The 54341-nt window shown below is 62.5% G+C and carries 61 protein-coding genes and 1 tRNA gene (1 of these 62 running past the window's edge); 42 read left to right on the top strand and 20 right to left on the bottom strand.

The window, feature by feature from the left end; translation table 11 throughout:
• Positions 1–922: the final stretch of a DNA topoisomerase IV subunit A gene (gene parC / locus AC0L3L_RS29050; RefSeq protein WP_473640449.1), read on the top strand. 1331 nt of this gene lie to the left of the window's left edge; 922 of the gene's 2253 nt are visible here — the last part of the coding sequence; the start codon falls outside the window, past its left edge; it ends in the stop codon at positions 920–922.
• A 267-nt stretch (positions 923–1189) separates the two neighbouring features.
• The gene (locus tag AC0L3L_RS29045) at positions 1190–2398 is read left to right on the top strand and encodes an AI-2E family transporter (RefSeq protein ID WP_473640447.1); all 1209 of its coding nucleotides are present in this window, start codon (positions 1190–1192) and stop codon (positions 2396–2398) included.
• Here AC0L3L_RS29045 and AC0L3L_RS29040 read toward each other — a convergent pair.
• From AC0L3L_RS29040 to AC0L3L_RS29030, 3 genes are all read right to left on the bottom strand, one after another.
• Positions 2386–3282 (bottom strand): DMT family transporter, encoded by an 897-nt coding sequence (locus tag AC0L3L_RS29040; RefSeq protein WP_473640445.1) that lies wholly within the window; start codon positions 3280–3282, stop codon positions 2386–2388. The genes AC0L3L_RS29045 and AC0L3L_RS29040 overlap by 13 nt on opposite strands.
• A 122-nt stretch (positions 3283–3404) precedes the next feature.
• Positions 3405–4169, bottom strand: coding sequence for an arginyltransferase (locus AC0L3L_RS29035; protein WP_095491336.1), 765 nt, complete (start codon positions 4167–4169; stop codon positions 3405–3407).
• Between the two features lie 136 nt (positions 4170–4305).
• Positions 4306–4776 carry an RDD family protein gene (locus AC0L3L_RS29030; RefSeq protein ID WP_473487733.1) on the bottom strand — a complete coding sequence of 157 codons (471 nt, stop codon included), beginning with the start codon at positions 4774–4776 and terminating at the stop codon, positions 4306–4308.
• Positions 4777–5084: 308 nt separating this feature from the next.
• On the opposite strand from AC0L3L_RS29030, the gene sthA reads away from it, so the two are divergent.
• Positions 5085–6473 carry a Si-specific NAD(P)(+) transhydrogenase gene (gene sthA, locus AC0L3L_RS29025; protein WP_473487786.1) on the top strand — a complete coding sequence of 463 codons (1389 nt, stop codon included), beginning with the start codon at positions 5085–5087 and terminating at the stop codon, positions 6471–6473.
• A 13-nt stretch (positions 6474–6486) separates the two neighbouring features.
• Here the strand turns inward: sthA and AC0L3L_RS29020 are convergent, their stop codons facing one another.
• Positions 6487–7158 (bottom strand): alpha/beta hydrolase, encoded by a 672-nt coding sequence (locus AC0L3L_RS29020; RefSeq protein ID WP_473640443.1) that lies wholly within the window; start codon positions 7156–7158, stop codon positions 6487–6489.
• Between the two features lie 205 nt (positions 7159–7363).
• On the opposite strand from AC0L3L_RS29020, the gene AC0L3L_RS29015 reads away from it, so the two are divergent.
• The gene (locus AC0L3L_RS29015) at positions 7364–8551 is read left to right on the top strand and encodes an OpgC family protein (protein WP_473640441.1); all 1188 of its coding nucleotides are present in this window, start codon (positions 7364–7366) and stop codon (positions 8549–8551) included.
• 16 nt (positions 8552–8567) lie between these two features.
• Here the strand turns inward: AC0L3L_RS29015 and AC0L3L_RS29010 are convergent, their stop codons facing one another.
• Positions 8568–9650 carry a LacI family DNA-binding transcriptional regulator gene (locus tag AC0L3L_RS29010; protein ID WP_473487730.1) on the bottom strand — a complete coding sequence of 361 codons (1083 nt, stop codon included), beginning with the start codon at positions 9648–9650 and terminating at the stop codon, positions 8568–8570.
• Between the two features lie 147 nt (positions 9651–9797).
• Here AC0L3L_RS29010 and AC0L3L_RS29005 point away from each other — a divergent pair, with 147 nt between their 5' ends.
• Together AC0L3L_RS29005 and AC0L3L_RS29000 are read left to right on the top strand one after the other, a co-directional pair.
• Positions 9798–9941, top strand: a complete 144-nt coding sequence (locus AC0L3L_RS29005) for a hypothetical protein (RefSeq protein WP_473487729.1) — start codon at positions 9798–9800, stop codon at positions 9939–9941.
• Positions 9942–10002: 61 nt separating this feature from the next.
• Entirely contained in the window at positions 10003–10167 is a 165-nt protein-coding gene (locus AC0L3L_RS29000; protein ID WP_473487728.1) for a hypothetical protein, read from the top strand.
• Positions 10168–10267: 100 nt separating this feature from the next.
• On the opposite strand, the gene AC0L3L_RS28995 is transcribed toward AC0L3L_RS29000, so the two are convergent.
• Together AC0L3L_RS28995 and AC0L3L_RS28990 are read right to left on the bottom strand one after the other, a co-directional pair.
• A complete protein-coding gene (locus AC0L3L_RS28995; RefSeq protein WP_473487727.1) occupies positions 10268–10642 on the bottom strand; it encodes a DUF423 domain-containing protein in 375 nt (124 codons plus the stop codon).
• 34 nt (positions 10643–10676) lie between these two features.
• The gene (locus AC0L3L_RS28990; protein ID WP_473640439.1) at positions 10677–11936 is read right to left on the bottom strand and encodes a multidrug efflux MFS transporter; all 1260 of its coding nucleotides are present in this window, start codon (positions 11934–11936) and stop codon (positions 10677–10679) included.
• A gap of 180 nt (positions 11937–12116) precedes the next feature.
• On the opposite strand from AC0L3L_RS28990, the gene AC0L3L_RS28985 reads away from it, so the two are divergent.
• Entirely contained in the window at positions 12117–12782 is a 666-nt protein-coding gene (locus AC0L3L_RS28985; protein ID WP_473640437.1) for a GntR family transcriptional regulator, read from the top strand.
• Between the two features lie 58 nt (positions 12783–12840).
• Positions 12841–13098 (top strand): DUF982 domain-containing protein, encoded by a 258-nt coding sequence (locus AC0L3L_RS28980; RefSeq protein ID WP_473487785.1) that lies wholly within the window; start codon positions 12841–12843, stop codon positions 13096–13098.
• A 55-nt stretch (positions 13099–13153) separates the two neighbouring features.
• Here AC0L3L_RS28980 and AC0L3L_RS28975 read toward each other — a convergent pair whose 3' ends face one another.
• Positions 13154–13312: a hypothetical protein gene (locus AC0L3L_RS28975; RefSeq protein ID WP_023798419.1), complete on the bottom strand. Its 159-nt coding sequence runs from the start codon at positions 13310–13312 to the stop codon at positions 13154–13156.
• 204 nt (positions 13313–13516) lie between these two features.
• On the opposite strand from AC0L3L_RS28975, the gene AC0L3L_RS28970 reads away from it, so the two are divergent.
• The gene (locus AC0L3L_RS28970; RefSeq protein ID WP_473640435.1) at positions 13517–14488 is read left to right on the top strand and encodes a glycosyl transferase family 90; all 972 of its coding nucleotides are present in this window, start codon (positions 13517–13519) and stop codon (positions 14486–14488) included.
• Positions 14489–14518: 30 nt separating this feature from the next.
• Here AC0L3L_RS28970 and AC0L3L_RS28965 read toward each other — a convergent pair whose 3' ends face one another.
• Entirely contained in the window at positions 14519–15562 is a 1044-nt protein-coding gene (locus AC0L3L_RS28965; RefSeq protein ID WP_473640434.1) for an aldo/keto reductase, read from the bottom strand.
• Positions 15563–15819: 257 nt separating this feature from the next.
• On the opposite strand from AC0L3L_RS28965, the gene ppk2 reads away from it, so the two are divergent.
• Positions 15820–16740, top strand: coding sequence for a polyphosphate kinase 2 (gene ppk2, locus AC0L3L_RS28960; protein ID WP_473640432.1), 921 nt, complete (start codon positions 15820–15822; stop codon positions 16738–16740).
• A gap of 250 nt (positions 16741–16990) precedes the next feature.
• On the opposite strand, the gene AC0L3L_RS28955 is transcribed toward ppk2, so the two are convergent.
• The 5 genes from AC0L3L_RS28955 to AC0L3L_RS28935 form a co-directional block, all read right to left on the bottom strand.
• Positions 16991–17635 carry a dihydrofolate reductase family protein gene (locus AC0L3L_RS28955; RefSeq protein ID WP_473640430.1) on the bottom strand — a complete coding sequence of 215 codons (645 nt, stop codon included), beginning with the start codon at positions 17633–17635 and terminating at the stop codon, positions 16991–16993.
• Between the two features lie 149 nt (positions 17636–17784).
• Positions 17785–18135 carry a HepT-like ribonuclease domain-containing protein gene (locus AC0L3L_RS28950; protein ID WP_473640429.1) on the bottom strand — a complete coding sequence of 117 codons (351 nt, stop codon included), beginning with the start codon at positions 18133–18135 and terminating at the stop codon, positions 17785–17787.
• The gene (locus AC0L3L_RS28945; protein ID WP_202363192.1) at positions 18135–18431 is read right to left on the bottom strand and encodes a nucleotidyltransferase family protein; all 297 of its coding nucleotides are present in this window, start codon (positions 18429–18431) and stop codon (positions 18135–18137) included. The genes AC0L3L_RS28950 and AC0L3L_RS28945 overlap by 1 nt, the downstream gene beginning before the upstream one ends.
• A gap of 48 nt (positions 18432–18479) precedes the next feature.
• On the bottom strand, positions 18480–19511 hold the full coding sequence (gene hemB / locus AC0L3L_RS28940; RefSeq protein ID WP_473640427.1) for a porphobilinogen synthase: 1032 nt from the start codon (positions 19509–19511) through the stop codon (positions 18480–18482).
• 253 nt (positions 19512–19764) lie between these two features.
• A complete protein-coding gene (locus tag AC0L3L_RS28935; protein WP_473640426.1) occupies positions 19765–20547 on the bottom strand; it encodes a DUF2066 domain-containing protein in 783 nt (260 codons plus the stop codon).
• A 189-nt stretch (positions 20548–20736) separates the two neighbouring features.
• Between AC0L3L_RS28935 and AC0L3L_RS28930 the strand changes: the two genes are divergently transcribed.
• The 19 genes from AC0L3L_RS28930 (at position 20737) to AC0L3L_RS28840 (ending at position 38351) form a co-directional block, all read left to right on the top strand.
• Positions 20737–21780 carry an enoyl-CoA hydratase/isomerase family protein gene (locus AC0L3L_RS28930; RefSeq protein ID WP_473640424.1) on the top strand — a complete coding sequence of 348 codons (1044 nt, stop codon included), beginning with the start codon at positions 20737–20739 and terminating at the stop codon, positions 21778–21780.
• Entirely contained in the window at positions 21777–22199 is a 423-nt protein-coding gene (locus AC0L3L_RS28925) for a DUF6163 family protein (RefSeq protein WP_473487717.1), read from the top strand. The genes AC0L3L_RS28930 and AC0L3L_RS28925 overlap by 4 nt, the downstream gene beginning before the upstream one ends.
• A 278-nt stretch (positions 22200–22477) precedes the next feature.
• Positions 22478–22993 carry a transcriptional regulator LdtR gene (gene ldtR, locus AC0L3L_RS28920; RefSeq protein WP_473487716.1) on the top strand — a complete coding sequence of 172 codons (516 nt, stop codon included), beginning with the start codon at positions 22478–22480 and terminating at the stop codon, positions 22991–22993.
• Between the two features lie 351 nt (positions 22994–23344).
• Positions 23345–24598 (top strand): L,D-transpeptidase family protein, encoded by a 1254-nt coding sequence (locus AC0L3L_RS28915; protein ID WP_473640422.1) that lies wholly within the window; start codon positions 23345–23347, stop codon positions 24596–24598.
• A 109-nt stretch (positions 24599–24707) separates the two neighbouring features.
• Positions 24708–26354, top strand: a complete 1647-nt coding sequence (locus AC0L3L_RS28910; protein ID WP_473640420.1) for a Na+/H+ antiporter — start codon at positions 24708–24710, stop codon at positions 26352–26354.
• Positions 26355–26473: 119 nt separating this feature from the next.
• Positions 26474–27787, top strand: coding sequence for a serine hydroxymethyltransferase (gene glyA / locus AC0L3L_RS28905; RefSeq protein ID WP_473640418.1), 1314 nt, complete (start codon positions 26474–26476; stop codon positions 27785–27787).
• Positions 27788–27868: 81 nt separating this feature from the next.
• Entirely contained in the window at positions 27869–28459 is a 591-nt protein-coding gene (locus tag AC0L3L_RS28900) for a hypothetical protein (protein ID WP_473640416.1), read from the top strand.
• 150 nt (positions 28460–28609) lie between these two features.
• Positions 28610–29086 (top strand): transcriptional regulator NrdR, encoded by a 477-nt coding sequence (gene nrdR, locus AC0L3L_RS28895; RefSeq protein WP_023798407.1) that lies wholly within the window; start codon positions 28610–28612, stop codon positions 29084–29086.
• A gap of 2 nt (positions 29087–29088) precedes the next feature.
• The gene (gene ribD, locus AC0L3L_RS28890; protein WP_473640414.1) at positions 29089–30210 is read left to right on the top strand and encodes a bifunctional diaminohydroxyphosphoribosylaminopyrimidine deaminase/5-amino-6-(5-phosphoribosylamino)uracil reductase RibD; all 1122 of its coding nucleotides are present in this window, start codon (positions 29089–29091) and stop codon (positions 30208–30210) included.
• A 61-nt stretch (positions 30211–30271) separates the two neighbouring features.
• Entirely contained in the window at positions 30272–30889 is a 618-nt protein-coding gene (locus tag AC0L3L_RS28885) for a riboflavin synthase (protein WP_473640412.1), read from the top strand.
• Positions 30890–31280: 391 nt separating this feature from the next.
• Positions 31281–31583 carry a type II toxin-antitoxin system TacA family antitoxin gene (locus AC0L3L_RS28880; protein WP_473528391.1) on the top strand — a complete coding sequence of 101 codons (303 nt, stop codon included), beginning with the start codon at positions 31281–31283 and terminating at the stop codon, positions 31581–31583.
• Positions 31584–31590: 7 nt separating this feature from the next.
• Positions 31591–31716, top strand: a complete 126-nt coding sequence (locus AC0L3L_RS28875) for a hypothetical protein (protein ID WP_473640410.1) — start codon at positions 31591–31593, stop codon at positions 31714–31716.
• A gap of 130 nt (positions 31717–31846) precedes the next feature.
• Positions 31847–32341: a 6,7-dimethyl-8-ribityllumazine synthase gene (gene ribH / locus AC0L3L_RS28870; RefSeq protein WP_473487710.1), complete on the top strand. Its 495-nt coding sequence runs from the start codon at positions 31847–31849 to the stop codon at positions 32339–32341.
• A complete protein-coding gene (gene nusB / locus AC0L3L_RS28865; protein ID WP_473640408.1) occupies positions 32338–32838 on the top strand; it encodes a transcription antitermination factor NusB in 501 nt (166 codons plus the stop codon). Before ribH ends, nusB begins: the two co-directional genes overlap by 4 nt.
• Entirely contained in the window at positions 32835–34052 is a 1218-nt protein-coding gene (locus AC0L3L_RS28860; RefSeq protein WP_473640406.1) for an MFS transporter, read from the top strand. Before nusB ends, AC0L3L_RS28860 begins: the two co-directional genes overlap by 4 nt.
• Positions 34053–34408: 356 nt before the next feature.
• A complete protein-coding gene (gene osmF / locus AC0L3L_RS28855) occupies positions 34409–35320 on the top strand; it encodes a glycine betaine ABC transporter substrate-binding protein OsmF (RefSeq protein ID WP_473640404.1) in 912 nt (303 codons plus the stop codon).
• A gap of 168 nt (positions 35321–35488) precedes the next feature.
• Positions 35489–36655 (top strand): ABC transporter permease, encoded by a 1167-nt coding sequence (locus AC0L3L_RS28850; RefSeq protein WP_473640403.1) that lies wholly within the window; start codon positions 35489–35491, stop codon positions 36653–36655.
• Positions 36652–37590: an ABC transporter ATP-binding protein gene (locus AC0L3L_RS28845; RefSeq protein ID WP_473640401.1), complete on the top strand. Its 939-nt coding sequence runs from the start codon at positions 36652–36654 to the stop codon at positions 37588–37590. Before AC0L3L_RS28850 ends, AC0L3L_RS28845 begins: the two co-directional genes overlap by 4 nt.
• Positions 37587–38351 carry an ABC transporter permease gene (locus tag AC0L3L_RS28840; RefSeq protein WP_473640399.1) on the top strand — a complete coding sequence of 255 codons (765 nt, stop codon included), beginning with the start codon at positions 37587–37589 and terminating at the stop codon, positions 38349–38351. Before AC0L3L_RS28845 ends, AC0L3L_RS28840 begins: the two co-directional genes overlap by 4 nt.
• 57 nt (positions 38352–38408) lie before the next feature.
• On the opposite strand, the gene AC0L3L_RS28835 is transcribed toward AC0L3L_RS28840, so the two are convergent.
• A complete protein-coding gene (locus AC0L3L_RS28835) occupies positions 38409–38513 on the bottom strand; it encodes a type II toxin-antitoxin system HicA family toxin (protein ID WP_473640397.1) in 105 nt (34 codons plus the stop codon).
• A gap of 56 nt (positions 38514–38569) precedes the next feature.
• Positions 38570–38770, bottom strand: a complete 201-nt coding sequence (locus tag AC0L3L_RS28830; RefSeq protein ID WP_473640395.1) for a type II toxin-antitoxin system HicB family antitoxin — start codon at positions 38768–38770, stop codon at positions 38570–38572.
• Between the two features lie 472 nt (positions 38771–39242).
• Here AC0L3L_RS28830 and AC0L3L_RS28825 point away from each other — a divergent pair, with 472 nt between their 5' ends.
• Complete coding sequence (locus AC0L3L_RS28825; RefSeq protein ID WP_473640393.1) at positions 39243–41384, top strand: sodium-translocating pyrophosphatase; 2142 nt, start codon at positions 39243–39245, stop codon at positions 41382–41384.
• A 278-nt stretch (positions 41385–41662) separates the two neighbouring features.
• Here AC0L3L_RS28825 and AC0L3L_RS28820 read toward each other — a convergent pair whose 3' ends face one another.
• The gene (locus AC0L3L_RS28820) at positions 41663–42205 is read right to left on the bottom strand and encodes an outer membrane protein assembly factor BamE (protein WP_473640391.1); all 543 of its coding nucleotides are present in this window, start codon (positions 42203–42205) and stop codon (positions 41663–41665) included.
• 115 nt (positions 42206–42320) lie between these two features.
• Here AC0L3L_RS28820 and AC0L3L_RS28815 point away from each other — a divergent pair, with 115 nt between their 5' ends.
• The 7 genes from AC0L3L_RS28815 to AC0L3L_RS28785 all read left to right on the top strand — a co-directional run bounded on the left by AC0L3L_RS28815 (position 42321) and on the right by AC0L3L_RS28785 (position 47411).
• Positions 42321–42863, top strand: a complete 543-nt coding sequence (locus AC0L3L_RS28815; RefSeq protein ID WP_473640389.1) for a ubiquinol-cytochrome C chaperone family protein — start codon at positions 42321–42323, stop codon at positions 42861–42863.
• 25 nt (positions 42864–42888) lie between these two features.
• The gene (locus AC0L3L_RS28810; RefSeq protein ID WP_473640387.1) at positions 42889–43437 is read left to right on the top strand and encodes a YceD family protein; all 549 of its coding nucleotides are present in this window, start codon (positions 42889–42891) and stop codon (positions 43435–43437) included.
• A 131-nt stretch (positions 43438–43568) separates the two neighbouring features.
• Entirely contained in the window at positions 43569–44633 is a 1065-nt protein-coding gene (gene plsX / locus AC0L3L_RS28805) for a phosphate acyltransferase PlsX (RefSeq protein ID WP_473640385.1), read from the top strand.
• A gap of 9 nt (positions 44634–44642) precedes the next feature.
• Positions 44643–45614 (top strand): beta-ketoacyl-ACP synthase III, encoded by a 972-nt coding sequence (locus AC0L3L_RS28800; RefSeq protein WP_095491040.1) that lies wholly within the window; start codon positions 44643–44645, stop codon positions 45612–45614.
• A 104-nt stretch (positions 45615–45718) separates the two neighbouring features.
• Complete coding sequence (locus tag AC0L3L_RS28795) at positions 45719–46042, top strand: integration host factor subunit alpha (protein ID WP_095485783.1); 324 nt, start codon at positions 45719–45721, stop codon at positions 46040–46042.
• A gap of 195 nt (positions 46043–46237) precedes the next feature.
• Positions 46238–46780 carry a MerR family transcriptional regulator gene (locus AC0L3L_RS28790; protein WP_123147533.1) on the top strand — a complete coding sequence of 181 codons (543 nt, stop codon included), beginning with the start codon at positions 46238–46240 and terminating at the stop codon, positions 46778–46780.
• Positions 46781–47072: 292 nt separating this feature from the next.
• On the top strand, positions 47073–47411 hold the full coding sequence (locus AC0L3L_RS28785; protein ID WP_473640383.1) for a hypothetical protein: 339 nt from the start codon (positions 47073–47075) through the stop codon (positions 47409–47411).
• A 53-nt stretch (positions 47412–47464) separates the two neighbouring features.
• Here the strand turns inward: AC0L3L_RS28785 and AC0L3L_RS28780 are convergent, their stop codons facing one another.
• Positions 47465–47743, bottom strand: a complete 279-nt coding sequence (locus AC0L3L_RS28780; protein WP_473640381.1) for a hypothetical protein — start codon at positions 47741–47743, stop codon at positions 47465–47467.
• A 461-nt stretch (positions 47744–48204) separates the two neighbouring features.
• Here AC0L3L_RS28780 and AC0L3L_RS28775 point away from each other — a divergent pair, with 461 nt between their 5' ends.
• The 3 genes from AC0L3L_RS28775 to AC0L3L_RS28765 all read left to right on the top strand — a co-directional run bounded on the left by AC0L3L_RS28775 (position 48205) and on the right by AC0L3L_RS28765 (position 49514).
• Positions 48205–48492, top strand: coding sequence for a helix-turn-helix domain-containing protein (locus AC0L3L_RS28775; RefSeq protein ID WP_473640380.1), 288 nt, complete (start codon positions 48205–48207; stop codon positions 48490–48492).
• A 176-nt stretch (positions 48493–48668) separates the two neighbouring features.
• Positions 48669–48745 (top strand) — tRNA-Pro (locus AC0L3L_RS28770).
• A gap of 382 nt (positions 48746–49127) precedes the next feature.
• On the top strand, positions 49128–49514 hold the full coding sequence (locus tag AC0L3L_RS28765) for a hypothetical protein (protein ID WP_473528384.1): 387 nt from the start codon (positions 49128–49130) through the stop codon (positions 49512–49514).
• 17 nt (positions 49515–49531) lie between these two features.
• Here the strand turns inward: AC0L3L_RS28765 and AC0L3L_RS28760 are convergent, their stop codons facing one another.
• Positions 49532–49765 (bottom strand): hypothetical protein, encoded by a 234-nt coding sequence (locus AC0L3L_RS28760; protein WP_473640378.1) that lies wholly within the window; start codon positions 49763–49765, stop codon positions 49532–49534.
• Between the two features lie 235 nt (positions 49766–50000).
• On the opposite strand from AC0L3L_RS28760, the gene AC0L3L_RS28755 reads away from it, so the two are divergent.
• Complete coding sequence (locus AC0L3L_RS28755; protein ID WP_473487698.1) at positions 50001–50414, top strand: hypothetical protein; 414 nt, start codon at positions 50001–50003, stop codon at positions 50412–50414.
• Positions 50415–51331: 917 nt separating this feature from the next.
• Here the strand turns inward: AC0L3L_RS28755 and AC0L3L_RS28750 are convergent.
• Positions 51332–52171 (bottom strand): ATP-dependent DNA ligase, encoded by an 840-nt coding sequence (locus AC0L3L_RS28750; RefSeq protein WP_473640376.1) that lies wholly within the window; start codon positions 52169–52171, stop codon positions 51332–51334.
• 875 nt (positions 52172–53046) lie between these two features.
• Between AC0L3L_RS28750 and AC0L3L_RS28745 the strand changes: the two genes are divergently transcribed.
• Positions 53047–53850 (top strand): MipA/OmpV family protein, encoded by an 804-nt coding sequence (locus tag AC0L3L_RS28745; protein WP_244555124.1) that lies wholly within the window; start codon positions 53047–53049, stop codon positions 53848–53850.
• The last annotated feature ends 491 nt before the right edge of the window (positions 53851–54341 follow it).

Here is a 54341-nt window from a genome sequence, read left to right as displayed (position 1 = left end):
CGAGATCCGCAAGGAATTCGACGGCCTCACTATCGAGAAAAAGCAGATCGAGACGCTGCTTGCGTCCGACGCCAGGCAGTGGTCGACGATCAAGTGGGAAGTCTCCAGCATCCGCGAGAAATTCGGACCGGAGACCGAGCTCGGCAAGCGCCGGACCCAGTTCGCCGACGCGCCCGAACATGACCTGACCGACATCGCCCATGCCATGATCGAGCGCGAGCCGGTCACCGTGGTCGTTTCGGAAAAGGGCTGGCTCAGGGCGATGAAAGGTCACCTGACCGACCATTCGTTGCTGACCTTCAAGGAGGGTGACAGCCTCAAGCTCGCCTTCCACGCCCAGACCACCGACAAGGTGCTGGTCTTCACCACCGGCGGCAAGTTCTACACGATCGGCGCCGACCGGCTGCCGGGCGGGCGCGGCCATGGCGAACCGATCCGCATCATCGTCGACATGGACAACGACCAGGACATCGTCACCGCCTTTGTCCATGATCCCAAGCGCAAGCTGCTGCTGGTGTCGCACGGCGGCAATGGGTTTGTCGTGCCGGAAGAAGAGGTCGTCGCCAACACCCGCAAAGGCAAGCAGGTGATGAACGTCAAGGCGCCCGACGAGGCCCAGCGCTGTGTGCCGGTCGCCGGCGACCATCTCGCCGTCGTCGGCGAGAACCGCAAGATGCTAGTCTTCCCGCTCGCCGAGATCCCTGAGATGGGTCGTGGCAAGGGCGTTCGCCTGCAGAAATACAAGGATGGCGGCGTCCTCGATCTCAAGACCTTCACGCTCGCCGGCGGTCTGTCCTGGCAGGATTCGGCCGACCGCACCTTCATCAAATCACGTGAAGAGCTGGTCGAATGGATCGGTGCTCGAGCCTCGGCCGGACGCATGGTGCCAAAGGGATTTCCGAGAACCGGGAAATTCGGGTAGTTGCTAATCTCCCCCCTTGAGGGGGAGATGTCGCCGAAGGCGACAGAGGAGTCGGCACGACCTGACGCGACCCCCGAATCGCGAGCAGAGGAGGCTGGAGCTTCATGCTCGGCGACCCCCTCTGGCCTGCCGGCCATCTCCCCCTCAAGGGGGGAGATTAGCGCCTCCATCCAAACATTTGGAATGTCGTCACGATTGCTGCACTATCATGGTACATATGCACCGCTACATAAGGCGGCGACATACGCCTTTGGGAGAAATGGGCACTTGAAAGAAACCAGGGTTCGGAAACCGGAAGGGCAGCAGCGCCTGTTCGGCCTGTCGACGCCGGTCAGATCCGCGGTGATTCCGCCGCTGTCGGCGGCGCGCTGGCTCCTGGTGCTGATCGTTGCCGCCGGGGTCTATTTCTTTCATGGTTTCCTGGTCCCGGTGCTGGCCGCTCTGGTCATCGCCTTTGCCAGCTGGCCGCTCTATCGGCGGCTGCTCGCTGCTGTCGGCGGCAACCGCACGATCGCCGCGACATTGGCGATCCTGTTCATTCTCACCTTCCTGGTGGTGCCGATCGCGCTCGCCGGCGCCTACGCCAGCAACGAAGTCCGCGAATGGGTCGGCTGGGCGATCGAGACCAACCGCGAAGGCGCGGTGACGCCGCACTGGATCGCCACGCTGCCCGTGGTCGGCGACTGGCTGAACGAGCAGTGGACGCGCAATCTCGGCCATCCCGGCGGCATCGGCGAACTGATCCAGCTGATCAGCGGCGCCAACATCGGCAGCATCTATCGCGGCGTGCTGGCCGCCGGCGGCAGCGCCTTCGGCCTTCTGCTGGCGCTGCTGTTCATGATGATCGCGCTGTTCTTTGCCTATCGCGACGGCGAGCATTTCGCCGGTCAGGTCGACCGTCTCGGCGAACGCATCCTGCCGACCAGGTGGGAGCGGATTTCACGCGTCGTGCCGGCGACGATTTCCTCGACGGTAACCGGCATGACCATTATCGCCATCGGCGAGGGGGTGGTGCTGGGCGTGGCCTACTGGCTGGCCGGCGTGCCGTCGCCTGTGACGCTCGGCGCCCTGACCGGCATCATGGCGCTGATCCCCGGCGGCGCACCGCTGTCCTTCACGCTTGTTTCGATCTATCTCGCCGCCAGCGGCTCGCCGATGGCCGGGTTGGCGCTGTTCATCTGGGGGGCTGTCGAACTGTTCATCGTCGACAAGACATTGCGTCCGAAACTGGTCGGCGGCCCGATAAAACTGCCGTTCCTGCCGACCTTTTTCGGCCTGATCGGCGGCGTCAAGACGATGGGCTTTCTCGGCCTGTTCATCGGCCCGGTGCTGATGGCATTGCTGGTCGCGATCTGGCGCGAATGGCTGCGCGAGGTGGAATTGGCCGACGAACTTGCCCCCGCAGCACCGGCGGAGCTGGAAGGGGCGCCGCCGCAAATCGAAATCGTTGCCGAGAAGAAGTCTCAGGCCGGGTGACTGACCGCAAGGGTTGCGCGGCGCTTGCGCCCCTCATGCAGCTGCCACAGTGAATGGGCGACCAGCGTGACGATCAGGATCGCGCCGCCGATCAGGCTGTTGCGCGACGGTGTTTCGGCAAAGATCATCCACATCCAGACGGGCGCCAGCACGGTTTCGAGCAGATAGAACATCGCCACTTCCGGTCCCGAAATATATTTCGGCCCGTTGGCGAGGCAGAAGAACGAGATCGGCATGATGACGGCGCCGTTGAAGATGATCCACCACGGCGCGTTCACCTGAACGCCTTCGCCTGAGACCATGAACACCGCGACGGCCAGCGGCAGGATCACGCCGATCAGCGATGTGAACCCCATGTCCTTGCCGCTGGCACGCGAGATGGTGATGGCCAGCGCGATGAAGAAAGCCGAGCACAGCGCCATAAGATCGCCGAACAGGTGCCCGGTGCCGATCGAATCGCCGACGATGATCGCGACGCCAACGATCATGGCCAGCATCGCGACCACGGTGACCACTCGCGGCCGCTCCTTCAGGAACAGCCAGGACAGCAGCGCCGCGAACACGGTGTTGAAGGCCAGGATGAAGACCAGATTGGCGGTCGTGGTGTAATAGATGCTGGTGACGAAAGTGACCGAGGTCAGCCCGTAGCATATGGCGACAACGAGCCCCGACCAGCCGGGGATGAGCTGCGGCGCGTTCCTGCTCAGCGAGCGCCAGACGGCCCAGATGATCAGCGCCGCGACCAAGGTGGTGCCGGTGCGCAGCAGGAGGATCGTCCACGCGCCGCCGTCGGCGAGCCGGATCAGTGGAATGTCGATGGTCAGCGTCAGCCCGCCGATGGCGGTGATGAGAAGGCCCTTCTGGTGATCATTGTGGGACGACATGCGGCAATTCTCGCAATGAATTTGAAGGCCGGCCGGCCGCGCTTTTGCACACTCTCCGCTAAGCGGAAAGGCCAGCATGCTCTTCCTGGAAACAGTTTAAGATTGGATTTTGGAAAAACTATTCAGCGCGAAACCGCTTCGTGGTCGTAGCGTTCCCAGCCTTTCGGGCCGAGATGCTCCTGCGGCATGAAGCGCATCTTATAGTTCATCTTGCGCGAGCCGTTGACCCAGTAGCCGAGATAGACATGGGGCAAGCCCATCGCCCTGGCGCGGGCGATGTGGTCGAGGATCATGAAGGTGCCAAGCGAGCGGTCCTCGAAGTCCGGATTGAAGTAGGAATAGACCATCGACAGGCCGTCGGCCATCTTGTCGGTGAGCGCCACCGCGATCAGCTCGCCCTGGCCCTTGCCGGTGATGAAGCTGTCGGGGCCGCGGCGCCGGTACTCGATGACCTTGGTGTCGACATGCGTGTCCTCGACCATCATGGCGTAGTCGAGCACCGTCATGTCTGACATGCCGCCGCGGCGGTGGCGGGCATCGAGATAGCTGCGGAACAGCGAATACTGCTCGGTCGAAGGTTGCGCGTCGTGCATCGCGCCGATGAGGTCTGAATTGTGCTGTATCACCCGCCTCATGTTGCGGCTGGCGGTGAATTCCTGGGCCAGGATGCGCACCGAAACGCAGGCGCGGCAGGTCTCGCAGGCCGGCCGGTAGGCGATGTTCTGCGATCGCCGGAAGCCGCCTTGCGTCAACAGGTCGTTCATCTCCGGCGCCTTGTCGCCGACCAGATGCGTGAACACCTTGCGTTCGAACTGGCCCTCAAGATACGGGCACGGCGACGGCGCGGTCAGGAAGAACTGCGGCGACTGGGTAGGATGGTGCGTCATCGAACCTTGGAAACACTCCTGCGAATCATCATACCTTTGGCGCGTACGGCGAAAAATTCAACAGGATTGTGAAAGCGTGGGCATCGGAGCCTTCACTTTGCACACAAATGCTCGCGGGACTCGTGAAAAAGCTGTCTCAGCGGTCACTGCGGCTGACCACCGTGCCCAGCAGCAGGTCGTGCAGCGTGCGCTTGCGGTCGGCAAACAGCGACACCAGAAGCACCAGCGGCGTCAGGATGACGTTGCCCGCCCAAAACAGCACCGAGTGCACCACGGCCGTCAGCCCGTCGATACGGGTGCCGTCCAGACGGTCGAGCCGGATTCCCATCATCTTCATGCCCGTGGTGGCCTGGTCGGCGCTGCCGAGCGTGTTCCAGATGTAGAGGATGGCGACGGCCGGCACGAGAACGGAAAACAGCATCCAGCCGAGGCCGAGCGTCAAAATCCCGAGCAAGAACACCAGGATCGCGAACGGAATGGTAAGCAGCGCGACGATGCAGTAGTCGATGATGAAGGCGAGGACACGCCGCGTGCGCACGCCGTCATAGGCCCGGATATCATCAAGCCTGAAGGTGATGATTTCACCGTCGAGAACGCGCGCGTTCATGTCATTTCCTCGTCGTCAGGCCCGGGATAGGTTGCGGGCCGCCTGATGTTGAAATGGTGAAGTCTTGCGGCGGAATCAAGATCGGGCGTTTCCGCGGCATGCGGGGGAAACAGCGCCGGGTACAGCCCGAATCGGTTGAATTTGCAGCGCCGATGGCGTTAGTTTGCTGCAGCGCAGCAAAGCGCGCCTAGAGCGCCACGCGTCCTTTTGGACGCGCAAAGGACGCTCTAGCACTTTGAATCGGCGCATGATCCCCTTTCCGAAAACCGAAACCGGTTTTCGGGGTCATGCGCCAGGGCGAGGGCGACATGGACTACGACATGCTGGTCATCGGCAGCGGGCCTTCCGGGCGCCGCGCCGCGGTGCAGTCGGCCAAGCTGGGCAAATCCGTGCTGGTGGTCGACAGGGGCCGGCGGCTGGGAGGCGTTTCCGTGCATACCGGCACCATCCCGTCGAAGACGCTGCGGGAAACCGTGCTCAACCTCTCCGGCTGGCGCGAGCGCGGCTTCTACGGGCGCGGCTACCGGGTCAAGCAGGACATTTCGGTCGGCGATCTGATCGAACGCCTGCACAAGACGCTCGATCACGAGGTCGAGGTGCTGCAGCACCAGTTCATGCGCAACACGGTCAAGAGCGTGCGCGCTGCGGTCAAGTTTCTCGGTCCGAACAGAGCGAGCCTGACGACGGACAGCGGCGACTACAGTGAAGTCGGTTTTGCGCATGCGCTGATCGCGGTCGGTACCCGCCCGCACCGGCCGCGCGACGTGCCTTTCGACAAGACCCGTGTCTTCGACAGCGACGAGATGCTGGAACTCGAGCGCCTGCCGCGGACATTGACGGTGATCGGCGCCGGCGTCATCGGCGTCGAGTACGCGACGATCTTTTCGGCGCTCGACGTGCCGGTGACGCTGGTCGAGCCGCGCAACACCATCCTCGATTTCGTCGACCGCGAAATCGTCGACGATTTCATCCATCAGATGCGCGATCGCGGCATGACGATCCGGCTCGGCAGTGCGATCAAGGAGATCGCCTCGAAACCCGACTACGCCGAGGTGACACTCGCCGACGGCCGCACCATACGCTCGGAGATGGTGCTCTATGCCGCGGGGCGCACCGGCAATGTCGGCGCGCTCGGCCTGGACGCGGTCGGCATCGAGGCCGATTCCCGGGGCCGCATCAAGGTCGATCCGCAGACCTTCCGGACCAGCGCGCCGAACATCTATGCCGCCGGTGACGTCATCGGCTTTCCGAGCCTCGCCTCCACCTCGATGGAACAGGGCAGGGTGGCCGCCTGCCATGCCTTTGGCGTGCCGTTGCCGCCGCCGCCGGAAACCTTTCCCTACGGCATCTACGCCGTGCCGGAAATCTCGACCGTCGGCCAGTCCGAGGAGCAGGTGCGCGAGAGCGGCGGCGCGTATGAGGTCGGCGTGGCACGCTTCCGCGAGACCTCGCGCGGCCATATCATGGGCGTCAACACCGGCTTCCTGAAGCTTCTGTTTTCGATCGAAACGCGCCGGCTGCTCGGCGCGCATATCGTCGGCGAGGGCGCGACCGAACTGATCCATATCGGCCAGGCGGTGATCAATCTCGGTGGCACCGTCGATTTCTTCGTCAACAACACCTTCAACTATCCGACGCTGGCCGAAGCCTACAAGATCGCCGGGCTGGATGCCTGGAACCGGATGGGGCGGGCATAAGGCGACGGGCTCATCAATTCGCCTGCGCGATCGCCGTTGCCGGGCCCGTCAGCCACTGCCTGACGATTTCAGCATCCCGGTCGCCGATTTCATGGCCGGAGGCGATGGTGTGGGCGTCGACCTCAGCGCCGTGTGATTCGAGCAATGCCACCAACGCCGGCGCGAACGGCGCGTAGGTCAGGTCGGCGGCGCCGGCGATGATTAGCACGCGTGCTTTGGACAGATCGGCCGGGGGCACGTCGTCGAGCACCGGCATCGGGCGCAGCAATGCTGCCCGTTCGATGAGGCCGGAATGCAGCAGCATCACGGTCGAAACCAGATTGGCGCCGTTGGAATAGCCGAGAAAAATTGCCCGGGAGAGATCGAGACTGTGGCGCTTCGCGGCCGCGGTGATGAAGCCCGCGAAAGCGTCCGCCTCGGTGCGGATGCTCTCCTGTTCGAAGCGCGTCGGGGTAATTCGCGCGAACCAGCGGAATCCGTCCTCCTGGGCGATGCGGCCACGCACCGCCACCAACACCGCGTCCGGTGCGATTTGCTGCCCCAGCGCCACCAGAGTCGACTCGTCGACACCGGATCCATGCAGCAGAAAAAGGCATTCGCCGATTGTTTCTGCTGGTCTGTAGAGGCGATAGAAAAACGGCAGGTCGCGCCGCAAAAAGCCGTCTTCCGGAGGTTTTTCGGCCATAGTTGCATCCTTTTGATTTCGCGTCGCTTTTGTTCATTTGCCGGCTTCAAAACGGAATATTTTCGGGCTCCTTCAAAGTTGATTGAACCGGGCGCATTTCAGTCCGTTTGTTCGCCGATACGCTCCCGCGGGAGGAATCGAAGCGGTGCGCCGGGCGGTCGCATCGATCGCCGGCATGAACAACCAGCTTTGAGGCCTTTTATCGATGACCATGCCAATTTCACCGGATCGCGGCACGCGTATCCCGGATCGCGATACGCGCATCGATGTGTTCCGCGCCCTCGCTCTGCTGATCATATTTGTCGACCATGTCCCGGGCACGGTTTTCGAAACCCTGACCTACAAGAATTTCGGCTTTTCGGATGCCGCCGAGGCCTTCGTGCTGATCTCCGGCATGTCCGTCGCGCTCGCCTACGGCTCAAAATTCCAGTCCGGAAACCGGCTCATGGCCACACTGAAATTGTGGCGCCGCGCCGGTGTGCTCTATGTCGCCCACATTGTCACGACGATGGTGGTGCTGGCCATCTTCTGCGCGGCAGCGGTGTTCGCGAAGCGGCCGGACATGCTGACGCTGATCAACATCGAGCCATTGATCAGGAACCCGCAGCAAGCGCTGATCGGCATCGTCACGCTTGGCCATCAGCTCGGCTACAACAATATCCTGCCGGTCTATGCGGTGCTGCTGCTGATGGCGCCAACCTTCCTGCTGTTCATCAGCCACAGGCCTTTCACGGCACTCGCCCTATCCGGAGCTCTGTGGCTGGTTGCCGGGATCTACCAGATTGCCCCGCCGAATTATCCTGAGCCCGGCTTCTGGTTTCTCAATCCGCTGTCGTGGCAATTCCTCTTCAACATCGGCCTGGCGAGCATGCTGCATATCAGGCGTGGCGGCACCATTCCGGTCAATCGCTGGCTGGTCGGCGCGTCGGCGGTCTATGTCGCGGCGGCGTTGGTCTGGGTGCACAGCCCGCTATGGGGGCATGTGTCGTGGCTGAACCTGCCCGTAGTGCTGACCGGCTTCGACAAGACGTTCCTGTCGCTGCCGAGGCTGCTGCACATCTTGGCGGTGAGCTACCTGATCGTGGCGTTTCCTTCTGTCTCGAACCTGTTCCGCACCAGCCGCGACCATCCGCTCGCCATATTGGGCAAACGATCGCTGCCGGTTTTCATCGCCGGCACGGTGATCGCCATGGCGGCGCAGGTGATGAAGCTGATCAACCCGGGCGGGTTTGCCTACGACAGCTTGCTGATCGCCGCCGGCATCGCCATGCAGTTCGCGCTCGCCTATTACCTCGAATGGCTGTCGGGTATTGGCGGCAACAGCAAGCCGGTCCGCAGCGAGCCGCCGCCGGTCAATGCATCCTTCGGCGTGGGCGGCATGGCGACAGGCTGAATCGATAGCGTCTGCCTCACGCTGTCTTGGGCGGCGGCCCCGAAGATGCCCTGACGACGAGCTCGACGCCAAGCGTCTCGCGCCGCACCGTGCCGTCGAAATCGAGGATCGTTCGCGCCGCCCGGCGGCCGATCTCGGCGATTGGCTGCGCGACCGTGGTCAGCGGAGGATCGCAAAGTGCGGCGTCAGGCACGCCGTCGAAGCCGACGACGGAGACGTCGCCGGGAACCGCAATGCCACGCGCGGCCAACCATTCGATCGCGACCATGGCGATCCGGTCCGACATCGCCAGGATGGCGGTCGGCGGCTCTGCCGAGGCGAAGATCGTTTCGAGGCCGGCCCTTGTGGTGGCTTCGTCGTTTTCGGTCTCGTATACCGGTATCCCGGCGGTATCGACGCCATACCGGGAAAATGCCTCGAAATAGCCGACGAGGCGATCGCGCGTGCCGGTGTAGAGCGCCGTCCGGACCTTCTCCGGCGAGACAAGGCCGGTGCTGCCGTCGGCGAAAGGCAGCGCTAGCACGGCGAAGCGCCGATGGCCAAGCTCGGCGAGATGCTGCGCCGCCAGGCGGGCGCCGGCGACATTGTCGACGCCGATTGCCGAAACAGTGTCGTCGTCGAAACCGAGCTCAAGCGCGACGAAGGGGAGTTTGCGTTCGCGCGTCAGTTCGACGAGGCGCGAGCCGCCCTCGATGCAGAACAGGATGAAGCCGTCGACCAGCGCGCTCTGGATGTTCCAGGCAAGCTTCTCCTGATTGCCGGCCGATACCAGCGCGATGCCGGCGCCGGTGGCGTCGCATGCCTCGGAAATCCCCGCCATCATCGCGCGGGCAAAGGGATCGTCGAAGAAATAGGACAGCGGCTCGGTCGTGGCGACGCCGATCGCGTTGACCTTGCCGGCGCGCAGCAGCCGTCCCTTCGGGTCGGGACCGGCATAGCCCATCGCCTCGGCCGCCGCCTTGACCCGTTCGCGGACTTCCTCGCGTACGATCTCGGGACGGCTGAACACGTTGGAGGCAGTGCCGTGCGAAACTCCGGCGGCCTTGGCGATGTCTGCCAGCCGGATGGGTTTCGTATTGCTTTCGGTGGATGACGCCATTTTCTGCTTCCGGACTCCTTATCCAGTATCTAGCACCTTTGTTGGATCGATTCAAATTTTGCTTGACATTGGTGCATTTGGGCGTATTTTTGAATCGATCCAAATTTCGCTAACTGTCGATGGGATCGATTCAGGAAGGAGAGAGCCATGCACCCCGTCAATTACCTGTTCGAAGACATCTATCGCAACGACTGGAGCATGATTTCGAACGCGGTGACCCGGAGACGTCGCGGCGGCGCCGGTTCGTGGATCCGCGGTCTGCGTTTTCTCGTGGAGCGCAAGCGGGGCTGATCGGCACGGTATTTTCTGGCCTGTCGATTGGATCGATTCAAGTTTGAAAAAGGAGCCAAACATGCATCCGATCAATCATTTGTTCGAAGACATCTATCGCAACTATTGGGGCATCTCGCCGGCCATCGACAGGCCGGAGCGACGCCGGCTGACCAAGCCGGCGGCACACAATCGCGACCTGCCGGTCCGGCCCGAACGCCGGCAAGACTGGTCATCGTCTGATTGATCGTCGTTTGGCGGGACCTGGCCGCCTGTCCGCAAGCGCCGTACTTGAGCTGGGGAGGGCTACCAGCCTAGCTCTCCCGCTGAGCTGCGGGAATGCCATTTCAGGAGCGTGGGCGCACCAGCGCCGAGGCTGCAACAGCCAGCCAGCCGGCGATGAGCAAGGTGCCGCCGATCGGCGCCGACATCGAAAAAAGCCGCGAGCCGAGGAAGTCGCGGGCAAGCAGATCGCCGCAGAACAAGGCAAGCCCGACGAGAAGAATAAGGCTTGCGGTACGCAGCATCCGGTTTGCGCCAACGAGGCCGACGGCAAGGAAGACCGGTGCATGCATGAGCAGGAACGACGCGACCGTGCCGACAAAAGCGCCGCCCAGATGTGCCGCCGCGGCAAAAAGCGCCACACCGGCGGCGCCGCACAGGCCGCCGACGAAAACGAGGATGCGGCCGATGCCGCTTGCTGGGTGGTCGGCTGTGCTCATGTCTTGGACTCCATGAAGTGGCCCGCAAACGGTGTCAGGATTTGTCCGCCCGCACCAGCATGTCGCGTGCGCGGCGCGTCTGGACCAGCCAGTTATACGCCGCTCCGCCCGCCATCAGCACGGATGTGCCGAGAAACACTGCGCGCATGCCGAAATGACCGCCGACGAAGCCGCCGAGCAACGGCCCGGCGACCTGTCCGACATATTGCGCCGAGATCGACAAGCCCAGCACATTGCCGCCGACGCCGTCCGGAACATTGTGACGGATGACGCTGGTGATGCAGGGCAAGAGACCGCCAAGCGCCAGCCCCATCAGGAAACGCAGGCCGACAAGCTGCCAGCCCTGTGTCACGAAGGCCTGCGGGATCAACAGCAGCGCCGAGACGGCGAGCGCCCCAATGATGACGTTCCAGTGGCCGACGTGGTCGGCAAGCTTGCCGAGGCGCGACGCCGACAGGATGGCGCCAAGTGCTGCCGCCGACATGACGACGCCGGAGGTCAGTGTTAGCAGGCTTTGGTCCTCGATGAGCTGCTGGACGTAGACCGTGATGATCGGCTCGATCGACATGGTGGCGAAGCTCAACAGCATGCCGGTCGCCAGCATGGCGACGACCGGGCGTTTGTCCGAGATTTGCGACCAGCCGCCTTTCGGCTTCTCAGTCGGTGCTGATTTGTCGGCTGCCGGGCGAGGGTTCTCCTTGATGAGAAAAGTCGTTGCCAGGAACGCCAGGAAAATGACGCCGCCGGCGAGCAGGAAGGTGGCGCGGATGCCGATCAAGGGCGGCAGCGCGCCGCCGAGCAGGGGACCGACGAGGGCACCTGCGGTGATGCCGGCCGACAGCACGCCCAGCGCCCAGCCCGACCGGTCCCTCGGCGTCTGCATGGCGACGAGAATGGTCGAACCCGAGGAATAGCCGCCGGCGAAACCGATCAGCAGGCGCAGCAGCACCAATTGCCAGACAGTCTCCACCATGCCGGTCAGCGACATGCAGACGGCCATGCCGAAACTGGCGCGCACCAGCATCAGCTTGCGGTCGTAGCGGTCGCCCAGCCGTCCCCACAGCGGCGCCACCAGCGCGGCGGCGAAGAACGTCGCGCCATAGGCGAGGCCGGACCACTGCACAACAGCCGCGTGCCCCTCGGCGCCCAGCTGCTCGACGTAAAGCGGCAGGAAGGGTAACAGCAGCGTCATGGCGACAAGTGTGCTGAACGAGCCGGCAAAGCACACGGCGAGATTGCGGCGCCAGTGGATGTTGTGGGCGCCTTGCATGGCAGGGGTGGCTTCTTGCGGCATGTCCTGTCCTGTCCGGCAGGTCTCTCGACGACTTGTTCCGGATTCCATTTTGGGATACCAAGTTGGTATCCGTCATGGACGCAAGCTCGACGGCTGTCAATGCGGCGCTCTCTAACGTGATCGGCAAACGATGGTAGTCGAGCCGATCGCCAGCAAAACGGCCAGAAATCGGAAACCACAATGTCGCAGATGCAGAATGTCGAAAAGCAGCTTCGGGAGATGATCCTCGGCCTCGAGATCGGTCCCGGCGAGCGGCTGACGGAACGCTGGATCGAAAGCCGCTTCGGGGCGTCGCGCACGCCGGTCAGGGCAGCATTGCTGCGGCTCGAGACGGAAGGTCTGGTCTGCCGCGACGGGCGCGGCTGGACGGTATCGCCGATCAACATCGCCGAGCTCGAGCAGATCGCCGTCTACCGCGAGGCGGTCGAGGTGGCGGCGGTCAAGCTGACTTGTGCCTTGGAGGACAGGAGCGCCGTCGACGTCATCGAGGCGATGCTGGACTCCTGCGACGCTGGCACCCCGCGCGAGGGATGGCATCGCGTCGGCATGGATTTTCACATCGAGCTGGCACGCCTGTCCGGCAACGAGTTCCTGTTCAGGGCGGTTCGCGATGCCATGACGCGCCTGTCGCGGGCGCGTTGGCTGGAGGTGCGCGACGAGGCAGCACTCGGCCGTGCCTGGGCCGAACACCGTGCCATTCTGGCAGCGGTGCGGGCCGGCGATGCCGATGAGGCGGCACACCGGCTTTCGGCTCATATCGTCGGCAGCCGCGACCGGCTGGTGACATCGCTGCACAATGACCGGCGCGGCCTGCGTGCCAGGGGATTTGCCATCGTCGCGGCGTGATTGCGGAGGCAACCACTTTCGCCCTCGCTTCGCGAGCGCCGATGGCGTAAGAGCGGCGATGGAAAACAACCGATTTGAAACACCCGTGACCGTCAAGTCGGCGGACGGAACCACTCAGCTCTTGCGGACCGCGCGCGAGGCTTCCGACTACCTCCTCAACAATTGGCCCGGCAAGCGCAGTCCAAAGCATCGCGAAGCGCTGCAGGCCTGCCATGATGCCCTGGCCGGCGACAAACCGGCCATGATCGCGAGGCGCGCCTTCATCGCCGCCGCGCGCGAGGTGAACGTTTTCGTCAGCGACAAGGCGCCGGCCTGAAGACGCAGCGGAATTCCCAGGCCAAATCCGATCCGCCTCGCGGGCCGGATGCGTTTTACTCTGCCGTTTCTGTTTCGGTCTCGGACGTGGTCTCGTCTTCGGGCTTCGAACGTTCCTTGGCTGCGACCTTGGCCGCTTGCTTTTCCGCCTTCTTGGCGGCCTTCTGCCGGTCGCGTTCCTTGCGTTCCTGGCCGTAATTCGGTGCTCGCGCCATATCTCTTCCTTTCACAATCCCACAGGTTTCTTAGCCCTGCCTAGGAGCATTGGGCTACAAACACAACACCGCAAAGGGCGATCGGCTCCATACACAGCCGGCAGGCCGGCTGAACACGGTTCCGTGGCTTGCAAGATAGCCGGCACAATGGTGTAGGAGGGCCGGGGGGTGCAAATCACAAGCCGATTTTTTTCCAAGTGACCGATGGCCACCCTGCAAAGAAACACACAGAAGCTCTTCTACTATGCGCGCAATGTCGTGCGCGATATCGCACCGCAGGCGCTGTTCCGCCGCAGGCTCGCCGGGCTGCTCGATCAGGCCAGGCTTTCGGACGGATCGGTCCGCGCGCGTCTCAACCACTACAACAGCTTGCAGGGCGCTTTCGCGCCGAGCGCCGGGGCCCTGCCGGTCAGCCGGCTACCGAGAGGCCGGAGCATGTATTACTACGATCTGAAGGAATTTACCCGCTACTTCGATCCCGATTTGCGCATCGACCTCGAATTCGGCGACGTCGTCGAAGTGCCTGCGATGCCGTCGATCGTCAAGGATCGGCCGATCGCCGGCGACAACAGGAACGGGATCCTGTTCAAGCTCAACAAGTTCCGCCACTTCCACATGCCCGCCGACGATTTTGCTTTTGCGGACAAGCTTCCGGTTGCGGTGTGGCGCGGCGAGCTCAACAACCCGATAAGGACCTTGCTTCTGGAGGCGGCGCACGATCTGCCCTTTTGCGATGTCGGCACGCCCAAACCGACGGCAGCGCCCGAATATCGCAAGCCTTATCTGAGCATCGATCAGCAGCGGCGCTGTCGCTATATCATTTCGCTCGAAGGCAACGATGTGGCGACCAACCTCAAATGGATCATGAGTTCGAATTCGCTGTGCCTGATGCCGCCGCCGACATACGAGACATGGTTCGCCGAAAGCGATCTCGTGGCCAACGTCCACTATGTGCCGCTCGAACCTGATTTCACGGATCTTGCCGAGCGGGTGCAGTATCTCGAACGCCATCCGACTGAGGCCGAACGCATCGTCGCCGCCGCCAACGCCTATTGCCGCAAGTTCGCCGACGAACGCGCCGAGCAGGCGATCTGCTTGCTCGTGCTCTACAAGTATTTTGTGCTCAGCGGTCAGATCGAGCCTGATCCCGAGGTCTGGCGTTTTATCTCAGGCTAAGCCCGCGGCGACCTTCGACCTGATCCGTTGTCAGACACCTTGCCGGTCAAGAACCAGATCGGCCGGACCAAACCGCTCCTTTGCCGTGAACTGCTGGTGCCAATAGGGGTAGAGAACGGGCGGGCGGCTGACTGCGTCGAGGCGTGCGCGCTCATCGCTGGTCAGCACCAGGCTTGCAGCGGCGATGTTGTCCTTGAACTGTGCTTCGGTCCGTCCGCCGATGACCAGCGAGCTGACGGCCGGGCGGCCGAGCAGCCAGGCAAGCGCCACCTGCGCCGCCGACACGCCATGGTTGTTGCCGATATAGACAAGCACGTCGACGATCCGCCATAGCCGCTCCTCATCACGGATCGGCGGTTCAGACCAGCCGCTGAGTTGGCGGGCGGTGGCCTGGTCGCGGTTGTATTTGCCGGACAGCAGTCCACCGGCGAGCGGGCTCCACACCAGCACGCCAAGCCCCTGGTCGACCGAGATCGGCAGCAGTTCATATTCGGCTTCGCGTGCTTCCAGCGTGTAGTGGATCTGCTGGGTGACGAAGCGCGGCTGGTGCTGGCGATCGCTGATCCCCAGCGCCTTCATCACTTGCCAGCCGGAATAGTTGGAACAGCCGACATAGCGGATCTTGCCCTGGGTGACGAGCGTGTCGAGCGCGGCGATGGTCTCCTCCAGCGGCGTCGTGCCGTCCCATTCGTGCAAGAAATAGATGTCGATGACGTCGGTCCTGAGGCGCTTCAGGCTCTTCTCGCACTCGCGGATCAGATGGTAGCGCGACAGCCCTTCGTCGTTGGGACCGTCGCCGATCCGCATGCGCGCCTTGGAGGCGATCAGTACATCGCGCTTGCGCTTGCCGCCGAGCGCTTCGCCGATGATCTCTTCCGAAAGCCCGTTCGAATAGACATTGGCGGTGTCGATGAGATTGATGCCGGAATCGATGCAGAGGTCGATCATCCGGCGCGCCTCGTCGAGATCGGTCTTGCCGACCGCCGAAAATGCGCCGGCGCCGCCGAAGGTCATGGTGCCCATGGTAAGCGTCGAAACCTTCAGTCCGGAACGGCCGAGAGTGCGGTATTCCATATCAGATCCTCGCAATTGCGTTGAGAAGGGCTGCTTCGAAGGCTGCCCGAAAGAGCCTGGCATTTGTAGGACAATCCGAGCCGTTTGTCGTGCGTGCCAGGGAGGCTGATCGATCACATCTCACGGAGTTGGGCGACCGGCGGGCGGGCCGGCTGCAATAAAACCGTCATTGCCGGCCTGTATGCAAGTCGGCTCAAGGTGTTCGATCTTGGCCGGCAGGCCGACGCCGACACGGGCGTGCACGCGGAGCAGCATAAATGACCGAAGCAAAACAGAATTCTTCTGCCAAGGACTGGCTGGAGGCGGAGCTCGCCGACACGCTCGACGAAGACTACGAGCTGGAAATGTCGGAACCGGCGCTGTCGCTGGAAATCGCCAAGATCTACAAGAACGCGCATCCGCCCTCGATGGATCGCCAGCAATATTTTCGCGACCTGATCACGCTGCAATCCGAATTGATCAAGCTGCAGTCCTGGGTGGCTTACACCAGGAAGAAGCTGGTGGTGGTTTTCGAGGGCCGCGACTCGGCCGGCAAGGGCGGCGTCATCAAGCGCATCACCCAGCGGCTCAATCCGCGCATCTGCCGCGTCGTCGCCTTGCCGGCGCCGACCGAGCGCGAGAAGTCGCAATGGTATTTCCAGCGCTACGTGCCGCATCTGCCGGCAGGCGGCGAGATCGTGCTGTTCGACCGCTCCTGGTACAACCGCTCCGGCGTCGAGCGTGTGATGGGCTTCGCCGAGCCGGATCAGGTCGAGGAGTTTTTTCGCGACGTGCCGGAGTTCGAGCGCATGCTGGTCCGCTCCGGCATCACGCTGGTCAAATACTGGTTCTCCATCACCGATGAGGAGCAGCAGATGCGCTTCCAGATGCGCATCCATGATCCGATGAAGCAGTGGAAGCTGTCGCCGATGGACCTGCAGTCGCGCGTGCGCTGGGAGCAGTACACCAAGGCCAAGGAAGAGACCTTCGCCCGCACCAACATTCCCGAAGCCCCCTGGTTCATCGTCGAGGGCAACGACAAGAAGCGGGCGCGGCTGAACTGCATCGACCATCTCCTCAAGCAGATGCCTTATCAGGAGGTGCCGCACGAAGAGATCACGCTGCCCGACCGCGTCTTCAATCCCGAATACGAGCGCCAGGTATTGCCGCGCGAGCTGTATGTGCCGGAGAAGTATTAAGGCAGAGCTCCCTCAAGGTGCCGGTAGGCGGATGAGGGGCTGTGCCGACTTCGACAGTTTAGCTCGCCAAAGTCACTGCGTCGGACCAAAATTATTCTGACGTCATATTGCCATAGGGAGTATTGTCCGGCAGCGTAACCTTCGATCGATTGCGCCGCCCCTCATTGCCCTGCCGGGCATTTCTCCCCGTATAGTGACGGGGAGAAAGGGGCCTGTACCGAGGTTTCGCCAACAGAGCAGACGAAACGTCCTAATCGCGCTTGATGATCAGATGCGTGGCATTCGGCGTTGCGACCTGCTCGCTGCAGCGGTAGCCGAGCCGGGGCATGTCGATGCCGGCAAAAAGATTCTCGCCTGAGCCGAGCAGCATCGGCGATATCGAAAGATGCATGTCGTCGACGAGCTTTTCCTGGAGATATTGCCGGATCGTGGCGACGCCGCCGCCCAGCCGTACATCCTTGCCATCAGCCGCTGCCTTCGCCTTTTCCAGCGCTGAGTAGATACCATCGGTTACGAAATAGAAGGTCGTGCCGCCGTCCATGACAAGAGGATCCCGCGGAAAGTGGGTGAGCACGAAGACCGGCACATGGTAGGGCGGATTGTCTCCCCACCAGCCTTTCCAGGTGTCATCGGGCCAAGGTCCGCGGATCGGCCCGAACATGTTTCGGCCCATGATCCACGCCCCGATATCTTCGAAGCTGCGCGTCACAAACGTGTCGTCGGTATCCGTGGTCCCGCCATCTTCACCAGACATGTTGCGGAAGGTTCGGGTGCCGAGCATCCATGTGTGCAAGGCTTCCCCGCCGATGCCCAGCGGCTCTTTCAGGTCCTGGTCGGGACCGGCGCCGAAGCCGTCGATAGACAGGGTGAATGCGTTGACACGAAGCTTGGACATGAGTACCTCCCTAAACCGGTTGTAAAATGCAATCAGTTGTTTTTAGCTGGACTGATTGCGTTTTGCAAGCGGTACTTCGCCGCCGAGCAAGAGCGGCTTGTTTGGCCAGCATCAGGACCACCGCAAAGAGAGGATGGTTGCAGCAGCAGCTACTTGCGCCGCGACGCCTCGAGTATGCGCTCGACAGCTAGGCGGAGCGGCGACAGACTGTCTGTCACTACGGTCCAGACGATGGCGTCGGAAGTCTTGTGGTATCCGTGACGCAAAACGTTGCCAATTCCACGAATCTGTTTCCAGGGAATTTCTGGAGCAAGAGCGAGCAAATCGTCCGGGATGTGCCGGGTGGCTTCAGAAATGATCTCGATGCCGCGCTCCACGCCATGACGAAGCAGCCAGTCGTCACGAAAGTCATCCAGGGTCTTGCCGGCGGTGGCAGTGCTGATGCCATCCAAAGCCGCTATGATCTCGGCTAGGATCGGCTCGATCCGGCGGACTGCCATCAGAATACGCGCACGGCCGATTGTTCGATCTCGGCCTTCAACATGGGATGAAGGCTGTCGCGTGTGGTGATGTCAATTTCCGTTGACATCTTCTCTTCCAGAAATTGCTTGATCCCGACCAGGTCGATCAGAGAAAAGCGCCGCGCCGGATCATAGTCGATGAACAGATCAAGATCGCTGTCCGGCTGCGCATCGTCCCGCGCCGCCGACCCGAACAGATACAGCGAAGTCGCGCCCATGCCCTTGATGGCATCTGCGTTCCTCTGCAACCGTTCGATGACCTCGTTCCTGCTCATGAGTCCATTCTAGCGGATTGCAGCAAAATCCCAAAACGATGCGAGTGCCTACCCCTTCAGCATCGCCGCCACCTCGGGCGCGAAATAGGTGAGGATGCCGTCGCAGCCGGCGCGCTTGAAGGCTAGCAGCGATTCCAGCATCGCCTTGTCGCCGTCGATCCAGCCATTGGCAGCGGCCGCCTTGATCATCGAATATTCGCCCGACACCTGATAGGCGAAGGTCGGCATCCGGAATTCGTCCTTCAGCCTGCGGATGATGTCGAGATAGGGCAGGCCGGGCTTGACCATCAGCATGTCGGCGCCCTCGGCGAGGTCCTGTTCGGCCTCGCGCACGGCCTCGTCGGAATTGGCGTGGTCGAGATAGTAGGTCTTCTTGTCGCCCTTGAGCAGGCCGGCAGTGCCGACCGCCTCGCGATAAGGTCCATAGAAGGCGGAAGCAAATTTCGTCGCGTAGGACATGATCGCCACATCCTGGAAACCATTGGCATCGAGTGCATCACGGATGGCGCCGATGCGGCCATCCATCATGTCGGACGGGGCAATGATATCGGCCCCAGCCGAAGCCTGGATGACGGCAGCCGCGGCGACCTGCTCCACGGTCTGGTCGTTGACGATGATGCCGTCACGCAAGATGCCGTCATGGCCGTGCGAGGTGAAGGGATCGAGCGCCGCGTCGGTGATGATGCCGATCTCGGGCACCGCGTGCTTGATGGCGCGCGTGGCGCGGTTGATGACGTTTTCCGGATCGAGGATGTGCGAACCGGTCTGGTCGCGCAGGCCGAGCTCGACATTGGGGAAGGTGGCGATCGCCGGAATGCCGAGCCTTGCCGCGCGCTCGGCCTCCTTGACGGCAAGGTCAAGCGACAGGCGGAAGACGCCGGGCATGGCGGCGATCGGTTCGCGGATGTTTTTCCCGTCGACGACGAAGATCGGCCAGATCAGGTCATCGACGGAGAGCCGGTTCTCCTGGACGAGACGGCGCGACCAATCGGCCTTGCGCATGCGGCGCAAACGGCGGCTGCCGGTGATCTCGTCGACGCTGCGCGCGCCGGCAGGCTTTGCTGGGGTAAATTTGTTCATCGCCAAAACTCCGGATCGGGTGGCTTTTACCACGAGCCTCCGCCACTAACCAATGCGACACGATTCTGCCAGCATCGTAAGGGAGGGGTATGCCGAGTTTCAGGTCAGGCCGAGCCGGAGTCGAAGACGGGCGCGAAGCGACCAAACAGGTGTGTTCCGAGAACCGGAACGGAGGCGCACGTTTAGGTACGCGAGTACTGGAAGCGCAGGAAACCGCCGTTTGCAGGCCGGCATCACCTGAAACTCGGCATACCTATGGCTGACCGTTGCCGGACAGGACCTGCGCCGCGCCCCGCATGGCGACGCGGAACGCCTCGTCGAAGCTGACGCCGCGCACCTGCCAGCTGTAGGTCCTGCCGCCCGTGGCCAGCCGCCAGTCGGCGATCCAGCCCAATTCCTTGTGGCTCCAGACGATCCTGCCGGCAAGCGCCTGGTCGGCGCCGGCCTGTTTGGCGGCCTTGTCCAGAGCCGCGATATCCACCTCGTGCAGCGCCAGCCCGGATTCGGAGAGCAGCGACGCCTTGGGGAATGCGATCCGCATCGCCAGCGGGTCGGCGGCATTCACGAACGATTCGCGCATCGGTTCGCCGCGCTCATCGTTGGCGGCCAGCGCGAAATGCCTGGCGCCTCGCTCCGTTGCGAGGAAGATCGCCAGCCGCGGCCGCTCGGCGAGCCACGGCTTGCTGCCGAGCGAGGCCAGTACCGGGTCGATCACACCAGGCCTGTAGAGGCAGGTAAGCTCGTGCGGCCGGTCATGCGTGCCTTGCTCGTCGTGGATCGGAATGCCTTCCATCCGGTCGCGATAGCGGAATTCGGCAACGAAGCTGCCAGCCTTGTCGCGCAGCGCCGCCATTTCAGGCTTTTTCGGCAGCCGCTGATCGCCAGAGACCCTGACCAGAACCGCATCCAGACAGGACTTGAAGCCGATCCGGCGGTTTTCTTCGCCCTGGCCGGTGACGATGGTCTTCGCGCGATAGAGGTCGTCCCCGGCCAATGCCGGACGAGCGGCCGCGCATACAATCAGGCCGATCGCCACCAGGGCAAGACGCGAAAATCCAAGCATGGGCTCAACGTCCGGTTTGAAAGCCCGTCATCAAGATGGTCCGTTCTAGCATCGGCTGCCGGCGGTGGCCAAGGCGGCAGGATTGCGCCCCGCCATTGACGCGCCCATGCGCCGCGTTTTAGCACTTCAGTCCCGGCGGCGCGGGGGAGGGATTCTTAGGCGATGGATTTTGGCGGCGGCAACGAGATCCGCTTCGAACGATCGGGCAGGGCCGGCGTTGTCACGCTGACGCGGCCGCAGGCGCTCAATGCCGTCACCCATCGCATGGTCAAAGCGCTCGACAAGGCGCTGCGCGCCTGGGAGCGCGACGACGGCGTCGATGTTGTCGTCGTCAAGGCCGAGGGCAGGGCGTTTTCGGCCGGGGGCGATATCCTCCACATTTATGAGGCCGGCCGGGCCGGAAAGCCGCCGGTCGATTTCTTCGCCGACGAATACCGGCTGAACGCCCGCATCGCGCGGTTCGAAAAACCCTATGTCGCGCTGATCGACGGCATCGTCATGGGCGGCGGCGTCGGCATCTCGTTCCACGGCTCGCATCGGGTACTGACCGAGAACGCCCAGTTCGCCATGCCGGAAGTCGGCATCGGCTTTTTCCCGGATGTCGGCGCCAGCCATCTCCTGCCGAACCTTGGCGGCAGCTTCGGCATGTATCTGGCCCTGACCGGAAACCGCATCCGCTATGGCGACGCCTTGTGGTCTGGCCTGGCGACGCATACGATCAAGGCGCAGGACCAGGCCGGTTTTCTCGATAGGCTGGTCGCGACCGGCGACCCGGAACCGGCGCTGCGCGGTTTTTCCGTCCCGGCCCGGCGCGAGACGGACAGTCCGACGCTGGAAGCGATCGCCCGCCATTTCGCGCAACCGTCGCTGGGTGACGTCATCGGCAGCCTGGAGCGCGCCGCACCCGCCGATGCGTTCGCGGCAAAGACGCTGGCGACGATCCGCACCCGCTCACCGACCAGCCTGCATGTCGCCTGGCGCGAGATCAGCGCCGGGCTGACGCTGTCGATGGACGAGTGCATGCGGATGGAGTTCCGCATCCTCAACCGCATGCTTGCCGGCCACGATTTCTACGAAGGCATCCGCGCCGCCATCATCGACAAGGGCTCGACGCCGCAATGGCGGCCGGCAGGCATCGACGACGTCAGCGCTGCCGACGTCGATGCCTATTTCGCTCCGCTCGGCGAACGGGAACTCGAACTGTGAGCGACGTCACGTCGAGACGCGTCGTGCTCCAGCCCTCGACGGCCGAGGTCATCTTCGCCTGGTTCCAGCGCGTCATATCGGGCTACTGCCTGTTGTTCGGGATTTTGTACTGGATCCGGCTGATCGGCTTCTATCCCGGTTCGTTGTGGCGCTTCGACCTGATGCCGGTGCATTGGCAGGTGGCGGCGGTGACGCTCGCCGTCTTCTTCCCCTTCGCCGCCGCCGGCCTGTGGATGCTGGCCTCCTGGGGGCCGGTGATCTGGTTCATCTGCGCGGCGACCGAGACCGTCATGTATGCCGGCTTTCCCGAGCTCTTCGGCCACCGGCCGCTTATCCTCGCCTCGCATGCGGCGGTGGCGCTGCTCTACATCGTCTTTCGCGTGGTGATCTGGATGCAGAAGCGCCAGAGCCGGCAATAGAGCATCAGACCGATGCTCAACAAGAATGGCGCCCGCGCGTCCTGTCGTACGCGCAAAGGACGCTCTAACTTCTATCGGCTTCCGCCCGGAATCATTGGCTAAATCTTTAGGTTAATCATCCTTGTTCGGGTGACCCTTCGTTAAGCCTCTTTCGAAACCTATTACCGGTAAGCTCTTGTTAGCCCTAGCGTTTAAGTCGAATTTTATGAGTATTCGATAGTGTCGCGATCAAGGTGAAAAACAAAAAATCACCAGGCGACAAACGAGAGGCAAAGACAATGATCAATTCCCGTCCGGCGGCGAAGACCGCCAACGTATCCGATGACCGTCGCGAGGCGATCCGCTCGCTGTACATGGAGTCGCTGCAACTGGTGGAGCGCCTGCACCGCCGCCTGCTTGACGTGATCAAGGACGAATTCGACCGCAACGGCCGTTCCGACATCAACGCCATCCAGGCGCTGCTGCTCTTCAACATCGGCAATTCGGAGCTGACCGCCGGCGAGCTGCGCTCGCGCGGCTACTATCTCGGCTCGAACGTCTCCTACAATCTGAAGAAGCTGGTCGATCTCGGCTTCATCAACCACCAGCGCTCGCGCATCGACCGCCGCTCGGTACGGATCTCGCTGACGCCAAAGGGCAGTGAGGTGGCGGAAGTCGTCGCCGGCCTATACGAGCGCCATGTCGGCTCGATCGAGCAGGTCGGCGGCATCAACACGGAAGAATTCAAGCAGATGAATCGCGCCCTGCAGCGCCTCGACCGCTTCTGGAACGACACCATCGCTTACCGGATGTAACGCATCCGCAGCATGTAGGGGAAAACCGCGCCGAAGAAGCGCGGTCGGGAGCGACCTAAAGACCGGTGCCGAAAAGCACCGGTCTTTCCGTTTCGTCACGCCAGACGATCCAAATCGCGGTCAGGGTCACGTTGCCGCCATATTCCCGGTGAAAGCGAGAATGCGGGTGATGTTGCGGCGAGAGCCAACCGTCTCCCTGCCAACCGTCTCTCTGAACGCGCATTGCGCCCGGCGCGTTCTCACACAGCAGCAACAGGGGGCCATGGTTGGCTAATTGTTAAGGACGCCAACCCTAGAGTACGGGCGGGATCGCCCGGTGAAAAAACTGTTACAGGAATGTCTGGAGCGTAAATGAGAACCAGTCGCCGTTTCTTCCTTTCTGGAGCCTCCGCGTTGGCCGCGACGATGATTGCCGGCGGCGCCAGCGCGCAGGACGTGATCGCGGATATCCTGAAATCCTCTGGCCGCGGCAACTGGGACGACCAGTTCGACGCCCGCGCCAGCCAGGGCGGCAAGGTGGCCTCGACGCTGCCGATCGTCAGCCTGCAGACCGTTGCGTTCACCGAGCAGGCGATCGCGCAGTATCAGAATATTGTCGCGCAGGGCGGCTGGCCGCCGGTTCCGGACACCAAGAAATTGCAGCTCGGCGTCATCGATCCCGACGTGGTGCCATTGCGCAGGCGCTTGATGATTTCGGGCGACCTGGCGCAGAGCGCCGGCCTTTCAGAGGCCTTCGATTCCTACGTCGATGCGGCGGTCAAGCGCTTCCAGGCGCGCCATGGCCTGCCTTCCGACGGGACACTGGGCCAATATTCGTATGCGGCGATGAATGTTTCGGCGCAGGTCCGGCTTGGCCAGCTGCAGACCAATCTGCAGCGGCTGCACGAGCGCGCCGGCACGCTGGGCAACCGTTATGTATTGGTCGACATCCCGGGCGCCCAGATCGAAGCGGTCGAGAACGACCGCGTCGTGCTGCGCCACACCGCCGTTGTCGGCAAAATCGATCGCCAGACGCCGATCGTCGATTCCAAGATCAACGAGATCATCGTCAATCCCTACTGGAACGCGCCGGTCTCGATCGTGCGCAAGGACATCATTCCGCTGATGCGGAAGGACCCCAACTATCTCAAGGACAGCAACATCCGTCTGTTCGCACCGGACGGCAGCGAGGTCGATCCGCTGACCGTCGACTGGTCGACCGACGACGCGGAGAAATACCGCTTTCGCCAGGATCCGGGCGCCGGCAATGCGATGGCCTCGGTCAAGATCAATTTCCCGAGCCCGGACGGCGTCTACATGCACGACACGCCGCAGCAGAGCCTGTTCGGCAAGATGATGCGCTTCGATTCCTCGGGCTGCGTGCGCGTCCAGAACGTACGCGACCTCGTCACCTGGATCCTGCGCGACACGCCGGGCTGGAGCCGCCAGTATTTCGAGGCAGCGATCAAGAGCGGCGAGAACATCCCGGTGCAGGTCACCAACCCGGTGCCGGTCTTTTTCCTCTACATCTCGGCCTGGTCGACGGGGCCTGGCGTCGTGCAGTTCCGCGACGACATCTACGGGCTCGACGGAGCCAACGAGCTGCAGATCACCTCCGCGCTCTAAGCGACTGATTTTTTTTACTGAAAGGGCCGCCGGTGAGGGCGGCCTTTTTGCATCCGGCTGGGGCGCGCGCTTTGCGCCGGGTCCGGAAAGCGCCGTTCGGTACAGGCCCATGCAAGTCGCCATCTTCATCCTGATCGTGCTCGTCTTCGTCGCCGTTTCCGGCGCGCTGGTCCGGCTGGTGCGGGTGCCATTGCCGGTGCTGCAGATTGCCATAGGTGCCGCACTCGCCTGGCCGATGCGCGGCATCCATGTCGAGATCGATCCCGAGCTTTTCCTGCTGGTGTTCATTCCGCCGCTGCTGTTCAGCGATGCCTATGGCGCGCCGAAGCGCGAACTGGTGGCGCTGCGCGGGCCGATACTGGACCTTGCCATCGGGCTGGTCTTCTTCACCATCGTCGGCTTCGGCTACGCCTTGCACTGGCTGGTGCCGAGCGTTCCGCTCGTCGTCGCTTTCGCGCTCGCCGCGGTGCTGTCGCCGACCGACGCAGTGGCCGTGTCCTCGATCGTCGACAAGAATGTGGTTCCGGCACGGCTGATGCACATTCTGGAAGGCGAGTCGCTGCTCAACGATGCGTCGGGACTGGTCATGTTCCGTTTGGCGGTGGCGGCGGTGTTGACCGGCAGCTTTTCCTTCGCCGCGGTATCTCTGACTTTCCTCTACGCCGTGGCAGTCGGCATCCTGGCCGGCGTGGTGGCATTGTTCGTTGCCGCCAAGGCGCTGCAATTGCTGAACCGCATCGGCGGCGTGCCAGCCGAGGCGCAGGTGCTGGTCATGATCCTGCTGCCCTTCGTCGCCTATCTCGGCGCCGAGCATGTCGGGGCTTCGGGTATCCTGGCTGCGGTCACCGCCGGCGTGCTGACCGGCGGTTCCGGAATTTTCCGCTTCCTCGGCGTTTCGGCGCGTATCCAGACGATGTCGCTGTGGACGACGCTGTCTTTCGTTTTCAACGGCGCGCTCTTCATCCTGCTCGGCCTGCAGTTTCCCGACATCATCGGCAACGTGCCGCCCGAGCTCAGCGGCCGCTATCCGGTCATCCAGCCGATCCTGACTGTGTTGGCGCTGACGCTGTGCCTGATCGCGCTGCGCTTTGTCTGGATCTGGATTGGCGACACTGCAGCCCGCGTCGTGGCGCGATTGCGCAAGCGCAAGGCCGAGCCGTTCGGACTGCGTATTCTCCTCGCCGGCTCGGTGGCCGGCGTGCGTGGCGCGATAACGCTGGCCGGCATCCTGTCGCTGCCGCTCGCCATGCCGGACGGCTCGCCCTTTCCGGCGCGAGACGTGGCGATCTTCCTGGCCGCCGGCGTCATCATCTGCTCACTGGCCATCGCCAGCCTCACGCTGCCCTGGATAGCGCGCGGGCTGGTTGAGCCGGGCGAGGATGCCGGCGCTGCCGAGGAACGCTTGGCGCGTGTCGGCGCGGCCAAGGCCGCCATCGCCCGCATCGAGAGCATCGCCGGTGCGGAAGACGGGGACGAAGGTGAGGTGCCCGGCGCCCGGCTCGCCGCGGCCGACAGCATCGTCGCCGGTTACCGCCGCCGCATCGCCGCCTCCGACGAGGCCGATGAAGCGCGCGCCGAAGCACGGGAAGCAGGACGGCTGGAGCTCGAAATGAGGCTCGCCGGCATCGAGGCCGAGCGCGCGGCCGTGCGCGCCATGTTTCGCAGCCGTGAGATCAACGATCACACCATGCAGGCGCTGTTTACCGAAATCACGCTCACAGAGGCCTTGCTGAAGGGCCGTCAGGCGAGGAAATAGCCGGCTCTTCGCCTCGCTGCCGCAATCCGGCCAGCAAATTTCGCGCTGCAAACGTGGCGGGGCGAAAGCAACTGTGTTAATGGCGCGGCAGGCCCCCCCGGACGACAAGGATCTCAAGCATGGCAACAGCAGCGGCAGTGTCGAACAAATTCGAATCCTTCTTCGAAACCACGCTTGTCGATGCGGATCCGGAGATTTTCGGCGCGATCCGCAACGAACTCGGCCGCCAGCGCCACGAGATCGAGCTTATAGCATCGGAAAACATCGTCTCCCGCGCCGTGCTGGAAGCGCAGGGCTCGATCATGACCAACAAATACGCCGAGGGCTATCCGGGCAAGCGCTACTATGGCGGCTGCCAGTTCGTCGACGTGGCCGAGGACCTGGCCATCGAGCGCGCCAAAAAACTCTTCGGCTGCAACTTCGCCAACGTCCAGCCGAATTCCGGCAGCCAGATGAACCAGGCGGTGTTCCTGGCGCTGCTGCAGCCCGGCGACACCTTCATGGGGCTCGACCTCAATTCCGGTGGCCACCTGACGCACGGTTCGCCGGTCAACATGAGCGGCAAATGGTTCAAGGTCGTTTCCTACGGCGTGCGCAGGGACGATCATCTGCTCGACATGGATGCGATCGAGAAGACCGCCCACGAGACCAAGCCGAAGCTGATCCTGGCCGGCGGCACCGCCTATTCGCGCGTCTGGGACTGGAAGCGTTTTCGCGAGATCGCCGACTCGATCGGCGCCTATCTGATGGTCGACATGGCCCATATCGCCGGCCTGGTCGCCGGTGGCGTGCATCCGTCGCCACTGCCATATGCCCATGTGGTTACCACCACAACGCACAAGTCGCTGCGCGGCCCGCGTGGCGGCATGATCCTGTGCAACGACGAGGACATCGCCAAGAAGATGAACTCGGCGGTGTTTCCGGGCCTGCAGGGCGGGCCTCTGATGCATGTCATCGCCGCCAAGGCGGTGGCCTTCGGCGAAGCGCTGAAGCCGAGCTTCAAGGTCTATGCCGAGAGCGTTGCCGCCAATGCCAAGGCGCTGGCCTCCAGCCTGCAGGAAACCGGTCTCGACATCGTCTCCGGCGGCACCGACAACCATCTGATGCTGGTCGACCTCAGGCCCAAGAACGCCACCGGCAAGCGCGCCGAGGCAGCGCTTGGCCGCGCCAACATCACCTGCAACAAGAATGGCATCCCGTTCGATCCCGAAAAGCCGTTCGTCACCTCGGGCGTGCGTCTCGGCACGCCGGCCGGCACCACGCGCGGCTTCGGCCAGGCCGAGTTCCGCGAGATCGGCAAGCTGATCGCCGAAGTGCTGGACGGGCTCAAGGCGGCGAATTCCGACGAGGGCAATGCAGCTGTCGAGGCCGCGGTGAAGGCGAAGGTGGCCGCGCTGACGGATCGTTTTCCGCTCTATCCCTATCTCGGTTGAGCTTACGCAAGTGTCATCCGTTATCGGCCGCACGAGAAGCACTGTTTCAGTGGGGACGGAGTCCGGACAGGAGCCTTGACGATGATGCAGATTTTTCGTGTCGCTGGCTTTGCCGCGCTTGGCGCGTTGGCCACACTGACCACCTTGCCGCTGTCCGCCGCCTTGGCACAGTCCGCGCCCACCCCAGCCGCACCGAAGACGGAAACCTTCGGCATGTGGTCCACCACTGTGGACGAGATCGATACCGGCGAGGATCTGCGCAAGACCTGCGTCGCCTCGACCGCCTTTCTCGACGCGAGCGGTACCAGCGGCACTCTTACGCTCGCCATCTCGAACGGCGATGCACTGCCGCCCAATGGCTATCCGACGCTTGTCATCGCCATGAAGAACAAGGACTTGCCGACTGGCGAGAATATTCCGGCGGTGTTCGGCGACAGCAACGGCAAGGTCAAGGCGACGGTCAATGCCATGGCGGGTGCCGGCGGAAAATGGATGTTGAACAACAAGCCCGAGATCAGCCTGGCGCTGCTGCGTTCGATGCGTCGCGCCAGCGCACTCGATATCACCTTCGCCGACACAGCGGTCGCGACCGTATCGATGGACGGCTTCACCAAGGCCTATCGCAGCCTCGGCGTGTCATGTGGGTTCCCGACGGTTGACGTCGCGCCGTAATCGGCTGGTATTGCCGTCTGGTATGATGCTGGCAATTTTCCTCGCGCCTCGCTATCTCTGAGGCGCGAGAGGCCATCGCCGGTGCTTTGCCATCCCGGCAAAAACCTCTAAGCCTTTCGCTCCACGAGAATCGCGAACACAAGGCTCTCCATGCGCTGTCCCTACTGCCAGTCCGAAGATACGCAGGTGAAGGATTCGCGCCCCGCCGAAGATGGCGCGGCGATCCGCAGGCGGCGCGTCTGCCCCGATTGCGGCGGCCGCTTCACCACCTTCGAACGTGTGCAGTTGCGCGACCTCGTCGTAGTGAAGAAATCCGGACGCAAGGTGCCGTTCGACCGCGACAAGCTGCTGCGCTCGGTCGAGATCGCCGTGCGCAAGCGCAATGTCGATCCCGAGCGTATCGACCGCGCGGTGACCGGCATCGTGCGCCAGCTCGAAAGCTCGGGCGAGACCGAAGTCGCCTCGGGCGAGGTCGGCCGCCTGGTGATGGAGGCGCTGAAATCGCTCGACGACGTCGCTTATGTCCGCTTCGCCTCGGTCTATCGCAATTTCCGCGAGGCCAAGGATTTCCACGACGTGCTGGGCGAACTGAAGGGTGACGAGCTCAAGGAAGAGGACGCCGGCTGAGCATGGCAAGGCGCAGCCAAGCCGAACAAGAAGTTCTTGATCGCCGCTTCATGGCGGCAGCACTCAGGCTGTCGCGGAAAAATGCCGGGCGGACCTCGACCAACCCGTCCGTCGGCACACTGATCGTGCGCGACGACGGCACCGGGCCGATGATCGTCGGCACCGGTGTCACCGCTGTCGGCGGCCGGCCGCATGCCGAGACCGAGGCGCTGGCCGAGGCCGGCGAGCTCGCACGCGGCGCCACCGCCTATGTCACACTGGAGCCCTGCGCCCACCATGGCCGCACGCCGCCTTGCGCCAATGCACTGCTCAATGCCGGCGTCGCGCGGGTGGTTGGGGCTGCGAGCGACCCCGATCCACGCGTGTCAGGCAACGGCTATGCGATCCTGCGTGCCGCCGGTGTCGAAGTGGTCGAAAAGGTGCTGCTGGCAGAAGCCGCCGAGCAGATGGCCGGCTATCTCATTCGATCTCTCAAAAAGCGCCCGGAAGTGATCCTGAAGCTTGCGCTTTCCAGCGACGGCAAGATCGGTATGGAAGGTGCGGGGCAGGTCTCGATCACCGGCGACATCGCCCGGCGCGAAGTCTATCTGATGCGCGCCGAAGCCGACGGCGTACTGATCGGCGTTGGCACGGCGCTGGAGGACGATCCGGCGCTGACGGTGCGTTTGCCGGGGCTGGAAAACCGTTCGCCGACGCGCATCGTGCTCGACCGCCAGATCAGACTGCCGGAAACGTCGAAGCTGGTGTCAGGCGTCGACCGGGTTCCGCTTTATGTGGCCGCCTGCGCCGAAGCCGATCCGCACCGGCGGGCCGCGCTCGAACGGGCCGGCGTGCGCTTTATCGGCACCGAGACGTATGAAGGCGATATTGCGCTGCCGGAACTGCTCGAGGATCTGGCGGCGCTCGGCATGGCCAGCGTGCTGGTCGAGGGTGGCGCCAAGGTGGCCAAGGCCTTCCTCACTGAGGGGCTGGTCGACCGCATCGTGCTGTTCCAGGGGCAGAAGCCGATCGGCAAGAGCGGCATTGCATCGCCCATCGACGCCGACCATATCCCGGCAGGATTTCGCAAATTGCGCGACATGCGTTTCGGCGAAGACAGCTACGCGGAGTGGATAAGACCATGATCCCAAAAAATGGGAACCGGTTTTTGGACAAGATAATGGTCAAACTGAAAGACAGAGTCTGATGTTTACCGGGATTGTCACCGATGTCGGCACCGTCGCTGCCGTGAAGCCGCTGAGAGAGGGCGTCGGCCTGCGCATCGACACCGCCTATGACCCGCAGACCATCGCCATCGGTGCTTCGATTTCTTGTGGCGGCGTCTGCCTGACGGTCACGGCGCTGCCGGAAAGCGGCGCCAATGCGCGCTGGTTCGAAGTCGAGGCCTGGCAAGAGGCGCTTAGGCTGACCACAGCGATGGGCTGGAAATCCGGCACGAGGATCAATCTGGAGCGGGCGCTGAAGATCGGCGACGAACTCGGTGGGCACATCGTTTCAGGCCATGTCGACGGCATGGCCGAGATCGTGTGGCGCAAGGAGGAGGGCGACGCCGTGCGCTTCACGCTGGAAGCGCCGCGCGACCTGGCCAAATTCATCGCACCCAAGGGCTCCGTCGCGCTCGACGGCACTTCGCTCACCGTCAACAAGGTCGAAGGCACCCGCTTCGACGTGCTGCTGATCCATCACTCGCTGACCGTGACCACCTGGGGCGAACGCCAGGTCGGCGACCGGGTCAATCTGGAGATCGACACCATGGCCCGCTACGCGGCGCGCTTGGCCGAGGCCGCGAAAGAGGGGCTTTGATGGCCCTGCCGGAGAGCGGCGTGGATTCATACGGTTGGTCCGAACAGGACGAGCACCTCGGATTTAATTCGCGCCTTGTTCCGTTCCGTTGGCGCTGCCCCTCACCCGCCTGCCGGCGACCTCTCCCCGTAAACGGGGCGAGGGGCGCTGTCATCGATGGTTTCGCCAATCACCAGCGTTGCAAGAAGGGCGCCGGCGTCGCGGCCAGCTTCTTTCGCCCCGTTTACGGGGAGAAATGCCCGGCAGGGCAATGAGGGGCAGCGCCGGCTTTCGGTAATTGATCTCTCCAGCACGGGTTGCGAACCCATCATTTGTCCGATTGCACTGGGCGCTCAAGCAAGCTTTGAACTTCCGGCCGATTGGCCGTACATTGCCGCTCAGGAGAACGACGATGATCTCACCCGCTTTGAAAACACCTTGCGGCCGTGTGCGCGGCGAGCGTCTGGAAACGCCCGTCACCGCTGACCAGAAGAGCCTCATAGAACATGCGGCGGCACTTCAGGGCCGGGCAGTGGTGGATTTCGTGCTGACCAGCGTGCTGGATGCTGCTCGCCGTGTCACCGAGGAGCATCAGCGCCTCGACCTGCCCGTCCGTGACTGCCAGGCTTTCGTCGATGCCCTGATCAATCCGCAGCCGGTGAACGATCGTCTGCGCGACACAATCCGCCGCTATCGTAAGGCCGCTGGCGTCTGAGCGGGGCATGATGACCAAGGGCAAAAAGACTTCCAGGCATGAAGAGCAACTGACGCGCGAAGCATTGGCCGATGTGGACGCCGGCCGCGTAATCGATCACCATGTCGTACTGGCTTTGGGCAGAAAGCCTTGACGCCAGTGAGCCGCTTCCAGCATCGCGCCGGGAAACCAAATAATCAGGGACTGTCGCCGCATCTCCACCAATCTTCCGCTTGCGATCAAACCGGCTTCGGCCTAAGTCACCGGCGATCCCGGAGACATCTATGGCTGGCACATCCCAACACGGCAAAGCGTTCATTCGCCCGAAGAAGAAGGCCCACCTTCTTGTCATCGAGGCGCGCTTCCATGACGATCTTGCCGACGCGCTGCTCGAAGGCGCGACAATCGCGCTCGAGGAAGCGGGCGCGACATACGATGTCGTCACCGTTCCGGGCTCACTCGAAATTCCCGCAGTGATTTCCTTCGCGCTCGACGGCGCCGCCGAAGGCGGGCCGAGCTATGATGGTTTTGTCGCCCTCGGCACCGTCGTGCGCGGTGATACCTATCATTTCGACATCGTCGCCAATGAATCCAGCCGTGCCCTGATGGACCTGTCCGTGCAGGATGCGGTCTGTATTGGCAACGGCATCCTGACCACCGAAAACGACGAGCAGGCCTGGACGCGGGCCAGGCGTTCGGAAGGCGACAAGGGCGGCTTTGCCGCGCGTGCGGCGCTGACTATGATTGCCCTCAAGCAACAGTTGGGAGAGCGATCGTGAGCGAACCCGCATCACCCGGCCAGCCTGCGGTACGCCACGCCAACAAGCGCGGTGCTGCCCGTCTGGCCGCCGTGCAGGCGCTCTACCAGATGGATGTGGCCGGCAGCGGCGTCTTCGAGATCACCGCCGAATACGAGGCGTTCAGGCTCGGCAAGGAAGTCGACGGCGCGCTCTATCGCGAGGCCGACGCACAATGGTTCCGCGCCATACTCGCCGGCGTCGTCGAGAACCAGAAGACCATCGATCCGATCATCCGCCAGGCGCTGACCGAGGACTGGCCGTTGTCCAGGCTCGATTCAACGCTGCGCGCCATATTGCGCGCTGGCGTCTACGAACTGATGAAGCGAGAGGACGTGCCGGTGGCTGTCATCGTTTCGGAATATGTCGACATCGCCAAGGCGTTTTATGAAGAAGACGAGCCGAAGCTGGTCAATGCGGTGCTCGATCGCGTGTCGCGCCGGGTGCGCGGCGAGGGGCGTGGCAAGGACGCTTTATGACGGCCGTTGCTATCGCCGAGGCTAGTCGGGAAGCGCGCCGCACGGCACTCATCCTTGCCGCTTCGCAGGCGATCATCGGTTCGGCCGGACCCATCGCCATTTCCGTGGGCGGGTTGGCCGGACATTATCTGCTCGGCTCCGACAAGTCGCTGGCGACCGCACCGATCACTGGCTTCAACGTCGGCGTGGCGCTCGGCGCCTTGCCGGCCGCCGCCATCATCCGCCGGCTCGGCCAGCGCGACGGCTTCATGACCGGCACGATCGTCACTGCGCTGGGTGGTCTGGTCGCCACGCTGGCGCTGTTCCAGGCCAGCTTCTGGCTGTTTGCCTTCGGCCTGCTGGTGATCGGCGTCGGCGGTGCCTTCGTCCAGCAATTCCGCTTCGCCGCCGCCGACAACGCGCCGTCTGAATTCAAGGCGCGCGCCATCTCTTTCGTGCTGGCCGGCGGCATCGTCACCGCCATTCTCGGGCCGCAGATCGTCATCTTCACCCGCGAATTGTTTGCACCAGTGATGTTTGCTGGCTCGTTCGCGTCCATCCTGGTGCTGGCGGCTGTCGGCGCCGCCATCCTGTCGTTCCTGCGCATCCCGGCCAAGACAATGGGCAAAGCGGAAATCGCCGACAGCGACGCGCGACCGCTCTCCGAGATCGTCACGAGGCCGCGCTTCGTTGCAGCGCTGTTTTGTGCCGTCGGCAGCTACGCGCTGATGAGCTTTGTCATGACCGGCGCGCCGCTCGCCATGGTCGGCTGCGGCCTTTCGACGGACGACGCCACGCTCGGTATTTCGTGGCATGTCATGGCGATGTTCGCGCCGAGTTTCTTCACCGGCTCGCTGATCTATCACTTCGGCGCCGAACGGATCGTCGCAACCGGCCTTGTGCTGCTGATCGGCTGCGCCGTAGTGGCACTGTCAGGCCTGGCACTGTGGCAGTTCTGGACGGCGCTGATCCTGCTCGGCCTCGGCTGGAATTTCGGCTTCATCGGCGCCACCGCGATGGTCGCCGACAGCTACCGGCCGTCCGAAAAGGGCAAGGTCCAGGGTTTTCACGACTTCGTCCTGTTCGGCTCCGTCGCCTTCGCTTCGCTGATGTCGGGCGCCGTCTACAATGCCTGGGGCTGGGAGATGCTGAACTGGATCATCTTCCCGGTGACGGTGCTGTGCTTCGTGGCACTGGGCGTGCTGAAGATGACCGCGCGGCCGACCAGCGGATGACCCCGAACCGAAGGTTCGGAAAGGATCATGCGCAAAATCAAAAGTGCTACAGCGTCCTTTGCGCGTCCAAACGGACGCGCGGCGCTGTAATGCATGTCGCGCAAAAGTGTGCAGCGGTTTTGTGATAACGACATGCGTAAAAACAACAACCTAAAGCGCGTCGCATGAGGCCGGCCAAACGCGACGCGCTTTAGTGACATGACGCTGTCGGGATCGGACAGCAGCGGATCCAGCCGCATCCGAACAAAATTATTGCCCCCATCCCCCTTCTTATGAAACCGTGTGCCCCGACGGGGCATTGAAGCCATGCTCATATGCGGCAGCCGTAATCCGGTTCTCAGCAAGGGATTTGTGAAATGTTTTCAGTCAAGGTTCTGGCCGGCGCGGCTCTAGCGCTCGGCATCACCGCAGCCTCGGCGAGCGCTCAGGTGGTGGTGTCGTCGAAGATCGACACCGAAGGCGGTGTGCTCGGCAACATCATCCAGCTGGTGCTGAACGCCAACAACATCCAGACCACCGACCGCATCCAGCTCGGCGGCACTCCTGTGGTGCGCAAGGCGATCACCGCCGGCGAGATCGACATCTATCCGGAATACACCGGCAATGCCGCCTTCTTCTTCGAAAAGGCCGACGATCCCGTGTGGAAGGATGCTGCCAAGGGCTATGAAATGGCCAAGAAGCTCGACTACGACGCCAACAAGATCGTCTGGCTGTCGCCGTCGCCGGCCAACAACACCTGGGCGATTGCGCTGCGCAAGGATGTCGCCGAGGCCAACAAGCTGGCGACGCTGTCCGACTTCGGCAAATATGTCTCGGGCGGCGGCCAGGTCGTGCTGGCGGCCTCGGCCGAATTCGTCAATTCGGCCGCCGCACTGCCGGCCTTCCAGACCACCTATGGCTTCACGCTGAAGCCGGACCAGCTGATCACGCTGTCCGGCGGCGATACGGCGGCGACCATCGCCGCTGCGGCGAACCAGACCAACGGCGCCAACTCCGCCATGGTCTACGGCACCGATGGCGGCATCGCGCCGTCCGGCCTGGTCGTGCTAGAGGACGACAAGGGCGTGCAGCCGGTCTACCAGCCGGCGCCGATCATCCGCGAGGCGGTGCTGAAGGAGCATCCCGCAATCGAGACGCTGCTGAAGCCGGTCTTCGCCAAGCTCGACCTCGTCACCCTGCAGGAACTGAACGGCCGCGTGCAGGTCGGCGGCGAGCCGGTCAAGGGCGTCGCCGAAGACTTTTTGAAGAAGAACGGGTTTTTGAAGTAGTCAGCCCGTTTTGAAAATGACGCCGGTGCGAGGCGCCCCCCTCTGGCCTGCCGGCCATCTCCCCCGCAAGGGGGGAGATCAGATGTCACTTTGGCTTTCGCCAATCTCCGAGGCTGCTGGACGGGCGCTCTTCACGAAGCTACCAATCTGCCCGCTCGGGGGGCTCCGATGACCATCCGCTTTGACAAGCTCGGCGTGGTCATCGCCGCGATCGTTGCTTATGCCGCCTTCGTGGCGCCCTTCGCCACCTTCCGCGCCAACCGCATCGTGCCAGGCGAGGCACGCTCGATCCTCGAGGCTCTGCCTGCGGCGGCAGGCCCGCTGCTGCTGGCGATCGTTGTCGCCGCGGGGCTCATCGCGCTGTTGAAGACGCCGCTGATCCTACGCCTTGCCGCCAGTGTGGTCGTGCTTGCAGCATTGGCGCTGCTGATCGGCGTCGCCGGCAGCTTCCTGACGCCTGAGGGCAATACCTTTGCCCGCATCTCGCCGGCCTCGGGCTTCTGGCTGCTCATCTTCGCCTTTACGCTTTTGCTCGCCGATGTGCTGACAAGGCTGAACCTGTCGCCATGGGCGCGGGTTGGCATACTTGTAGTCGCAGCTCTGGCCATCGGCCTGTTGCTGGTCTCGGGAAGCTGGAACAGCCTGTCGATCCTCAAGGAATATGCCAACCGTGCCGACAGTTTCTGGGCGGAAGGCTCCAAGCATGTGACGCTGGCGCTGGGTTCGCTGGCGGCGGCGGTGATATCAGGCCTGCCGCTCGGCATCCTCTGCCACCGCGCCGAAAAATTGCGGGCCGGCGTGCTCAACGTGCTGAACATCATCCAGACCATCCCCTCGATCGCGCTGTTCGGCCTGTTGATCGCGCCGCTCGGCTGGGTCGCCACGCATGTTCCCGGCGCAGCCGCGCTCGGCATTCGCGGCATCGGCACCGCGCCCGCTTTCGTTGCCCTGTTCCTGTATTCGCTGCTGCCGGTGGTGGCCAACACCGTGGTCGGTCTTGCCGGCGTGCCGCGCGCCGCCAATGACGCCGCACGCGGCATGGGCATGACCGATCGCCAGCGCCTGTTCGGCGTCGAATTTCCGCTGGCCTTCCCGGTGATCCTCACCGGCATCCGCATCGTGCTGGTCCAGAACATCGGCCTTGCCACCATTGCCGCGCTGATCGGCGGCGGCGGCTTCGGCGTGTTCGTGTTCCAGGGTGTTGGCCAGACGGCGATGGACCTGGTGCTGCTCGGCGCCGTGCCGACGGTGGCTATGGCCTTTGCCGCCGCCATCATCCTCGACGCGGTGATTGAAATGACCTCCACCAGGAGACGCGAGGCACAACCGGCATGATCGAGATCGAAGGCATTACCAAGCGCTACGACGCGACAACGGTGGTCGACGACGTGTCGTTGCTGATCGAGCCGCGCACCATCGCCGTCATCGTCGGCACCTCCGGCTCCGGCAAGACGACGCTGCTTCGCATGATCAACCGGCTGGTCGAGCCGACCGCGGGCGTGATCAGGCTAGACGGCGCCGACAACCGCTCGCTGCCCGGCTACGAACTGCGCCGCAGCATTGGCTACGCCATCCAGGGCCATGGGCTGTTTCCGCATCGCACGGTGGCGCAGAACATCGCAACCGTGCCGGTGCTGCTCGGCTGGGACGCGGCCCGCATCAAGCGCCGCGTCGACGAGTTGATGACGCTCTACCAGCTCGATCCCCAGGCGTTCGGGCCACGCTATCCGCACGAGCTCTCTGGCGGCCAGCAGCAGCGCGTCGGCGTCGCCCGGGCGCTTGCCGCGGAGCCGAACGTGCTGTTGATGGACGAGCCGTTCGGCGCCCTCGACCCGATCATCCGCAACAAGGCGCAGGAGGATCTTCTGGCGATCCAGAAGCGTTTCGGCACCACCATCATCCTCGTCACCCATGACATGGAAGAGGCGGTGCATATGGGCGACAAGATCGCGGTGATGGATGCCGGCAAGCTGGTGCAATATGCCAAGCCCGCCGAGATCCTGGCGAAGCCGGCCAGCGCCTTCGTCGAGACCCTGGTCGGCGCCAGCGAAAAACCGTTCAGGCTGCTGTCGCTCGGCCGGGTGCGCGACGCGGTGGAGACGGGCACCGCCGAAGGCGAGGCGATCCCCGCCGACGCCAGCCAGCGCGATGCGCTGGCCGAGCTCCTCTGGTCGGGCCGCCCGGCATTGCCAGTGAAAGGCGCCGACGGCAAGCCGCTCGGCCGCGTGACGGTGGACGGGCTGGTGAAACGCGCGGCGAGGCCGGCATGAAGGAGGCCGGTGTAAAAGCTTGGCTTCCGTCGCTGCTCAGGCTTGTCCTGGTGGTGTTGCTGGTTGCCTTCGTGACCAATCCCGGCTGGTTCGAGCCGCTTCTGAAGCCGCTGACCGAGAACAACGCGCCGGCAATCTACAATCAGGGCAGCCTTTTGACGTTGACGCTGCTGCATCTGAGGACCGTTCTGATCGCAACGGTGGCGGCGACCATCGTTGCCGTGGCCCTCGCCATCCTGGTCACCAGGCCGGCCGGCGTCGAATTCCTGCCGCTGTCGCGCAGCCTGGTCAATATCGGCCAGACCTTTCCGCCGGTGGCGGTGCTGGCGCTGGCCGTCCCGGCCGTCGGCTTCGGCGAAAAGCCGACACTTATCGCGCTGTTTCTCTACGGTCTGCTGCCGAACTTCGAGAACGCGCTGACCGGGCTGACGACGCTGCCGGCCAATGTGGTCGAGGCGGCGCGCGGCGCCGGCATGACCGGCTGGCAAAGGCTGGGCAGGGTCGAGCTGCCGCTCAGCGCACCGATCATTCTCGGCGGCATCCGGCTGTCGGTGGTCATCAGCCTCGCCACCGCGACGATCGGCTCGACCGTGGCGGCCAGGACGCTCGGCGAGGTGATCATCGCCGGTCTGTTGTCCAACAACCTCGCCTTCGTCCTGCAGGGAGGCCTGATCGTCGCAGCCCTTGCCGTGCTGATCTATGACGGGCTGTCTGCGATCGAACGCTACACTGCGCGCCGCATGGGGCGGGAGACAGCATAGCCGACGGCTCAGAGCTCAGATATCGCGTTCGCTCATCTCGGCCAGCGCCAAGAGATGTCACAAGAGCCCTGTTTTGAGCGGCCTGTTGCCGTGAATCGGGATCGAAAGGCGCACGATGCTGCCTTCCTTGCCGTAGATGTGATGACTGCCGGCAACACGCAAAAGCTACCAGCCTTGCCGCTCGATGGCACGCGCAAGCTCCTTGCCGGAAATGGACTTCAAACAGCGATTTCCATGACCCGGCCGGGTTCTGAAGTGAAAGATAGCGGCTCTACCGAGAGGCAGCCTTCGATCGCTTCACGCAAGTTATCGACAAGTTCGTCCAAGGTTTCACCCTGGGTCGCGCAGCCGGGAATTGCCGGCACTTCGGCCCAGTAGCCACCTTCTTCGGCTTCGTGAATGATCGCCTTGAACTTCATGAGTCATCTCCAATTCCACCCTGAAGGATAGGCTGCCCGCCGGTATTTGCAAAGCTGCATGAGCGCTGAGCTGCAAGTTCTTCCTGTCTGATCAGGCTCGCGACGGGTGTGGCAGTCCAACATCTGGAACGGCCAGCAGAAGGCTTTCATGTTCTACATGACCATGCTGGCTGTGCTGATCTTCGTCGTCAAGCTGACTGCGACCTGCGCAAAGGCTGACGACCGCCAGCCGATTTCAATCGATCTAATTGGGTGGCGGCGCTGGCGAGCGTGTTGCCGCCCATTGCTTTTGGGCGAAAGGCGGGGCTTTTGGGCGAAAGCCGGGCAAAAACCGAACAATATCTTGACGTTCGCAACCCTGTTTCGCATAAGCCGGTGCGAAGGGAGCGGATTACGCGCGCGGAATCCGCTCCCCTGTCTCAACGGCCCAGGGAGGGGTTCTTTTGGGTCATCAAGCGAGGAAAATCCGGCAATGACCATAATTTCAGCTGTCATCGCCTGCGGTCTGCTTTCAGTCCTTTACGCCATCTGGGCGACACGTTCGGTCCTCGCGGCCGATCAGGGCAATGCACGCATGCAGGAAATTTCCGCGGCCATCCGCGAAGGCGCGCAGGCCTATCTGGCGCGCCAGTACACCACCATCGCCATCGTCGGTGTCGTGGTCCTGCTGCTCGCCTGGTGGCTGCTTTCGATCACCGCCGCCATCGGCTTCCTGATCGGCGCCGTTCTGTCGGGCGCTGCCGGCTTCATCGGTATGCACGTCTCGGTGCGCGCCAATGTCCGCACCGCGCAGGCGGCTTCCAACAGCCTCGCTGCCGGCCTCGAGATCGCCTTCAAGTCTGGCGCCATCACCGGCATGCTGGTTGCTGGCCTGGCCCTGCTCGGCGTCTCGATCTACTACCTGATCCTCACCCAATTCATGGGCCTTCAGCCCAACGACCGTGTCGTCATCGATTCGCTGGTTTCGCTCGGCTTCGGCGCCTCGCTGATCTCGATCTTCGCCCGTCTCGGCGGCGGCATCTTCACCAAGGGCGCCGACGTCGGCGGCGATCTCGTCGGCAAGGTCGAAGCCGGCATTCCCGAAGACGATCCACGCAATCCGGCCACCATCGCCGACAATGTCGGCGACAATGTCGGCGACTGCGCCGGCATGGCCGCCGACCTGTTCGAGACCTATGCGGTGACCGTGGTCGCCACCATGGTCCTCGCCGCCATCTTCTTCGGCGGCACCGCCGTTCTCAGCGCCACGATGCTCTATCCGCTGGCCATCTGCGGCGCCTGCATCCTGACGTCCATCGTCGGCACTTTTTTCGTCAAGCTCGGCTCCAACGGCTCGATCATGGGCGCGCTCTACAAGGGCCTGATCGTCACCGGCCTGCTGTCGATCGTCGGCCTCGGCGTCGCCACCTCGGCAACGCTGGGCTGGGGCGAGATCGGCACGGTCGACGGCATGGCCATCACCGGCGCGAACCTGTTCATCTGCGGCCTGATCGGCCTTCTGGTGACCGGTCTCATCGTGGTGATCACCGAATACTATACCGGCACCGACAAGCGCCCGGTGAACTCCATCGCCCAGGCATCGGTCACCGGTCACGGCACCAACGTCATCCAGGGTCTTGCGGTCTCGCTGGAATCGACAGCACTTCCGGCGATCGTGATCGTCGGCGGCATCATATCGACCTACCAGTTCGCCGGCCTCTACGGCACGGCGATCGCGGTCACCACGATGCTCGGCCTCGCCGGCATGATCGTGGCGCTCGACGCCTTCGGCCCGGTCACCGACAATGCCGGCGGCATTGCCGAAATGGCCGGCTTGCCCAAGGAGGTGCGCCAATCCACCGATGCGCTCGACGCCGTCGGCAACACCACCAAGGCGGTGACCAAGGGTTACGCCATCGGTTCGGCCGGTCTCGGTGCGCTGGTGCTGTTTGCGGCCTACTCCAACGACCTGAAGTTCTTTGCCGCCAATAGCGACAAATATCCTTACTTCCAGGGTATGGGCGAAGTCTCTTTCGATCTCTCCAACCCTTACGTCGTCGCCGGCCTGATCTTCGGCGGTCTCATTCCGTATCTGTTCGGCGGCATCGCCATGACCGCCGTCGGCCGTGCGGCGGGTGCCATCGTCGAGGAGGTGCGCAAGCAGTTCCGCGAGGATCCGGGCATCATGGCCGGCACGTCGAAGCCGAACTATGCGCGAGCGGTCGATCTTCTCACCAAGGCGGCGATCCGGGAAATGATCATTCCGTCGCTGCTGCCGGTGCTGGCGCCGCTGGTCGTCTATTTCGGCGTGCTGCTGATCTCGGGCTCGAAGGCATCCGCCTTTGCGGCGCTCGGCGCCTCGCTGCTCGGCGTCATCGTCAACGGCCTGTTCGTTGCCATCTCGATGACCTCTGGCGGCGGCGCCTGGGACAACGCGAAAAAATCGTTTGAGGACGGCTTCACCGGCAGGGACGGCGTCAAGCATCTAAAAGGTTCCGAGGCACACAAGGCCTCGGTGACCGGCGACACCGTCGGCGATCCCTACAAGGACACCGCCGGTCCGGCAGTCAACCCGGCGATCAAGATCACCAACATCGTCGCCCTGCTGCTGCTGGCCGTGCTCGCGCACGGCTGAGGCCGCTCGGCCCTTCCGGGGCCGAAATCCAGAACCGAACCCGCGGGAGCGATCCCGCGGGTTCTTCTATTTTGGACGTCCAGCATCAGGGCATTGACGCCCGTGACGGCTCCAAAGCTCGTGTTCAAGTCGTCTGCGGCCCGCAGCCTGCGACGCTGGCTTGCTGTCTCAAAACAAAAACCCGCAGGATCGCTCCCGCGGGTTTTCGGTCGCCTGAGATGTTGCTGCTTCCAGGGAAGCAAAAGGAAAGGATGAGAAGCTGATTCTGCCGGGATGGATCAGGTGCCGGGCGCGCCGCCGCCGCCGCCGGGGAGGCCGGGCGCCAGCTTGCTGGCGCCGCCGATGATCTGGCTAAGGAAGTTCTGGTCCTTGCCGCCGGTCGGCGTGGTCCGCGAGATGAAGTCGAACACTTTGCCGTCCTTCAAGCCGTAATTGGCGATCTGGGTAACGCGCCCGTCCTCGCCGAAATAGACGGCGAGCACCTTCTGGTCGACCAGCCTCGGCTTGTCGAAGGCGACGTAACGCTTGCGCGTCTGCGAGATGTAGTAGAAGGCCTCGTTGTCGAAAGTCGCCTTCGTCGACGGGGTGCCGAGCGCCAGAAGCACCTGTTCGCGGCTCGAGCCGACCGGCACCAGGTCGATCGCCTGCTGGTCGATCACGTAGCCCTGCGTCAGCGTCTCGCTCGGATTGAGATCGCCGATCATTTTCGACGAGTTGCAGGCGGACAGCGCCGATGCAACCGCCAGCAGCGAGACCGCGCCGGCGGACCTGGACAAAGCGGACCTGGACAGAAAAGTCGACTTGAATTTCAGCGCGCGCAACTACAACTCCATTAGCTGGCCGCAACTTGCGCTGGGCCGCAAAACCGGTAAACCAGCTTGCTCGCCGATGCAACAAGGCCAATTCAAACAAGCGGTCCCCGGGAGACCACCCTCAATGTTCCAGCGCCTTTTTGGTCGCGAACGTCACGCCAACCGCGCTATCACCGAGGCGCTTTACGCACAAATCGTGGCAGCGGCGCGGCAAACCGTGTTTTATTCCGACTGGAATATACCGGACACGCCGCTTGGCCGCTTCGAGATGCTGTCGCTGCACATGTTCCTGTTCCAGCACCGGCTGCGCGGCGAGGGCGGTGTTGCCGGGGAGGTTGCGCAGGTGCTGATCGACGAATTCTTCATGGATGTCGAGCATTCGCTGCGGGAACTGGGCATCGGCGACGTCGGCGTGCCGAAGCGCATGAAGAAACTGGCGAAGATGTTTTATGGCCGCACCGCCGCCTATGACGATGCGCTGGAACGAAACGACCATGATGCACTCGCCGCCGCCCTTGCCCGCAATGTCAGGCCCGATGCCGCCACCTGGCCGCAAGCAACGCAACTGGCCGGCTACGTCGCCGATGTCTCCAGGCGACTCGCGGAACAGCCGACCGAATCGATTGTTTCCGGCACGGTGGCATTCCCCGTGGCCAAGACTATCTAAGAAAATAAGACTATCTAAGGAAAAGATGAAACACGCAGATTCCCAGAGCCCTGTGTCCTTCGTGGCCAATGTCGCCAGGCTGCCGCAAAAGGGACTGCCGGTGGTGATCGAGGCCGACGCCGCGCAGCGCGCCGCGCTGGCGGGCGAGCACGATTTGCTCTCGGTCGAGAACTACCGTGTCGAACTCCTGGTGGCGCCGTGGAAACGCAACGGCGTCAAGGTCAGCGGCCGCGTCGAGGCCGATATCGCCCAGGCCTGCATCGTCACCCTCGACCCGGTCGAGGCGCATATAGCCGAGGCGGTCGACGCACTGTTTCTGCCGGAGCAGTCCAAGCTTGGGCGGCACGGTTTCGAGGGCGGCGGCGAGATAATGCTCGATGCCGAAGGGCCGGACAGCCCGGAAACATTTTCCGGCAATACGATCGATGTCGGGGCGCTCGCCGAACAGTTCTTTGGGTTGGCGATCGATCCCTATCCGCGCAAGCAAGGCGTTTCAATGGAGGCTGCCGACGATGCCGGGACTGCGGAAAGCGAATTCCAGCAAAAGCTGCGTTCCCTGCTGGGAAAATCCTGAAAACCCGACCCAATCGGAGAAAGCCGGTTGTGCGGCAGCCCAAAAACGCTATTTTCGCCGAACCTTCGCGAGCCCCAAAACCGTTGCCAGCGCCAGGCGCTCGCTCAAGCAAACTGTGAGATGAACACCGCGTGATCAGGATTTCCATCGATGCCATGGGTGGCGATCACGGACCAAGCGTGGTCATCCCGGCGCTCATGACGGTCGCGACACGGCGTCCCGACATCCGCTTCGTCATCTATGGTCGCGATGAGGCAGTGCGCCCCGAACTCGCAAAACTCCCCAAGTTGGCGGAAGTGTGCGAGTTCATTCACTGCGAGATAGCAGTCAGGATGGACGACAAGCCGAGCCAGGCGCTGCGCCATGGCCGCTGGAAGTCGTCGATGTGGAAAGCGGTCGAGGCGGTCAAGGCGGGCACTGCCGACGCCTGCATCTCGGCCGGCAACACCGGCGCGCTGATGGCGATGTCGAGGTTCTGCCTTCGCACCATGGCGACCATCGACCGTCCGGCGATTGCGGCGCTCTGGCCGACATTGCGCGGCGAAAGCGTGGTGCTGGACGTCGGCGCCACCATCGGCGCGGATGCGCATCAACTGGTTGACTTTGCCATTCTGGGCACAGGCATGGCGCGCTCGGTTTTCGGCATCGAACGGCCGACCGTCGGCCTGCTCAATGTCGGCGTCGAGGAGATCAAGGGCCAGGAAGAGGTCAAGGAGGCGGGCCGCATGTTGCGCGAGGCCAACATGGCCTCGATGAACTACCATGGTTTCGTCGAGGGCGACGACATCGGCAAGGGCACGGTCGACGTGGTCGTCACCGAAGGATTTGCCGGCAACATCGCGCTGAAGACGGCGGAAGGCACCGTAAGACAGATCGCCGGTTATCTGCGTGCCGCGATGGACCGGACGCTGATGGCCAGGATCGGCTATATATTCGCCAAAGGCGCCTTCGATCGCCTGCGCGAAAAGATGGATGTCGGCCGCTCCAATGGCGGTGTTTTCCTGGGTCTGAACGGCATCGTGGTGAAAAGCCATGGCGGGGCTGATTCGGACGGCTTTGCGGCGGCGATCGAGCTTGGCTACGACATGGTGCGCAACAATCTGCTCGACCGCATCGAAGCCGATCTCGACCTGTTCCATGCGCGCAATCCGCATGCCCAGAGGAAATCCGACGTCGTTGCCGACGCAGAGGAATAGGAAAGAGCCTTGATCAGATCAGTCGTGCGCGGCACAGGCGCCGCGCTGCCCCGCCGCATCATGAAGAATGCCGATTTCGAAGGCATGGTCGAGACGTCAGACGAATGGATCGCCCAGCGCACCGGCATTCGCCAGCGCCATATCGCGGCCGACGACGAGACGACGGCTTCGCTCGGCGAGGCTGCGGCGCGCGCAGCCCTCGACAATGCCGGCCTGACGCCGGCCGATATCGACCTGATCGTGCTGGCGACTTCGACGCCCAACAACACCTTTCCAGCGACCGCCGTCGACATCCAGAACCGGCTCGGCATGCATCACGGCTTCGCCTTCGACATGCAGGCAGTGTGCTCGGGCTTTGTCTACGCGGTGACGACAGCCGACCTCTATATCCGCGGCGGCCTGGCCAAACGCGTGCTGGTGATCGGCTCCGAAACCTTCTCGCGCATCCTCGACTGGAGCGATCGCTCGACCTGCGTCCTGTTCGGCGACGGCGCCGGCGCAATGGTGCTGGAAGCAGGAGAGGGGGCGGGCAGCATTGCCGACCACGGCGTGCTGGCGGCCAGCCTGCGCTCCGACGGGGCCCACAAGGACAAGCTGTTCGTCGACGGTGGACCGTCGACCACTGGAACGGTGGGCCATCTCAGGATGGAAGGCCGCGAAGTGTTCAAGCACGCGGTCGGCATGATCACCGACGTCATCGAGGCGACGTTCTCAGCTGCCGGCATAACCGCTGAGGATCTCGACTGGTTCGTGCCGCATCAGGCCAATAAACGAATTATCGACGCTTCCGCCAAAAAGCTTGGGATAGCAGAGCAAAAGGTGGTGGTTACGGTCGATTTGCACGGCAATACCTCGGCTGCTTCCGTGCCGCTGGCTCTGTCGGTGGCCGTCGCCGACGGCCGCATCAAGAAGGGTGACCTGGTGCTGATCGAGGCGATGGGCGGGGGCTTCACCTGGGGCGCGGTTTTGGTTCGCTGGTAAGTGCCGAACTGACAGGTTCGGTCCTTGACCTTGCCGGATCAATTACTTAGGCTCTATCTCTGCTTGTATAGAGTTATGTTTTTGAGCTGATGGGGACGGTTCGCATGGGGGGAAAGACACTTACGCGCGCCGATCTTGCTGAAGCCGTTTATCGCAAGGTTGGCTTGTCGCGCACTGAATCGGCCGAGCTCGTCGAAGCGGTTCTGGACGAGATTTGCGAAGCGATCGTTCGCGGCGAGACGGTGAAATTGTCATCGTTCGCGACGTTCCATGTCCGCTCCAAGAACGAGCGCATCGGGCGCAATCCCAAGACCGGCGAGGAAGTGCCGATCCTGCCGCGCCGGGTGATGACCTTCAAATCGTCGAATGTGCTGAAGAACCGCATTCTGCGCGCCCACCAGAACAGCAAGGCCAAGGGCAGCAAATAGCGGCTGCGCATCAAAGCCCGGTTGAAAACGGTCGCCCGCTTTGACGCCGGGCTTGAATATTGTTTCATAAACCGCTGAAATAAGGCCCGATTCGGCAGAACCAGCCGGATCGGAATGACTCTTTGTTGAGCATGATCTTGGCCGAGAACCGATTCCCACTTTTCGGGATCATGCTCCAGCGTGAGGATTTCGTCCATGGACAAGAGCCCCGATGCTTTCCGCACCATCAGTGAGGTCGCAGAAGATCTCGACCTGCCGCAGCATGTGCTGCGTTTTTGGGAAACGCGTTTCAACCAGATCAAACCGATGAAGCGCGGCGGCGGCCGCCGCTACTACCGGCCGCAGGATGTCGAACTGATCAAGGGCATCCGCCACATGCTCTACGACCAGGGCTATACGATCAAGGGCGTGCAGAAGCTGCTGCGCGAGAACGGCAACCATTTCCTCGTCGCCATCGGCAGTGGCGACATGGCGGCCGTCGAGGCGATCTCGCAACGCCGGCAGGCCGATGCGGTGCCGCTGACGCCGGCGGCCCAGCCGCGCGGCGCCGATGACGAGATGCTGGTCGGCGAGCCCAAGGTGAAACCCAGCCGGCGCTTTTTCGGCCTGGGCAAGACCGACGACGACGGGCCGGTGCAGCCGGGCACGTCGAAACTCTCGCGCGACAACCGTGCTTTGCTGCAGGAGGCGCTGTTCGACCTTCTGGAATGCAAGCGCCTGCTCGATCAGGTGCGCTAGCGCATGACCCCGAAAATCGGAATCGATTTTCGGAAAAGGATCATGCGCAAAATTAAAGTGCTACAGCGTCCCTTGCGCGTCCAATAGGACGCGCGGCGCTGTAGTGCATGTCGCCCAAAAGCATGCCCTCGGGCTTGAGCCGGATGCGCAGGACAACGACGCATAAAAAGAAAAAGTGGGTCGCATGAATCCCTTCAGACCCAGCGCGCTTTAAGGCCCGATCGATCGCCGGCAAAAACCGGAACTGCTTCCGAAATCATGCGTTCTTTTTCGCAAAGGAAGGAAGCATATCATGGTATCTTTTTCGACCCTCTCCGACATCGACCTTGAAAAGCAGGTCGCATCCCTCTCCAGGGAACTGGCGGCGCTGAGAAAAGCCGTGTCCAGGCGCGGCAGCGCCTATTACGAGGACGGGCGTGAAACCGCGTCGGACTATTACTCGGACCTTGCCGAGCGCATCAGTGACGCTCTGCCTGCGATCAGGAGGCATAGCAGGGTGATAGAGAAGACAGCCCGCGATCATCCCGCGACAGCGGCCGCTGTCGGGTTGGTTGTGGTCGGGCTCGTCGCCAGCCTGTTGCTCAGCCGACAGCAGAAGACGTCGCGACCGACATCCAGATCGGCACGTTGAAACAAAGAAAATGGCGGCGCGGACGACCGCCATTTTCGTTGATAATAAGTCGATCAGCGCGCGAGCTTGAGCTTGTTCTTCGGGCTGACCTGCGCGGTTTGGCTGCATTTGCCATAGACGGTGCCGTTGGGGTCGGTAGCATCCGTGTATGTACCCTTGCAGTCGAGCTCCAGCACCAGACAGTGACCCGCACCCTTACAAACCGCGCCGCCGTCGCCGGTGGGGTGCGTGCCGTTGGCGAAGGCCGAGCTCGGAACGGAAATCGAGCCGAAGGCCGAGACGACGATGGCAGCGGCGAGCGGCAGGCGCTTGAAGTTCGAGATATTGGTCATTCGAGCATTTCCTTCTCTGGATCGAGGATCGCCGTCAGGGCGTCCTTCTGGTTGGGGACTGCCTTTGTGGCGTCCATACCGTCTTGGTGCGGCCCGGAGAGGAAAGGTTCACGCGTCGGTTCAAAAATATTCGCAGCCCCCTGACGCGTTCTGCGCTTGGGTCAAGCTCCCGCCGCTGATTCGATCCGTTCAAAGCGGCTGACGGGCCAGCGACAGCCGCTTAACAAGGGAGCGGCTCAGAACCGTCGAACAATTCGGCGATCGGCCAGTCAAAGAACTCGATCGGGATGACGGTCCCGTGCCGGTGCCGCCGAGGCCTGTGCCAGGCTGCGCCGATCGGAATCACGATGCCGTGACGGCATTTTTGGTGCTTGGCAAATCACCATCGAGAGGGCATTCTCTGCGCCGTCTCAGGCAACTTCTTGATTTGATCAAACTCTTTAAATCCACGGAGTTGCCAAATGCCCCAAATAGCAACAAGCGAAGCTTTTTCCGAACTGTCGGCGACCGAAGCTGCCCCCGACCACAGCGCCCTCAAGGCCATCCGAGAAACCAGGGGATACAGCATGGAAGAGCTGTCTCTGACGTGCGGCCTGGCGGTCGATGAAATCGCGGACATCGAGAACGGCAAGAATGCAGATTTGTCGAAGCTTCGGCGAATAGCCTCCGCGCTCCGGCTTCCGGAAGACGCGCTGATCAATACAGCCGTGCTGACAAAATCCGTGGAAAATCGACGGCCCGTCTCATAACAGCGACGCCAGAGGATCAAGCCAGACAAACGAGTGTGATTCTGGATTTGAAGTTCCTGAATGCTGACGACGTCCAACAGAGCAGGAACTTCAAATCCACAATGCAGGGCATCGGCGCGACGGCCGCCGAATTCGGTTGACCCGAACCGGGTTATCACGATACATCGCGACCGGTCCGGAGTGTAGCGCAGCCCGGTAGCGCACTTGACTGGGGGTCAAGGGGTCGTCGGTTCGAATCCGGCCACTCCGACCATTAAAAACAAAGACTTAGTCAGTATCCCCCAAGCTGGCTATACGGAAAATAGCCGCACTGTAGCCAGCACAACAACCGCGCGCAAGGTGGACGCGGCAGATGTTGCCTGAGCCGCCGCATCGGTGTTGCCGAAAACGGTTCACCGCCGCGCCCGATTTGAGACTATGGTGAATCGGGATCACGGCGGTAATGACGAATTGTGTCTTCGGGAACCGGGCGCAGTGTTCAAGCGCCACGCGTTTAGGTTCGTTTCCTGTGCATTGATCATCATTCGCGGGTTGCCGCAACCTGACGTTGCGTTAGGTTGACGCTGCGACTCGTATGTACCAAACCGACACACTATATAACGGAAGTCGCCCGCACATTAACGGCAAGCCGTCGATTGGAAGAGATCACCACGCTTTCGCCCAAAAACAAAGGGAGAAGCGATATGACCTTCAACCGCGCAACGGATCCAGCGCAGATTTCAATGCTTGCCGCGGTGGTCGACGATTATTGCCATCAGGCCGGGATAGCAGTTGGCGACCCGGCCAGAGAGCGTCTTGGTCGTCACATCATCGAGTTATTCCAAGGCGGCATGGATGAGCCAGACGAGTTGTTGTTGGCCTTGAACCATCGCTATGATGAGTGGCTTGGCGAGGTTGGCCTACCGTCGTCTTCTTCAGAACGGGCAGCTGAGGCTGGTCCTTCTAAGGAACTGGCGCATTACCCTTCAGTTTCTCCGCAACGCTTCCCTCAACGAAAAACCCCGCCGAAGCGGGGTTTCTAGGTTGCGGTGCGAGGCGGTCAGGCCGCAAGTTCGGCGGCCCATTCCGGTGTTAGCAAGCAAGCCGCCCAAGCCTCATCATCAATCGGCCGCAGCGCCGAGCCTAGCATCATTCTATCCCGGTTCGGATCCACGGTTGCGAACGATCGCACGCCGTAAATCTCTCCTAGATTGCCGGCCTTGTGCCGCATCATAACCAGCGATGGCATGTCTTGGTCGCGGTGGGTGATCCACTGGCCGAGTTCGATTGCCATGTTCCGGCCGGTCTTTCCGTGACGGTTGCATGAGCGTTCATTTATTCTCTCCAGATGGCCACTCAGGCCGCGCCGGATAGGCCCGGCAGCCGGGGGTGAGAGGCGACAGGCTGGGACCGTGAGGCACGACCGCGTCTTCGATGAACTAATCACCGCCACTCGACTGGCGCAGGCTAGCCCACGCCGCGGCTTGCCGAGATGTACGAACTTCAGGTCTTCGAAAACGTTCGGTGGCGTGCAAAATCAATTCATTATTCTATCGAAGACGCAAAAGAGGCTGCCGCCGATATCATCGTGGCCCGTCTGGAATGGGGAGACGCCCAATGAGCGCCGCATCGCTGGCGGGATCGATCTGCACCAAGCGGTATGCGGCCTCGACCAGACACCGTCGCGCGCGTATCCTGCTGCAAAGCGCGGTATTCTCGGCCAGCAATTCCTCTGTGCGCTCAAGCGCGAGCTTTGTCCGGTTGATGCGCTCCCTGGCATCCGCCATCGCGCGTCCGTGGGGTTCCATGGTGTTCATCATGATTTACTAACTCATGGCGGACCGGATCGTTCCCGCCTACCAGAATTGGATCTTGGCGGCAAACTCGCTGCAGGGCTGGTGATTGGCATAGGCATTGCCGTCGGCCTGGCGCTTGCCGGCTAGCTAATTCTGCTAGCTTCTTCCTGCGGCGAACCCCAAACCGCCTGGCCGGCGCCCTAAAGGCAAATCTACCCCAACGCCCCCCAAGCGGCGCCGGCCACTTTCAGCCCCTTCGTTCGAAAGTTGGCTTCCAGTCGCGATTGCGCGCCCGCTGCTGGCCTTCGTAGTCAGGAATGCATGTGAAGAACACCTGCCGGCGGTCACGCCGGCAGCCTTGCAATTTGAGCAGATAAAGAGCCCGACCAGGTCGTCATGCATCGAGCCGTGGTCACGGCCGAGCCTGTCAGTCAGCGCCTGGATGTCGAGCTTCGTCGATTTGCAGCACATCGGGTGCGCACAATTGACATAGATGGTTTCGCGGGCGGCCAGAGTGTCGGCGAGGGTCTTTCGAGGCATGGCGATCTCCGTTGAAGGGGGTTCGCCGCAATGGAGATTATATTCCTCATTTCGAAGGGCGCTAGCAAGCCCACCAGGCCGGGACGCTCGATAAGATCGCATCTTGCATGTATGGACTCGCTCGCTGACTAGCCGCATTCTCTCGCCCGCAAGCGGCCAGTTGGCGAAAGGCGGGGCGATGAAGCGCGTTTGCCTGACAGCACTATTCGTAACGGCGGCTCTATCTGCTCACGCCGATGGCGGTCGCCGGAGCATGATACCTGCTTGTGTGTCGGCAGTCAGAATGGCAGTCAGGATCGCGTCGGCAGTCAGGATCATTCGCCCGGACTTCTTTCGGCTCCTGCATGCCGACGAAGATTTCGCCGAGCGTACCGCAAGGATTGAGTACGCGACCCCAGACGACCACGGCACATTCGTTCATCATTCGGCACATTGCCTTTTTTGGAATCGCCGCCTGACTGGGATTAGCATCGACGGAGATGTCGAGGGACACATCATCGTAGACTGACCCGCGTGATGGCTACTTAGCTCTCATCCCAAAAGTCCTGCAGCGAGGCGTGGCGAAGGTCGTCCTCGCCCCTGAGGTGCTTCACGCGGGCTTTGATTCCCGCCTTGACCCACTGCGTTGCCGGTCGCTTCGGCATGTCCTTGGGCGGTGGCCCAGCATGTTCCTGAACCCGCTTCCAAAGCCGCTCGCGCATCTCGCGATTTACACTGACAAACGCGCTGCCGACATATTTGCGCGTGCCTGGTTCTGCCATGAGTGCGAACGCCGGCTTACCCCGCTCGCGTTCGATGCCAAGCAATTCGAACTCGCTTTCGGTGAAGGATTTTGTTTTCAGCCAATTGGTGGTCGGGCCGCTGCGATATTTGCTGTCCCGACGCTTTGATACCATCCCTTCCAGGCCGGCCCCGTCGATCAGATGATAGATCGCATTAGCCTCGCCCGGCATCGTCTCGCTGAACTGGATGCGGCTGTCAGACCCTATAAGGCCGGCCAGGATTTCCCGCCTGTCCTCCAGCACCATGTCGCGCAAGTCGTGGCCGTTGAGATGCAGCAGATCGAATGCGACGAAATAGAGGTCGTGCTGGCGCCTGGTGATTGCCTTGCGCAGCGCGGCAAAGTCCGAAAGGCCAGCCTCATTCAGAACGACGACTTCGCCGTCGATGATGGCGTTCTGTACGCAGAGACCTTTGGCTGCCTCGGCCAAATCGTGGTACTTCGATGTCCAGTCTAGTCCGCGGCGAGTGAAGATCCGCACACCGTCGGCGTCGATGATGATCTGGGAGCGGTAGCCGTCGAATTTGGCTTCATGCATCCAGTCATCGCCTTGGGGCGGCTTGGCTACCAAGGTCCGCATCATCGGAGGAATAAATTCTAGCCGGCCGCCGGCACTCACTCGTTTAGCCACCAAATTGACTCTAGGCTCATCCGATTTGACAGCCAGGGGAACGGAACGTGACCATTTTACTAAATTAGTAATGATGCATGAGAGGCTTATGGTAGAACTAGCCGGCGACCCAAACCCCCGCCGGTTAGGCCCGGCGGTCGGTTGCCTACCCCGCAGCGGCTGTCGGGCCGTCTGAAGTGGTAGGCACGGTGAGGCCAAGTGACCCGAATTAGAACCAGCCAGATCGGCATGCCGTTCTCCTTGAAATAGGACACCACCGGCAGCGTCAGGTAAGCCGTGGAGCGCCGTCCGCGTCACATTCGCCTTAGTAGCCGCCGCCGCCCATGCCGCCGCTACCGCCGGGGCTACCGCTGCCACCGTTTGTGGTCTGTGTCGTGGAATGCTGCGCTCCACTGCTGGTCATGCACCCGGCGGCACCGGTTAGGATCATGAGCAAGACTGCGATTGTGATGTGACTGGGCATAAGGGTTGTCTCCCTTCCGTGGGTTCCCCCGCAATCGGTCAACAACATTGCGCTCGGTTCTATTCCATCACGATCGAGTGACGGATTTGGGGCTTTTGACACCCATTTCAGACAGCTTTTGCCTTGGTCATGCCGGATCACCACCCAGCCCTTTTGAGATAGGCCGCGTCGGCGCGGCCCCAGTGATAATCACGACGGGCCGAGGTTGTGTTTAAGCTATGCCTCGATCTGTTCGCCCACGAACTCCAAAATTCGGCCACACGACGCGGTTGCTGATATTCACTATGCCAATTTCGCTTGCAGCATCTTGGTTGATACTTCACCATGCAGTGGAACGATTTCTAGCGTCCGAAGGTGGAAGGTTTTGATCAAAATTGGCCTCAGCGTGGTTGCTGCAACCGTACTCCTTGTGACGCGCGCCTGGTCAGCCGACAATTCAGGAGTGGATCAGGCGCCGCAGACTGATGTCGACGTTGTCATTGAACTCGGCCTTGGCGGAATAATTCAGCCTGAATACGAAGGTTCAAAGGATTATGAGATTTGGCCGTGGCCAGTGATCGGCTTCGGCTATCTCGCCATCCCCGGTTTGTTTGCAATCGGTAGCCCAGAGGCTCAGGCAGGCGGATTCGCGATCGGTCCGTCCTTCAACTACACCTCTGATCGGGACGTCAGCGATGATCCAGACCTGTCCGGGCTTGATGATGTCGACGCTACATTCGAAGCTGGTTTGCGGGCCAGCTATGAATGGACCAACGCGGAGGTTTGGGGAGAGGCTCGCTATGCTTTCGGGGGTGCTGACGGTGTCGTGGGTGAATTCGGCGTGAACGCGGTGGCCCGGCCTACGCCTGAGCTCGAGCTCAAATTGGGACCTTTCGCGACAGTTGCTTCAGCCGACTATATGGACAGCTATTTCGGAGTTTCGGCTCGAGAATCCGCTAACACAGGCTTCAGAGTTGACGCCTTTGATCCAGGCGGTGGCTTTAAGAGCGTGGGTATCAGGGGGCTTGCAAGATATGAATTTCGGCCGACCTGGTTTTTGAACGCAAAGGCATCGTACAGTAAGCTTGTGGGCGACGCCGCCGATTCGCCGATTGTTAAGTTTGGCAGCGAAGATCAATTCGCTTTCGGCTTGAGTATCTCGAAGAGGTTCTCGTTCGACTTGTTCTAATACCTGGCGTCTGGGCCCGGCCGCGTGAAAGAAGGCCCGTGACAGATGGGAGCGCGGTTGGCTTAAGCGCAACCGCTATGGAGATGACCACTGGTTGGTTGAGCCGATCACCGACAACAAGGCCGTAATCTACGTTCTCGCAATCCTCTTTTTCATCGTCCTACCGATCATACTTGGCCTTAACGGCATCTCTCATTAGGTCTCTGGGGGTCCACTTCAACGGAGCACGGTCAAAACGCTGATCGACCGTGGGATTGATGCCGACGCAAGGGCTGGTTTGGTCGAGCAATTCGTCCGGCTCAGCGCTCGCTTGCCCGATCTGAGGCAGGCTGAGAGAACGTCAGGATCGTTGGCTTCGACGCGAGCGCTCAACGTGGCGGTTGCCGAACAGCGGCGGCTGATTGTCGAGGTGTACAAGGGCGCGAAACCGAAGCGGGTGCAGGTCGATCCGGAGCCCGAGCCCGAGGCGGATCGAGTATGGCGTGCGAGGT

The organism is Mesorhizobium sp. WSM4849 (assembly GCF_055811385.1).
Note: the sequence above shows the minus strand (reverse complement) of the source record. Positions and strands in the feature narration are given on the sequence as shown.

Bases quoted from the DNA above. Each gene is read 5' to 3' on its own strand.
- AC0L3L_RS28780 (WP_473640381.1), bottom strand. From the start codon at position 47,743: ATGACCAATATCTCGAACTTCAAGCGCCTGCCGCTCGCCGCTGCCATC.
- AC0L3L_RS28875 (WP_473640410.1), top strand. From the start codon at position 31,591: ATGATGACCAAGGGCAAAAAGACTTCCAGGCATGAAGAGCAACTGACG.
- AC0L3L_RS28945 (WP_202363192.1), bottom strand. From the start codon at position 18,431: ATGAGCAGGAACGAGGTCATCGAACGGTTGCAGAGGAACGCAGATGCC.
- glyA (WP_473640418.1), top strand. From the start codon at position 26,474: ATGGCAACAGCAGCGGCAGTGTCGAACAAATTCGAATCCTTCTTCGAA.
- AC0L3L_RS28955 (WP_473640430.1), bottom strand. From the start codon at position 17,635: ATGTCCAAGCTTCGTGTCAACGCATTCACCCTGTCTATCGACGGCTTC.
- AC0L3L_RS28860 (WP_473640406.1), top strand. From the start codon at position 32,835: ATGACGGCCGTTGCTATCGCCGAGGCTAGTCGGGAAGCGCGCCGCACG.
- ldtR (WP_473487716.1), top strand. From the start codon at position 22,478: ATGATCAATTCCCGTCCGGCGGCGAAGACCGCCAACGTATCCGATGAC.
- AC0L3L_RS28885 (WP_473640412.1), top strand. From the start codon at position 30,272: ATGTTTACCGGGATTGTCACCGATGTCGGCACCGTCGCTGCCGTGAAG.
- AC0L3L_RS28830 (WP_473640395.1), bottom strand. From the start codon at position 38,770: ATGAAGTTCAAGGCGATCATTCACGAAGCCGAAGAAGGTGGCTACTGG.
- AC0L3L_RS29030 (WP_473487733.1), bottom strand. From the start codon at position 4,776: ATGAACGCGCGCGTTCTCGACGGTGAAATCATCACCTTCAGGCTTGAT.
- AC0L3L_RS29015 (WP_473640441.1), top strand. From the start codon at position 7,364: ATGACCATGCCAATTTCACCGGATCGCGGCACGCGTATCCCGGATCGC.
- sthA (WP_473487786.1), top strand. From the start codon at position 5,085: ATGGACTACGACATGCTGGTCATCGGCAGCGGGCCTTCCGGGCGCCGC.
- AC0L3L_RS28810 (WP_473640387.1), top strand. From the start codon at position 42,889: ATGAAACACGCAGATTCCCAGAGCCCTGTGTCCTTCGTGGCCAATGTC.
- AC0L3L_RS28965 (WP_473640434.1), bottom strand. From the start codon at position 15,562: ATGGAATACCGCACTCTCGGCCGTTCCGGACTGAAGGTTTCGACGCTT.
- nrdR (WP_023798407.1), top strand. From the start codon at position 28,610: ATGCGCTGTCCCTACTGCCAGTCCGAAGATACGCAGGTGAAGGATTCG.
- AC0L3L_RS28850 (WP_473640403.1), top strand. From the start codon at position 35,489: ATGACCATCCGCTTTGACAAGCTCGGCGTGGTCATCGCCGCGATCGTT.
- AC0L3L_RS28790 (WP_123147533.1), top strand. From the start codon at position 46,238: ATGGACAAGAGCCCCGATGCTTTCCGCACCATCAGTGAGGTCGCAGAA.
- AC0L3L_RS28795 (WP_095485783.1), top strand. From the start codon at position 45,719: ATGGGGGGAAAGACACTTACGCGCGCCGATCTTGCTGAAGCCGTTTAT.
- ribD (WP_473640414.1), top strand. From the start codon at position 29,089: ATGGCAAGGCGCAGCCAAGCCGAACAAGAAGTTCTTGATCGCCGCTTC.
- AC0L3L_RS28975 (WP_023798419.1), bottom strand. From the start codon at position 13,312: ATGGCGCGAGCACCGAATTACGGCCAGGAACGCAAGGAACGCGACCGG.
- AC0L3L_RS28840 (WP_473640399.1), top strand. From the start codon at position 37,587: ATGAAGGAGGCCGGTGTAAAAGCTTGGCTTCCGTCGCTGCTCAGGCTT.
- AC0L3L_RS28760 (WP_473640378.1), bottom strand. From the start codon at position 49,765: ATGGCAATCGAACTCGGCCAGTGGATCACCCACCGCGACCAAGACATG.
- AC0L3L_RS28930 (WP_473640424.1), top strand. From the start codon at position 20,737: ATGGATTTTGGCGGCGGCAACGAGATCCGCTTCGAACGATCGGGCAGG.
- AC0L3L_RS28750 (WP_473640376.1), bottom strand. From the start codon at position 52,171: ATGATGCGGACCTTGGTAGCCAAGCCGCCCCAAGGCGATGACTGGATG.
- AC0L3L_RS28845 (WP_473640401.1), top strand. From the start codon at position 36,652: ATGATCGAGATCGAAGGCATTACCAAGCGCTACGACGCGACAACGGTG.
- AC0L3L_RS28910 (WP_473640420.1), top strand. From the start codon at position 24,708: ATGCAAGTCGCCATCTTCATCCTGATCGTGCTCGTCTTCGTCGCCGTT.
- AC0L3L_RS28775 (WP_473640380.1), top strand. From the start codon at position 48,205: ATGCCCCAAATAGCAACAAGCGAAGCTTTTTCCGAACTGTCGGCGACC.
- AC0L3L_RS28915 (WP_473640422.1), top strand. From the start codon at position 23,345: ATGAGAACCAGTCGCCGTTTCTTCCTTTCTGGAGCCTCCGCGTTGGCC.
- ribH (WP_473487710.1), top strand. From the start codon at position 31,847: ATGGCTGGCACATCCCAACACGGCAAAGCGTTCATTCGCCCGAAGAAG.
- AC0L3L_RS28785 (WP_473640383.1), top strand. From the start codon at position 47,073: ATGGTATCTTTTTCGACCCTCTCCGACATCGACCTTGAAAAGCAGGTC.
- ppk2 (WP_473640432.1), top strand. From the start codon at position 15,820: ATGACCGAAGCAAAACAGAATTCTTCTGCCAAGGACTGGCTGGAGGCG.
- AC0L3L_RS28880 (WP_473528391.1), top strand. From the start codon at position 31,281: ATGATCTCACCCGCTTTGAAAACACCTTGCGGCCGTGTGCGCGGCGAG.
- osmF (WP_473640404.1), top strand. From the start codon at position 34,409: ATGTTTTCAGTCAAGGTTCTGGCCGGCGCGGCTCTAGCGCTCGGCATC.
- AC0L3L_RS28990 (WP_473640439.1), bottom strand. From the start codon at position 11,936: ATGCCGCAAGAAGCCACCCCTGCCATGCAAGGCGCCCACAACATCCAC.
- AC0L3L_RS28815 (WP_473640389.1), top strand. From the start codon at position 42,321: ATGTTCCAGCGCCTTTTTGGTCGCGAACGTCACGCCAACCGCGCTATC.
- AC0L3L_RS28970 (WP_473640435.1), top strand. From the start codon at position 13,517: ATGGCCACCCTGCAAAGAAACACACAGAAGCTCTTCTACTATGCGCGC.
- hemB (WP_473640427.1), bottom strand. From the start codon at position 19,511: ATGAACAAATTTACCCCAGCAAAGCCTGCCGGCGCGCGCAGCGTCGAC.
- AC0L3L_RS29005 (WP_473487729.1), top strand. From the start codon at position 9,798: ATGCACCCCGTCAATTACCTGTTCGAAGACATCTATCGCAACGACTGG.
- AC0L3L_RS28825 (WP_473640393.1), top strand. From the start codon at position 39,243: ATGACCATAATTTCAGCTGTCATCGCCTGCGGTCTGCTTTCAGTCCTT.
- AC0L3L_RS29010 (WP_473487730.1), bottom strand. From the start codon at position 9,650: ATGGCGTCATCCACCGAAAGCAATACGAAACCCATCCGGCTGGCAGAC.
- AC0L3L_RS29020 (WP_473640443.1), bottom strand. From the start codon at position 7,158: ATGGCCGAAAAACCTCCGGAAGACGGCTTTTTGCGGCGCGACCTGCCG.
- AC0L3L_RS29000 (WP_473487728.1), top strand. From the start codon at position 10,003: ATGCATCCGATCAATCATTTGTTCGAAGACATCTATCGCAACTATTGG.
- AC0L3L_RS29035 (WP_095491336.1), bottom strand. From the start codon at position 4,169: ATGACGCACCATCCTACCCAGTCGCCGCAGTTCTTCCTGACCGCGCCG.
- AC0L3L_RS28980 (WP_473487785.1), top strand. From the start codon at position 12,841: ATGGAAAACAACCGATTTGAAACACCCGTGACCGTCAAGTCGGCGGAC.
- AC0L3L_RS28950 (WP_473640429.1), bottom strand. From the start codon at position 18,135: ATGGCAGTCCGCCGGATCGAGCCGATCCTAGCCGAGATCATAGCGGCT.
- AC0L3L_RS28995 (WP_473487727.1), bottom strand. From the start codon at position 10,642: ATGAGCACAGCCGACCACCCAGCAAGCGGCATCGGCCGCATCCTCGTT.
- AC0L3L_RS28985 (WP_473640437.1), top strand. From the start codon at position 12,117: ATGTCGCAGATGCAGAATGTCGAAAAGCAGCTTCGGGAGATGATCCTC.
- AC0L3L_RS29040 (WP_473640445.1), bottom strand. From the start codon at position 3,282: ATGTCGTCCCACAATGATCACCAGAAGGGCCTTCTCATCACCGCCATC.
- AC0L3L_RS28900 (WP_473640416.1), top strand. From the start codon at position 27,869: ATGATGCAGATTTTTCGTGTCGCTGGCTTTGCCGCGCTTGGCGCGTTG.